The following is a 57671-nucleotide window of genomic DNA, read 5'->3' as shown; positions in this document are numbered from 1 at the left end:
CCGTGCACGCGTCCCATCGGATTGTGATGCTGCGGCCCACAATCGATGTCCACGATTGCCTGACCGGCATCCGGTGCCCCGTTCTCAATCTCGCTGGGGCGAACCTGAAATCCGACCAGTCGTGAAATGGGGGCTTCGGAAAAACGTTCGGACATGGGAAATCGCGGTGGCGTTTCAGTGCGTGGGAAGTTGCAAACCAGGTGGCTCAGTCGATCTTGGTCATTAGTACCACCAAGTCAACATGCCGATGGTCGTTACTGCCACAATCAGGCTGAGAGGAAACCCGAATTGAATGTAATCTCTCAGGCGATAACCACCGACGCCGTAGACCATTGTGTTGGTTTGGTAACCAAACGGCGTCAAGAAACTGGCCGAAGCCGCGATCATGACGGCGACCACCATCGGCATCGGATCCATTCCAACTTTCGTCGCGGCGGTCCACGCAATCGGCAGCATCAACATCGCCGCGGCGTTGTTCGTGATCAATTCGGTGCAGATCACCGTCGCAACATAAACCGCGATCAATGTCCCCAGAGGGTTTCCACCCGCGATGCTGAGCAGTCCATTGGCAATTTCACCCGCCGCGCCGCTCTGTTCCATCGCGCGTCCGATTCCAATCGCGGATCCGATCACGATCAACACCGACCAATCGATGCTGCGTCGTGCTTCCGATGTAGTGCAGCAACGTGTCATCACCATGGCAACCGTCGCGAACATGGCCGCACTGAGAATCGACAACCAATCAAATGCGGCAGCGGTCACCATGACCACCATGATCGCGATCGCCAGCGGAGCACGTTCGTGACGACGGACTTCGCCTCGTTCGACACTGCTGACCAGGTAGAAATCGCTTCCGCCACGCTGTTGGTGCATGAAAGACTTGGACGCCTCAAGCAGCAACACGTCGCCGGGTTCAATGCGAACGTCGCCCAGCTTTCCTTCCAACCGTCGACCACCACGAGCCACCGCGACAACAGCTGCGTTGAAGTTCGATCGAAACCGTCCTTCGCGAATGGTTTTGCCGATCAGACTGCACCGGGGACTGACGACGGCTTCCACCAGAGTTCGACGCCAAGCCGGAATTTGCAACTTACGAGCCTGATCGCCGGGAGTGATCAACCCTCGGATCTTCCGCAAATCCACCACGCTGTCGACATCACCCACCAGGATCAAAATGTCCTCGCCGAAGAGACGTTGATCCGGTTTGGCGGGCTCGATGCGTCCATCTGCTCGTTGGATTTCAGCAACATACAATCCTGGCAGAGCACGCAGGCCCGCTTCTTGCAACGTTCGACCGACCAGCGGCCCGGTCATCTCGACTTGCATTTCGACAGTGTATTTTTGTGGGTCATCTCCGACGCTGACAGCTTGTTTGCGTTCGGGGATCAACCACTTCGACGTCAGGATGATGTAGAGCAGTCCCAAAATGGTCGCGGGAAGTCCTGCGATGGCTGGTGTGAAAAAACTCAATTCAGCCAATTCCGTCGCTGCGCCGTTTGCACGCATCTCCGCGATGTACTGGTTGTATTCATCTCGAACCAACAGGTTGGTGCTGGTTCCCATCAGCGTGCACATCCCGCCAAGAATCGCGGCGTAGGAAAGCGGCAGCAACAGACGGCTGGGGCTGATCGACAATCGTTTCCCAAGGTCGCCCACCACGGGCAACATGGCCGCCACAACGGGCGTGTTGTTTAGAAAACCGCTGAAGGCCGCCACGGGCAGCAACATTCGAACCTGCGTGTCTCGCAAATTTTTGGCTTTGGACAACAACCATCCGGTGGCCAGCTCCGTGCCTCCGGTCAATTCCAATCCTGCCACGACGGCAAATAGCAACGCGATCGTGATCAAACCCTTGTTGCCGAACCCTGCCACCGCGTCGGTCGGATCAGGCAGCAACGTCGTGCCCGTGAGGTCTTGGGCCACGACCAAAATGGACAACGCCGTGACCGCCAGCAGATCAGTCGCAGCGACTCGGAACGCCAGCCCCAGCAACAATGCGATGGCGACGCCGATGGTCAGCCACATCGGCCAAATCGTTGGCCACACTAGGGGGTCAAACACGGATTGCATAAAACACGAAAGGACGCAAGCACTCGCCGACCGCGATGCTTTGAAGCAAAGAAGCTGAATTCAGCGAAACCGCCGAAACATTTGTCCCTTACAGTAATTCAAACCATGGATATCGTCGCCCCCGCGATGCCATTAGACTACGGGGCAAACGATTGAATTCTGGTCGCTCGCGACGGATTCAGTCGCCGGAGGACCATTTCGCGATTTTCGCGTCAAGGTCTCTGCGACCCTCTCGATTTCCCACCTTCCTCCCTCCGCTCTCCTCAATCGCCCAACATGCCCAACTCGACTGACGCGTCCGCTCCGCCCAATCGGCCGGGGTTGTCACGCGGTGCTATGATCATCGCTGGCTTGGTTCTCTTGTTACTGATTTTGCATCAAGACAATTGGTTGTGGCACAACGACACGTTGTTGTTTGGTTTCATGCCGATTGGTTTGGCCTGGCATGCGGGAATCTCGATTGCCGCCTCTTGCACCTGGTTCCTGGCGACCCGAATTGCATGGCCATTGGATGAGGAGGGCGAACAATGATGTATCTTGCAGTCCAACCCGGTGTGCCCCAGTTCGTCATCATCCTGATCTACCTGGGGCTGCTTCTTTGTCTCGGTCTGTTCAGCAGCCGACTGTTCAAAGGCACCAAAGAGGATTACCAAGTCGCCAGCCATTCGATTGGTCCGTTCCTGTTGCTGATGAGCATGTTTGGAACGACGATGACCGCGTTCGCATTGGTGGGCAGCAGCGGCGAAGCGTTCCGGGAAGGGATCGGCGTTTATGGAATGCTGGCCAGCAGTAGCGGCATCATTCACTCGTTGTGTTTCTTCTTGATTGGTGTGAAGGTTTGGCGATTTGCTCGTGCCCATAACTACACGACTCAGATCGAGTTCTTTCGTGACCGACTGAACAACAACTTTGTCGGTTGGCTGCTGTTTCCAATCTTGGTTGGAATGATCATCCCATATTTGTTGGTCGGCGTGATCAGTGCCGGAGCCGTCGTGCAAGCTTTGACGGCTGGCTTGGCACCTGACAGGTTCCCAGTGCCATTGGAAGGTGGTCCCGGTGGCATCGACCCGGCGGTTCACGGCGGCATCCCCGCTTGGTTGGGATCGTTGGTGATTTGCTCGGTCGTGTTGATCTATGTGTTCTTCGGCGGAATGCGAGGAACCACATGGGCGAACACGTTCCAAACGTTGGTCTTCATGGTTTTGGGTGTGGTGACATTCTTTGTCATCGCCGACAAGCTTGGTAAGCAAGACGGCTTCTTTGAAAATCTCAAGGTGCTTGGCGAATCCATTCCCGAGGAAGGCAAAACGCGGGTGGAGATGAGCAAGACCAAGTTCTTCACTTACCTGATGATTCCATTGTCAGTTGGAATGTTCCCACACCTCTTTCAACACTGGATGACGGCTAAGAAAGCCAGCACGTTCAAATTGTCTGTAGTTTGCCATCCACTGTTCATCATGATCGTCTGGGTACCCTGTGTCTTGGTCGGCGTTTGGGCGACGGGTGAGTTGATGCCCGGCAAGCCACCGTTGCCTCGACTTCCCGGCAGTGACGTGGTTGACGCAAATAAGGTGTTGCCTTTCCTGGTGAAAACGCAAACCGCGCCCATTCTGGGTGGCTTCCTCGCCGCCGGGATTCTGGCCGCGATCATGTCCAGCTTGGACAGTCAATTCCTTTGCATTGGAACGATGTTCAACAACGACGTGGTCAACCATACTTTTGGCGCAGACCGTTTCTCAGACCGCCAACAGGTTCTGTTCACGCGTTTGTTCATCGTTGGGATTGTGGCAATCACGTATTTGCTCAGTCTCGGAAACGTCCGCAGTGTTTTCGCACTCGGGGTGTGGTGCTTCAGCGGTTTCAGTTCGCTGTTCCCACTCGTCGTTGCCGCTTTGTATTGGCGAGGATTGACGGCATCGGGAGCCATCGCGGGAGTGCTCGCGGCAATCACGAGTTGGTCCTACCTGTTCTATCAAGGCACGCAGGCCTCCGAAGGATTGAGCAAGTACGTTCTGCGTTTGCCACTTGGCGGCGAGTCGTACGAGGTCATGCCTGTTGTCGCGATGGTGCTAAGCACCCTCGTTGCGACGGTGGTTGTTTCGCTGGTTACACCCAAACCGCCGCGGGAAACGTTGGCGAAGTTCTTCCCGGAAGCCTAACCGCATCCGAGCGACGGAATGTGTTCACAAAACGGACGCCTCCACCGGGCGTCCGTTTTTCATGCGCGATGCTCGGATGTTGTCAGGATCACTGATCGATTGACTGCATAGTCGAAACGAACGCGTGCGACGTTTGAGCACGGCCTTCTCATCTCAAAAAATTGAACTCCCGCAGAATCGGAACAACCGGTTCATCTGCTTGGCTTTTGCGAGAATGCTCGCACCGAAGACACGCTAACTTGCTCGTCACTGGAATGAGACGCAAGTTTGGGTTGATGCATCGGCGTGACTGCGCGCTGATTGAACCAGAAACCAAGTCAAAAAGCGTCTGTCATGCAATCGGCACAATCCAACCTCAGTGAACTCGGCAACGGTTCAGGACAACCGATGGTCAGCGACTCACAACGTTGGCAGCAGTTGGAAAACCAGCTCGATGGGATGCAGCGTCAGCTCGACCAACTGAAAGAAGGAGCTTCCGATCCCAATCAGCTCAACCTTGTCGTGTTCGAAGGCTACAAGGACCGGCTGATGGCAGCCTTCGTGATTGCGACCGGCGCCGCGGCGTGCGGAATGGACGTTCGAATGTTCTTCACGTTTTGGGCCACACCCGCTCTGCGGAAAGAGGGCATTCGTGAAAGCAATAAATCTCTGGTCGAGCGTGCGTTTGGATGGATGCTGCCTTCGTCTGCGAATAAGACAAAGCTCTCACAAATGGATTTTGGCGGGCTCGGGCGCGTCATGATGCAGCGCGAAATGAATCGCAAAAACGTTTGTGATCTGGAAGGGTTGATCGAAACGGCCGCGGAACTGGATGTGAACATTCAAGTATGCGAAATGTCGATGCAGTTGATGGGCATTCGCCGTTCGGAGCTGATTGACTATCCCAATTTGGACTATTGCGGGGTCGCAACGTTTGTTGGCCAAGCCGCTCACGCGAACACAACGATGTTCATCTAAGCAGTTTTCACCTGAATGATGTTTCACTAGAGAGCTGGCCATCAAACCATTCGTGATCGACCATCGCGGAAACACACCCGACCATGCCAAGCGAGCCGACCATCGCTGATGAAGTCAAAAACGCGGAGTGCGACCCGAACGCACTGCTTGCGATGGTCGATCGTATGCTCGCGGAAGTGCAAGACAACGCGAGCGGTGTGTCAACTGAATTAAGCGTTGGACAAACGGTTGACGCTGAACGGGACGTACTGGCTTCTTTGAGCGGCATGCGTCGCTTGCTTGCGGAACGTGAGGCAGAACTGCAACAGATGAAGTTGCATTCCGAATCGATGGCGGCAGCTCAAGCGGAAGCCATTGTGCACTCGGCTGAGATCATCGACGAGCTGGAACAAACCAAGCTCGATTTGTCCGAGGCTCGCTCCGCGGCGGAGCAAGCCGCCTACGACACTCGCCGGTTGGCGGAAACCATCTTTGAACGCACCAGCGATGCTGTGTTGGTGCTCGAAAACAAGAAGTGCTTGGCGTGCAACGACAACGCGGTTGATCTCTTAAAAGTCTCCCGCCACGATTTGCTTCAATCTCGAAAGCCATGGCTCACGCGGGCTCGATTCGAAGACGGAACGAACGCGATGCCAATGATCGATGTGTGCGTGGAAGACATCAGCCGATCGGGATGTCAGCAATTGGAGTGTCAGGTGACTCGTCATGACGAGTCGACCTTTTGGGCGGAGCTCGCGTTCAGTTCTTTCGAATCGTCTGTCGGCAACCAAGTCATCGTGATGGTTCGAGACGTTTCAGCTCGCAAACGCTTTGAAGCTGAGTTGCGACGACACCGTGACTTCTTGAATAACATTGTCGGTGCAGTACCGGATCAGCTCAGTGTTCGCGCGTCGGATCAACGAATCGTTGTCGCCAACGAAGCATTTTTGAACGCTCATGGGGTGACCGAAGAACAGGTGGTTGGAAAGCTGCCGCAACAAATCAATGTGCCAAGCCTGAGAGACTTCGACCCGCAAATCGACGCCTGCTTCCAGGGCGAGGTGCCCAAATCCACGTTCGTCGATTCTTGGACAGACGAAAAGGGGCAAAAGCGATTCAGTGCCAACCGATACTCCGCCTTCACGGAACAATTCAGCGAGGATCGGTTCGTCATCGCGACGTCGCGTGACATCACGGAAGACCGCGATCGGGAGCGACGGTTGCAACTGCTGGCGAGCGTCTTTGAGGAAGCAACCGAAGGTGTGGCGATTCTTGATTGTCGTGGCAAAGTGTTGGAAGCCAATCCAGCCTTCGCCGCGATGACGTCCATTGATGCGAACTCCAAGATTGCGGGCGAGCGATTCCTGGACCTGATCCGAAGTGAAACCGACGACATTGGCGTCTACCTCGCCGGGGCCTCCAAAGGCAAATCGTGGGCGGGCAAGATTTCGTTGGCCAACGAATCTGCGTTTTCTCCGAATAAACGTCGCTCGTTTTGGATTTCGCTCAGCCCTGGCGAAGATGCCTCGGAACGTCGGATCATCGCGCTTATCACGGACATCACGGAACTCGAAAACAGCCAAGAACAACTCCGGCACCGTGCGATGCACGACACGCTGACCGGTTGTCCGAACCGAGCGTTCTTTCGTGAAACGATTTCCAGCTTGGTCCATCAAGATCAATTCAGTCAATCGAGCTGCGTCGCATTCTCTGTCTGTTTTTTGGATCTGGATGACTTCAAATTCGTCAACGATTCGGTGGGTCACGCCGGTGGTGATGAGCTGCTGAAATCAGTCGCGATGCGGATCGCGGACGTCGTCGGACCCGACGCATTCGTGGGGCGGTTTGGTGGCGACGAATTTGCCATTCTCATGTCGGACGAGCACACCGATCTGGAAACGCAACAGAGATTGCTGGATGAGTTGCTGAAAGAATTTCGTCGCCCGTTTGAATTGAGCGACTTTGAAGCTCACGTCGGTTTGAGCATTGGTGTCACGCGGTATCCTCAAGACGCGACTCAGACAGACACCTTGATGGGCTACGCCGACATCGCGATGTATGCGGCGAAGCAAGCGGGAAAGAACGCGGTCGCGTATTTCGACCCGTCCATGCAGGAAGAAGTCGTCATGCGGAATCAGGTGCAGACACAATTGCGCACCGCAATTGATGTTGGCGACGTGGAGCTGCACTATCAACCGAAGGTCAACGCGACGAGTCGCCAGTTGGTGTCTTGCGAAGCCTTGGTGCGATGGCGAGATAGCGACGGCAAATTTGTTTCTCCCCAGACGTTCATTCCAATCGCCGAGAATTCCGGTCTGATCTGCGCGTTGGGGGAACACGTTTTCGAAGTGGCCGTCAAACAAGCACTTCGATGGAATGCGGAGGGATGTTTGGTACCCATCGCGGTCAACGTTTCGCCCATTCAACTTCGCAGCATCGATTTTGTCGAAACGCTGAAACGCCAACTCGACAAACACAACGCCAAGCCAGAATGGTTTGAGCTCGAGATCACCGAAAACGCGATCATGAGCAACGTTGACCATTCGTCGGCTGTCATCGACGAACTGGCCCGGATGGGATTCAGAATCGCGATCGACGATTTTGGGACCGGGCACTCGTCTCTTGGATATCTGAAATCCTTTCAGGTCCACACGTTGAAAATCGATCTCTCGTTTGTGCGAGACGTGATGGTCGATCGATTCTCAAGATCGATTGTGCGGTCAATCACCTCGCTCGGACACGGGCTGGGCCTGACCGTGGTCGCGGAAGGCGTCGAAACCGAGGAACAAGCGAACCATTTGCAGAACCTGCACTGTGATGAGCTGCAAGGTTACTTCTTTGGTCGACCGATGCCGGAAACGGAATTCAACCAGTGGCGAAAACAATCGCTCGCCCAACCCGTGACTCAGCACATCAATGCGGTCCGCTGTTTCGAATGGTGACGCGAAGGTGTCGCGAAAGAGGCTGTCGTTCGATCAACAAACGATCAGCGTGTTTGGCAATCCGCAGTGGTTCGCGAAACGCGCAAACCTTCTCCTGAAGACAATCTTCGACCGAGGCAGCAGTGCCTAGAAAGATATCGTTGTGCCGCCAATCGCGCGGTCAACGACCGTGGTGAAGCCACCGATCACGATTCCGGGCAATTTCTTCACGGGAGGCCCGCCGCCGGGAGGTCCGACGCTGCAGGTCGTGTGACAAACGGAGCAGAGGATGACTTCGCCACCGGCTTCGAGGTACTGATCGATCAATTCGGACAAGGGCGGAAACCCCTGCACGGCGATTCCCTGCGCGGTTCCCTGGTAACCCCAAACCGCTCCATCACTGGTGAGAAAAATCGTGGTGGGTTTGCCAAGCGACAAAGATGCCAACCCGCATGAAAATGCCATGGTGGCGTTTTTGCCGTTGTCTTCTTTGCCGCTGGTCAAAGTGACCACCACGCGTTCATTGACCGAGGGCGTATCGACGTCGGCAGTTGGAATCGCAGGAACCATGGAACGACCTCGCCTCAATGCCCTTCGGACAGCACGATTTCAACCACTTGCTCGGTTTCGTGCTGTTCAAAACGTTCGATTTCATGTCCGGTGCGACGTGCCCACGCTTCCACATCGGGACGAAAGGCCAAGTCCGTCGCGGTAACCACAATGTGATCTCCGGGATCGGCCTTTCGAGCGGCCTTGGTTAGTTCGACGATTGGCATGGGACAGTTCAGTCCCCGGCAGTTCAATTCATGAGTATTCATACTCGAAGAATAGGACCTGCCATCGTCCGAACAGATCAGAAGCACGCAACCTTCACTTTTGAAGCGCCGAATTCTTTCCGCACGTGTCGGTTTGTTCACACAGTCGGATTGCGACGATTCTGCAGGTCATTTCAGAAGTTGTTCCACCAACGGAACGATGTCGCCTGCATAGGTGAAGCCAGCCGTCTCGCCGACGTCTGCGAACTGCTTCACAAGCTTGCCTTTGGCGTCGAAAACCAAAACGGCTGGAATGGAACCGATCCCGATCGCTTCAAAGACTTCGTCGCTTGGTGTTTGAACGATGTAGTTCTCGAACTCAGCATGACTGCTTTGCAGAAAAGCTCGGACCTTGGGTTCGTAGGACTCAGGCGGACGCGTCTTTCGCCCATCGAAATCGACGTTCGCTCCGATGGCCACCACCTTGTCGCCCAATCGCTTCTGCAACGAAACCAAGTTGGGGAATTCCTTCAAACACGGGCCGCACGCCAACGACCAAACATCAACCACCGTGACTTTGCCAGTTGATTCCGCCGTCTTGCGAACTTCCTTCCACGTCGCGTAGTCGATGTTGGTCGTGTCCTCTTCCGCGTCGGCGGTGATCAACTGGGTCGCGGTATCATCCGCTGAGTCTGTACGGGAACTCAGGTCGTCAGGCAGGCTAAGACCACCCTCCGTGGGTGACGAACGCTTCTTCGGAGCGTCTGGCAAATCACCCTCAGGAAGCGAAAAACCACCCACGTCACGCTTGGGGGAAGTCGCTTGAGTGTCTGGTGTTTCACTCGTTTCGGGTGGCAGGGAATTGATCGTCTCCGATTCGGCTTGGCCCGCAGGGGAATCACTTGGCGTTTGTGTGCCGGGTTCGCTACCGGAGGAACCACAACCACCCAGCGTCAAAACGGCGGGCAACAAAAGAAGGCGACCAATTCGCGAAAACGAGATTCGATCCATCGTTGAGCTCGATAGGGAGGGAAGGAACACAAACCACAACTACGTTAACACAATGTCTGTTCGTTAGCACTCATCGCCAGTCCGCCATCATCTCCGTTTCATACCGTGGTGGGTCGGGGTAGCGTCGAGAGGGTTTTCGGGCCAATCGTGTTTGGGGTAACGGCGACGCAGTTCCTTGCGAATTTCTGTGTAGGTGTTCGCCCAGAAACTCGCCAAATCGTTGGTGATCTGCTGCGGACGTCCGTTTGGCCCCAGCAAGTGCAATTGCAGCGGTACGCGGCCTCCCAAAATTCGCGGCGTGTCGCGCCAGCCAAAGCAAAGCTGAATCTTGACCTCGATCCACGGTGGTTTTCCATCCTCATAGCGAATGGGCACGCGGCGTCCTCCCGGCAAAGCGATCTCTTCCGGTGCTTCGCGTTCGACAATCTGCCAAACGTCGTAGCCGACAAGCCCAAGAAAGTGATCAAACCAAGCGGCACGCTGGAGTTCGGCCAAGCTCGACTTACCGTGACAAAGTTGCCGCAAAAGTTCCTCGTGCATGGCATCGTCAAACGGAGCGACTTCGTCCATCACGCTCGCAACCAACCCCATTCGCTGCAGACGCTTCTCAAACTTTGCTCCGCCAATTGGTAGAAGTGAACGAGCGTTCTCAAACAGCAGTTGTTCCGTCGTTTCGTCGCCAGGCACCTTGCCCGGAGTCTCTTTCAAAACGAGATCACCATACAGCGTTTGATGACGACACCGGACCGACTGTTTTTGCGTGTCCCATGTTTGTTGATCACGCTCCGTGATTTGGTTCGAATCGAGCCAGTCTTCTTCGATCGGAATCGCGGATCGGACTTTGGATTCGACTCCACCGCCGTCGACGTCCCAGCACAACACCAGCGGTGATTGATTTGCTTCGCCTAAAACGGACTGAAGCCCAACGACGCCACGTCCGCCAACCATGCGGCCTCGGTCGGGGGTATCGGCGCGTCGCAACACGACTCGATCGGGATAAGCGGCCAGCAATGCCTTTGCGATAGCGATTTCCGACGGAGTTTCGGATGTGATGGGCAGTGACTCGTTAGCGTTTGACTGCGGCAGCGATCGTCCAATGGACTCGATGATTCGTTGGAACGATTTCAACGCAGAAACGGAGACGTTCCTTGGAATTGTCTTGTGCGTGATCGCATGAACCATTTCCGACAAGCTCATCGAAGCACACGACTCAAACGGGTGTCGCTCGCTCAGCAGAGCAGCCAACGCGGCAACGGTTTCGCGGGACATTGACTGTGACGCTTCGATTGCCATCCGAGCAATTCGCGGATGCAGCGGCATCTCCGCCATTTGCGCACCGGTTTGGGTCAGACGCCCACTGAAGTCCAACGCACCCAACATCTTGAGCAAGTCACCCGCGGAATCGGCGGCGTGCGGTGGAGGTTGCGTCAACCAGTGAATCGCCGACAGGTTCTTTTCACCATGGCTGGCCAGCATCAGCACCACCCCCGAGAGATCGGACCGGAGGATCTCGGGCACGTCGTATTCTTCTCTGGAACGTTGAGCAGCCATGCTCCAAATTCGATAGGCGTGGCCTTCGGATGTTCGTCCCGCACGACCGGACCTTTGATCGGCCGAAGCAATCGAAATCGCAGTCGTTTCAAGACGCGTCATCCCACGTCGTGAATCGAAACGTGGGACCTTGGCCAGTCCAGAATCCACCACGGCTGTCACACCGTCGACGGTGACCGATGTCTCCGCAATGTTGGTCGCGAGGATGAGCTTGCGATTCGCTGAGGTGCGAATGGCGGCGTCCTGTTCCTTCGGTGACAGCGAACCATGCAAGGAAACAATGTTAGGAATCTGCGTGGGCGTAGACGACTGAAAGGCTTGACTCGATTGCAATGCCCTCTGCACGCGGTGAATGTCGGCAACTCCGGGCAAGAACACGAGCACGTGACCATCGGTCGTCGACAGAGCATCGGAAATTGGTTCGATCAACCTCTGCTCAAGACGATCCTTGGGACGATCGTCACCATGATGAATGGTGACGGGGTAGGTGCGGCCTTCGCATTGCATCTCCAGCGCGTTCGCGGCATCGTCACGGTTCAGGTAGTCCGCAATCGGTGCGGTTTCCATCGTCGCGGACATCACGACCATCCGAAGGTCATCCCGCAGTTCGCTCCGCAAACGATGCGTCATCGCGATCGCAACGTCGAGTTCCAAGGTGCGTTCGTGAAATTCGTCCAAGACCACACAGGCGACTTGCTCCAGCAGCGGATCCGATTGCATCCGGCGAAGGAACATGCCAGTTGTCATCAAGACAATCTGCGTGCGTGCGGATTCGCGTCGGTCCAATCGCACGTGGTAGCCGACTGTTTCGCCGACGTTTTCCTCACGCGAATGAGCGATCCAGTTGGCAACCGATCGGGCAGCCAATCGACGTGGTTGGATGACCCAAATCTGTCCTGGAATCTGGCGTTCTTCGAGTGCGTCTAAAATTGCGATCGGCACTCGGGTTGTTTTCCCGGCACCCGGAGGCGCCTTCAACACCACTGCGTTTCCCGATCCGATCGCCTTCTTCAAGGAAGGGAGAATTTCATCGATCGGGAGTTGGGTCATGGAGTCGATTGCGAGAGGGTTCGATCAGCCAAATCGAGATAACATTCCCAATCATATTTGGCTAGATCATGTTTGCCTTCCCGTAGGTGATACTGCATCGGACCCGCGTTGATGACCCCTTGTTGTTTCAACATTTTCGCGGTCGAAACGGTATCGAATGCCTTCGCGTTCATGCCCAACACCCGGTAGGCAGGTGCCGCCAATTGCCACGACAGGAACTCACCTTTTGGGTCCGCCCACTCGTCTTGGGTTGCACTTCCAACGGCGATCGGACGCGGGGCTGCCAGCGCGATCAATTGGTGCTGATCAACGGGCATGGCCGATTCGTTTTCGTTGTATTGCGTGTATTGGTCGTTGAACCAGTGTGGGAAGGATCGATTGATTCGACCAACCGTTTCCCCGAACGCTCGACGACTGAGTGCCGCACCGCCGCACCCCGAATCATTGCTGATCACCATGGCGAATCGCGTGTCAGTCGCTCCTGCCCAAAGTGCGGTTTTTCCCAATCGTGAATGTCCCAAAACGCCAACACGTTTGGGATCGATGTTGAGTTCGCTGAGTTGTTCGATCGCGTCCAACACGCAAGACAGCCCATAGGACCAACCGGCAATGCTGCCGGGGCGTTTGTTGGCGGGCAGTTGTTGAATGAATGGACGCAACGTGCCGTGGATCCCGTTTTCGAACCCATCGTCATAGTCAGGATCGATATCGCCATAGTAGAGCGTCACGAGAGCGTAACCGCGTTGGGTAATCAGTTCGGACGGCCAACGACTGGACGCGACGCCTCGGCCGCCTTCGATTGCCCGATTGCCATCCGTGGACGAATTTCGACGATCACGGACCCAGCTTTCCGTGATCCGTGTTTGGGGATCGGAATCGATCGTGTGATTGCCCTGGAAGTTCAATCCGAGAATTGCCGGTGCGGGCTCGGTCGATTGCGGCACGTCCGCCAACACTTGCAAACGCAGTGGCTGGATGGATGTCTGTTCCCCGACGGTCGACTCCGCAATCGGATGAATGATCACATCGAATTCGAAACGAGTGACACCCGGTCGATAATCGTGGTCGGTTCTCACGACCTCAGCTTCCACCCGACGTTCGTCCGGGACAACTCCGAACACATGGTCTTCGAAGAGCGTCAGAATTTCTCGGCGGCGTTGCTGCCACTGCTGGGCGTTTTGAATCTTCGAACCATCACCGGACTCCAGCAAAGCGGGCAACTCGTAGGCTGGGATTTTCGACTCGTCGTAATTCGCAACGAATTTGAATGGTTCTTGTGAAACGGCAGAAGAAAGCAGCGTCGTGGCAGCAAAGAAGGCGAAGCTGATGGCGCGAAGTGGCATCGGTGAATCTCAAGTGGGGCGGAACGATTTCGGGAACGTCGAGGCGGCGTGCACTCTTTGGCGTCAATCCAACGAATAGATTTGCACGTCGTCGACCACGACATTGCGTTTGACCGCCAATCGCAACAATCGCTTGGTTGGGTGCGCGATGCCCTCGGACGCGAAGGAAGCGACTTCCTCGCCGTCGATGAAAACGGTGAGCGTGTCATCAATCACTTCGGCAGCGACGTGATACCACCGGTTCGTTTCCAGCTTGTTGGGGAAACGTTTGACTTTCGTTTTAAGTTTTTCCTGCAATTCCTTCGAGACCGTTCCGGCTTTTCGCAGCGTTCGCGTTTCAAGGTCCATGACCCCCGTTTTCAAATCCGCGATCTCAACGTTCTTGACACCGACATTGACGCGGAACAAATGGCCAGCCCAAACCTTTTTGTACTTCAGGTCGGCGAAGTTCAGACCGAGGACATCTTTGGGATCTTCCAATTTGAACTTCATCTCCACCCGACCATTTCGAAATTCCATCGGCTGGGTCACCGACACGCCATGGTCCGCGGTCTCGTGGATGAAAATTCGCATGGTGCCATCTTTCAGATCCACCTGTTTGTGTCGGTTGGCTCGTGAACGGCTGTTGGTGTTCCAGCCATTGCCGACTTCGTCCTTCAATTCTTGCGATTCGTTCCGTTCGAACTTGTCTTCAAAGATCAATTTGCCGGTCTTGGTTTCGGCGTTCACAGGGGACGAAATTCCAAGCAACAGAAAGCACAGTGTCCCGATGACTCGGACACGATTTCTAGCATCGGAACAGACGGCAAGGTTGGAGAACCGGGCGGGCATGGAAAATTCCAAGAGAGGTGGGATGTGGGGATGGGAAGCGAGTCTCGACCAAGCGGTCCAGCCATCGCCTCAGAGCGAAGTATAACCAAGATCAGTGCCGCTAATGCAGGTTCACGGGCGTTCGCTTTACCCTGGTGGCACAACGGTCGGCTAAGATACCGAACCGAATTGCGGACTGCTTTCAAAGACCTTTGCTCGCTCGGGTCCCCACGCCCCACGGCTTCGACAAAACTTCCCTGCCTTGTGTTTCCGCCAAATCTCCTCACCGAACCCACCCACCATGCGACATCCCCACCCAATTGTCATCGCACTGTTCGTCGCGACGAGCTTGGTCTTCTCGAGCGTCGGCACTGCACAGCCGCCCAACATTGTCTGGATCATTCCCGATGACATGTCGGCTCACTTCGGCTGTTACGGCGAAACGGCGATCGAAACGCCCAATGTGGACGCGTTGGCGGCGAGCGGAGTTCAGTTCAACAATGCCTATGTGACTGCGCCGGTCTGTTCAACCTGTCGCTCGGCTTTCATCACGGGGATGTATCAAACGTCCATTGGAGCTCACCACCATCGAAGCGGTCGCGGAACGGTCAAAATTGAACTGCCTGACGACGTCGCGATGGTTCCCAAACTGTTTCAAGATGCCGGCTACCACACCTCGATTTCGGGCTGGCCGATCAACGGAAAGCTTGGAAAGACGGACTACAACTTCGAGTGGGACAAGTCGATCTACGATTCCGCCGATTGGTCGGATCGAAAGCCTGGGCAGCCGTTTTTCGCGCAGATCCAAACTCAAGGTGGAAAGCTGCGAGGCAAGGATGCGAAGGGTTGGAACAATGTCGCCACGAAAGCACGCAAGCGTTTTGGCAGTGCAACCTCGATCGAATCGGTCACGCTCCCGCCGTACTATCCCAATCATCCGGACATCGTCCGTGACTGGGCAGCTTATCTGGATTCGGTGCGATTGACCGACGCGATGGTTGGCGAAGTCATCGCGAAACTGGAAGAACAAGGCGTTCGCGAAAACACGCTGGTGCTCTTCATGACGGATCATGGCATCAGCCACGGACGAGGCAAACAGTATCTCTATGACGAAGGCTTGCATGTGCCATTGATTCTGAGCGGCCCCGGAATCGAACCAGGGACCATTCGCGACGATTTGGTCGAGCACATTGACATCGCTGCGTTATCGCTCGCGGCGGCTGGTATTCCGATTCCGGAAACCATGCAGGCGAAGGACGTCCTTTCCGACGATTACCAGCCTCGCGAAGCGGCGTTCGCGGCGCGAGATCGTTGCGACGAAACCGTGGATCACATTCGGTCGGTGCGTACGCACCAATTCAAATACATTCGCAACTTTTTGCCCAACCGGCCCTACTTACAGCCTTGCGCGTACAAGGATGCGAAATCAATTCTGATCGCCCTTCGTCAATGGCACGACGAAGGCAAATTGGACGCGAATCAGGAGCTGATCTTTCGTCAGACGCGGCCCGCGGAGGAGCTCTTTGACCTGGAATCCGACCCGCACGAGTTGCAGAATCTGGCCAACGACCCGGCTCATGCGGCTGAGCTTCAATCGCTTCGCAACCGTTTGGACCATTGGATGGAAACGACTGGCGATCAAGGTCGACAGCCCGAGTCGGCCGAGCAGTTTGAAAGCGACATTGAGGTTTACCTGAATACTCTTCGCAAACGTGCGACACCGGAGCATCTGCAAACCGTTGAAAGCAACATCGAATTGATGAAGCGATGGGCTTCCGAAGGTAAGTGACGCTGGTCACTCAGCTTGTCTGATCTGGTGAACGGTGTTCTGGATAGAACCCCGAAACATCTCGCCGTGGAGGTCCTTCAGGCGATAAGAAATTTCCATGCACCAAGTGGGCTGGAGATCCGGCAGGTGCAACTCCAAAGTCAATCCGTCGTTTGATACCGAGGCAGTCTCAACCAACATGCTCTTCTCGTCATAACGGCGAGACCCATAATTCGCGGACCGTCGAAGCGCCCAGGTGTCGACAAGAAAGTTAGACGTGTCGCTCGCGAATTCTTTGTCGATGGGCTCTGTGAACTGAATGCGAACGCGATCGGAGAGGGCTTCGATCTTGGTTGGCAGGTGCTTGGGTTGATCGGTCGCTCGGACGCGATACAAACCACCGGTCGATTCGGTTTGGTCGCTTCCCCAGGCTTGCATCCCACACACGTAGAGGTGGCCGTCGCCGGGGCTAAACCGTCCACGCATCACACCGGTTTCGAACTGCGGGATCGGTAATTTGCAAATGCCGCCCTGCCAAGTTTCGCCGATCTGCTCGTGGGGAACCACAAAGATCTTGCCGTAGCCATAGGAAAGACTCAGCAGTGAATTGTTGAGGCTGCCCCACTTTTGACTGTCGACCCAAAGGAGTTCGGCGGGTGAACGATCCGTGGGTTTGTTTGGCCAGCACAGCGGTTGCTGCATTGCTTGGTCGCTGGTGTCGTCAGGTGCCCCGTAGGAATAGATGTTCCCATAAAAGCCGCCTTCCACGACGCGATTGATTCGGTTCATCGGCGTCCAGTGGCCTTCTTGGTCGGTCACGAAGAACGAACCATCCGGATTCAAGCAGACTCCGTTGGCGGCGCGAAATCCATTGGCAATGATTTGCGTTGTCTGACCATCGGCCGATACTTTCAACAACGTTCCATGGTGCGGGACCAAGGAATCGCGAGCGTGTCGAGCACTTTTGGCATAGTACAGATTGCCATCCTCGTCAGCCTGCAATCCCATCGCGAATTCGTGGAAGTGATCGGTGACTTGATGATCGTCGTTGAAACATTCGTAGAAGTCCGTCTCGCCATCGTCGTTCAGATCACGCAGGATGACAATTTGATCGCGGCAGGTGACATAGATTTCGCCGTCGACGACTTTGATCCCTAACGGATGAAACAGCCCGCTGGCAATGCGGCGCCACGACAGTTGTCCGGCATCATTCGCATGGCCGGTGATTTTCCAGACATCGCCATCTGCACAGCACACCACCATGCCCTCGTTGTTATCGAGAAAGTCCAAACCAGATAGACGAAGGCGACTGTTCCATGGGTTTTTGATCGGTCGCTGCAGTGTGTCGACATGGAAGGGGCCCCGCGAATGCGTGGCGTCCGTCGTGGTGCTGATCTTCTGTGTCCATTCGGCTTTGCCACCGTGAGTCAATGCATGCAGATCCTCCACTTCATATTCCGAGCCATCGGAGGTGCGATAAAGCAATGCCTCGACGGGCTCTGTTGCCAGACGAATTTCGATGCGAGACACCTGATCGCTCGGGAGGATTCGCGTGACACCGCCCGGCAGCTTCGGATCGTTCGACAAATCAATGTCATCGCCGAACATTCCGCACTTCGTGTTGTTGGGTTGGGTCCGCAACAGCAACTCGTGTGAACGAGGGCCGATGTTCAACACTCTTTGCCAAACGGTTGGGCCTTCGTCGGACCTGATGAGGCCGTGGGTTTCGAGAATCTCAGCTTCACCGATTTGGTAAGCGATGATCACGCGGTCAGCATGTTTGTAAATGCCTTTGTACTCAGCCCATTCCTTTGGCAAAGGTCCGTAGTGACGTCCGTCTTTGCCGACCAAACGCGAATCTTCGAACATTCCGGTCTGGGGGTTTGCCCAACCTGGTTCGGCGGGCGATTGAAAAACGAGGTCATCGACGGTGCGCGGCGTGATGGCATGGTGACCGTTGAACAGGATTCCTTCCCAATCGATGAAGCCTTCGCCAGACCATGCTGCTGCAACACGCATGGTGTCGTGATCGAAGATGATCCAATCAGAACCTTGCGAGATTCCGCCCGGGCCATCGTCCAACCGGACCGCGATTCCTTTGTAAGCGAAGTTTGTGTTGTCGGGCCACGTTTCCCGCGGGGCTCGTCCTTCGCGAGCGGCGGCCTGCAATTCTTCGCGAGGAATACGTCGACGCGGCTCCGTGTCGGGGCCGTTGATTTCGTAAGTGCTAATGAGAAACGGGCCGTAGTCCATCTCTCGCCAGGGTTCCGATCGTGTTGCACGTGCACCGCGCGATGTTCCGCGTGGTAGACCGGCAAGATACTCCGGAGTGATCTCGACGTAGGCGTCTGGGTTGTGTTCCTTCAGATAACTTTCGCGGATGAAGTGAATCACATCGTATTTTTGACGCGGCACCAGTTGATGCTGAGGCAACATCATGCGGTAACCATGCGTCAAGGTCCGGTACATTGAGAACGGATCGCTGCCCGAGTTGAATTGACCGCTGGCGAAACGCAATGCATTGGGAAGCGACCCCGCTTCGTCATGGTCGCCGTGACAATTCTGACAAACTTGTTGGTAGACCTTCGCACCACGATCGAACGCACGTGGGTCCCATTCGGTGATGAAGCCCGCGTGATCTAAATTGGATTCGTACTCAGGCAATGGAGGAACCGCGATTTCTGCTTCGCTGGGTTGCAGCCGTCGAAACGCGTCTTGCCCGCCGCGTCCAATTTCGACGACGTAACTGACCAGATCATAAAAGTCCGATGTTCTGGTCAGCCGGTTGGCAAGCTGCGCTGGCATGGTGGAGACCAAACGCTTGCGGCTGACGACTTCGTCGGGATCCACTGTCGTGGTGGCTGCGCCGCTCGACAATTGCACGGAGATCACGGTGTCAGTCTCGCTGAGGATTTTGCCCTGAATCACTTGTCCAGAATCCGTCAGCAACATCCAATTTTCAAACCCTTCGGCGATGATCTCGGAAGGATCGAGAATGGACTGGATGATGTGATCGTAGGTCGCACGCTCGCCAAGGGTCGTCAGGTCAGGTCCCAGACGTTCGCCTTGCGGGCTAGGCAGGTGGCATTGAACGCAACCCAGGCTCGGTTGATGAAACAGAACCGCTCCCCGCTCCGGATCACCCAAGACACTGGCTTCCGCGAGCAAACGGTTTGGAGCTTTGGAACGAAGCGTTGCCTCCATGTCGTCGGCCGCCATCGCCATTTGATACGTGAGGCATGAAAGCAACGTCAACGTAAGCGTGCGCAACCAAGGACCGTTGCTTCGTGGGTGAGACATGTCAATATTCATTGGCGGAAGGTGGTCGGTCGATCGAACAACATGCTATGGATGCAAATTGCTACGGATGCATGTCACTCGAGTGAGATTCATTGGGGCGGCCACGGCGGTCTTTTCGTGTCGTGGTTTCCCATTGATTGAAACGATCTCGAAGCTGCGTCGCGGTTTCACGATGTTGGTCCAGCAAGTTGTTCTCTTCCGAGAGGTCGCGAGCCAGGTCAAAAAGATACTCGGTTTCGCGGTCGCCGTTTTGGTGTGCGACATACTTCCAATTTGCGTTGCGAACACCCCGCCAGATTTGTTGGCCGCGTGGTTTCCGCCAGAATAGTGTGCGGGACGGTTCAGCCCCGTTCAAAACATCGAGGACGTTGACGCCCTCTAAAAAATGCGATTCCGGGAACGAGGCTCCAGCCGCCTCAGCAAACGTCTTGGTCCAATCAAAGGTCAGGGTGGGAGTATCGCAGATGGAACCTTTTTCGATTTGTTCCGGCCACCAAAGAATCGCGGGAACGCGGATGCCGCCTTCGAACGTGCCACCTTTGATGCCGCGAAGTGGTTCGTTGCGGGCGCTCTTGGTGCCGCCATTGTCGCTGGCGAACACGACCAACGTGTTGGGTGGAACCGCCTCCATCATTCGGCCAATGCAAGCGTCCATGCGCTCAATCATGGCCCGGTAGACGTCTGGCGGAGCGTTGCCTTGTTTCCGCCTTGGTGAATCCAGTGGCAACGGGTGCGGGCGTCTCTCGTCGGGGGCTTGGAACGGCGAATGCGGGCAGGTGAACGGGACATAGAGAAAGAAAGGTTGCTCGCGTTTGGTTTGCAGAAATTCGATCGAGTGCTCCGTGATCAAATCGGTGAAGTAGCCTTCGTCACGAATGGGTCGACCGTTGCGAAAAAGGTTGTAGCCAGCGACCAGGTCGATGTAATGGAAGTAGTCCATCTCACCGCCGATGCAGTAGTAGGTTTCGTCGAAGCCATGCAGGTGCGGAGCGAATTTGGGTTCGTAGCCCAGGTGCCACTTTCCAAAGATCGCGGTTTCGTAGCCGGCTTGCTTGAGAACGCGAGGCAGAGTTGGAATGTCCACCGGAAGTCCCAAGTCGTTCGAGGCACGCAGTCGAATCGCATCGTCGTAGCGTCCCTGGTTGCCGGTGCCGATGGCGCATTCCAAACCGCCCACCCATTGTTGATAGCGGCCCGTCAGGAAGGCGGCTCGCGTGGGAGAACATTCCGGTCCGTTGGCATAATGCGACGTGAATCGCACGCCTTGTTCAGCCATCGCGTCCAGGTTCGGTGTGCGAATGTCTTGGCGACCGTAGCAACCCAAGTCCCCATACCCCAGATCGTCAGCCAGCAAGAAAAGGATGTTCGGCCGCGATGGCGTGGTGGCGAACGAAGCCGACAAAGTGACCAGACAAACGATCGCGGCGACAAGAATTCGATTCATGGGGTGGGCTGGCCGAAGGTGGGAACAGGCGGGTGAGCGGTTGTTGCCGTGCGTCGCAGGCTGATGCCATGTGCCGCGATGGATCGACAGGGTGGTTCGTCGTTCTGGCCATGCGCGAGGCGATGACTGGCAGGCCAACCGTAGGCTGACCGAAGCGAAGCGGCGCTCCGGCAGTCGCCCATCCTAGCGGAATGGACGGGCGTCCTTTGGCTTCGTAAGCCGGTCTGCGGACCGACTCTCTCGTACCGGATTTCGCTCCAAAACGGTGTTTTGCCCAATCCGACCGATCATTGGATCTTCGGTGATCCGCAAACTTGTAAAAACAGTGAAAGTGCGGGGGCTGTACAGAACGCCATGCGCAAATTCTGTTAAAAATATCTTCGCATGGTAATTTTGCGCTGTTACGGTTACCAAACACCGCTAGCATGGGGGGCAATGGAGGAACACTATGAGTCAAACGATTAACACATCCGCAAAGTCTGCCGCTCGTGACACCATCGATAACTTGCCCGATGGCGCAAGTTGGGATGAGGTCTTGTATCGGCTTTACATCCGTCAGAAAATTGAATCAGGCCTGGCGGATGCTGAATCCTCTCGGCTGGTCTCCACCGATATGATTCGCGAACGATGGAAGCAGAATGCTGATGCAAGTTAGTTGGACAGAATGTGCGGCCGAGGACCTGATCGCGATCCGTGAATACATCGGACGCGATTCGATGCAATTCGCCGAGTTGATTTTCGATCGAATCATCGAACAAACCGAATTGCTGCTTCAGTACCCAGACGCCGGATCAATTGTGTCCGAGTTTGGACGGGAGGACGTTTCGGAAATTCAGGTCTACTCCTATCGCATCGTCCATCAAATCTTGCCTCACGAAGTTCGGGTGCTGACCGTCGCTCATTCGGCGGCTCCTTCAGGACCTTCCATTGCTGAAGGCGAAACGGTGGAAGCCTTTCGCAACGGCGTGGCCGTCTGATCGACGTCAAGGCTCTTTGGTTCACGCGGCTCTCTGTTTGGTTGTGAAGGCAAATGCCTTCGCCGCAGTGGCCGTGACCTGCTTCAACCTAGTCGGCGATAACGTCGCGAGAACACCAGCATGGTGACCATCCACCAACCGCCCAGGAATAACGGGGCCACGGTGGGGATCGCCACGCTGGCGAATGCCATTCCGATGAAGCCAAGTCCCAACAACGCGCTGCCGCCCCACATGTGACCGGCAACCGCGATGAATGCGAATCCGCTCATCACGCACGCCAGCACCATCACGGTGGGGTGATCCAGGTTGCCACTCATCCAAAGAAGATTGATGCTGGTCAGTGCCACCAGGTAGCCGAGCCAAACGGACCAAACCGGTCGTTCAGCAGAAATCTGTGGCATCCACAAACCGTCTCGTGCGTTGCCGATCACCCAAGCGATCCCGCCAAGCATACAGATTCGCGGGACAAAGTAGCCCCAGAATGCGGGCTTGCTCAGCGCCGCGATGTCGCTGGGCGAATCAACATAGATGTATTGCATGATGACGAACATCGCCACGTGGGCAGCCAACACCACGTACCCGATTCGGCGAAGTGCGCGCCCCCAATCTTTGAACGCATGCAAATGTTGGTCGCGAGACAATTCGCGAGACATCCGATGCACGATGCCATCGGGCGCCGCGATGGGGGACTCGCCCGCCAGGATCCGGCTGAGGTCATCCGCCATGTCATCCGCGGATCGATATCGTTCCGAAGCGTTCTTAGCCATCGCACGTTGAATCACGTGATCCAATTCAACGAGCTCAGGCAAACGCGGCATTCCGCCTGGCCAAATCAAACGCAGCGACGGCGGGTCGTCCGAAAGCACTTGCGACAGTACCTCCGCGGTCGAATTGCCAGCGTGAGGCGGCGTGCCGGTTAACAACGCAAACAGAATTCCACCCAACGCATACACATCCACGGCATCGGTCAAGTCACCGGACCCGCGTGCTTGCTCGGGGCTCATGAAGTGCGGTGTGCCCAGGACTTGTCCGTTCCTCGTCAACTCCGGTGCATCGCGGTGCAATTTTGCCAAACCGAAGTCCACGATTTTGGGAACTCCGTCATCCATCAACACATTCTCAGGTTTCAAATCCCGATGGATGATGCCTCGTGAGTGAGCGTAGGCGACTCCGCGTGCAAGATCGCGAACCAATTCGACCGTTTCCTGGACGCAAGTTTTTAGTTCCGACTTTGAAAGGCTGTTTTGCTGCAAGCAAGCGTGCCGTTGCTCGACCTGCGTCTGCAAGGACTCGCCATCGATCAATGGCATGACGAAGTAATCGATGCCCCGCCAACAACCGATGCTGTGGATCGGAACGATGTTGGTATGGGAAAGCGACGCAACGGCTTCGGCTTCCATGCGAAACCGCATCCGCAATTCTTCGTTGGCCAGGACTCCATCGCCGATCAGCTTGATTGCGACGGTTCGACGCAACGATTGTTGACGAGCCTCATAAACGACGCCCATGCCTCCACGAGCGATTTCGCGAACGAGCTCGAATTCATCGATCGTTTGACCGATCAGCGTGGTGTTTGGTGGCTCCTCTTGCCCCAGCCATTGATGATTGCGAAAGAAGTCTTTGAGTTCGTCCGCGTGCTCGGGATACCGTTCCAGAAACTCATGCGGAATTGGCGGTTCGCCCCGTTCTTCCAATGTCAGAATTTCCGCGAGAACGGAGTCTAGCGACGAACGATCCGGTTCACTCACGAGCCACTCCAAAGCGGTTCAAGGCGTCTGATGAAACGCCTGATTGTAACCACTTCGACAGTCTGGGCGGACCGGGGCGGCATCGGCTCGGCGATTCAAAGGGATTGCCGAGCTCACGTATGCCAGCACGCATCCATGACGTCAGGCAATCAGCTCTTGAATGACCTCGCCGCCAAATTGCGACAACTGTTTGTAGCGGCCGCCGTGGAAGTAAGTCAGCTTGTTATCGTCCAGACCAAGCAGGTGCAGCAGCGTGACGTGCACGTCGCGAATTGGGTGAACGCATTCCACCGCTTTGGCACCGATCTCGTCGGTCGCACCAACGATCGCTCCGCGTTTGGTTCCACCGCCCGCGAACCACATGGTCATCGCGTCGATGTTGTGGTCGCGTCCGAGTGCCGTGACGCCTCCGCGATAGTTGTTGTCAGGAGTCCGTCCGAATTCGCCGGTCCACACGACCAAGGTGTCGTCCAGCATCCCGCGTTGCTTCAAGTCTTTGATCAACGCCGCGATCGGTTTATCGACGCTCTTGATCCGGGCCGAGTGGCCGCGTTCGAGGTAGTCGTGACTGTCCCAACCACCCGAGAAGATCTGAACGAAACGAACGCCCTCTTCGACCATCCGGCGTGCCATCAAGCATTGCTTGCCAAACGCGGCGGTTTCCGGATCGTCGACGCCGTAGGAATCAAGAACGTGTTGCGGTTCGGTTTTCAAGTCAATCAGATTGGGAACCGAAGTCTGCATGCGGAACGCCAATTCGTAGCTCTCCATTCGAGCCGCCAATTCGCCGGCGTTTGGATGTTGGTCCAAACCGCTGGATCGCAGATGGTCTTGATTGAGCGACGCGATTTCATCGAGCATTCGCCGTTGATGCTGACGGGTGCGATACTCGCCGGGCTTCAAATCCAAAATGGGCGAACCCTGGGCCCGAAGCGTGGTGCCTTGGTAGTAAGCGGGCAAGAAACCGTTGGACCAGTTTGCACTGCCGGCTTGCGGCATCGCCAATTCCGTCATGACGACGAAACCGGGCAGGTTTTGATTTTCGCTGCCCAGTCCATAAGTCGCCCAAGCACCCACCGCGGGGTCACCGCCCAGGCGGCTGCCGGTGTTCATGTGCAGGAGCGCTTCGGGGTGGTTCAGCGATTCCGCTTGGCAACCACGGTAGACGCACAATTCGTCTGCGACTTCTGGATCGGCGAGGTGAGTGAATTGGTCACACATGTCCAATCCCGATTGCCCGACCTTGCGAGACTTGAACGGGCTGCCAACATAGAATCGTTTGCCGGTTGCCAAACCTTCTGTGCGTTTTGATTCGGTTACGTGCAAACGATCCAGTTCGGGCTTGGGATCGAACGTGTCCATTTGACCGGGCCCGCCCTCCATGAACAGCATGATGACCGCCTTGGCTTTGGGCGGATGCATCGCTGGTTTGGGCGCGAGCGGCGAAGCGGCTTTCGACTGGTTGGCGGCAACTGAATTGTCAGCCGCAAGCTGCGACGTCAGCGCAAGCGAACCAAGAGACGCACCGAGACCACAGAAAAAATTACGACGCTGCAGCGTCTGCCATGAAGATTGCATGGAAGCTCATTTCAATCGGGGGAGGCGGGGTTTCTGCGGGCGGGTCTGGTATTCTATCAGGTGCCCAGCTTAAGTCGAATCTATAGGGTGTTTTTGCGTCGCGTTTGGAGCAGATTCGCGACGAAACGATGGTCCGGATTCGCCGTCTCAGGGTTTGGCTTCGAAGGAGTGGTTGATCACTCGGTTGCCATCTTGCTCGATCGCTCGCAGCCACATTCGAGTGCCGAGCAACTTTTCTCCCGCGGGCCAGTCAATATTGCGTTCCACGGTGTCTCGTGGAGGCAATACCAAGACGCGTCGTTCGTATTGACGATCGCGTCCAGCGAACAACAGACAGTCAAAGTTTGTCAACCGATTGGTGTGATTGACCATCTCGATTTTCACCCGCAATCGTCCGCCTTGCCCGTCATCGATCAAACGCGTGGTCACGTGGATGTCAAATCCATCGGGGCCAATGCTGATCTCTCGGTAAACTCGGATGAGCGTTGGCGGAATGGTTTCAAAACGGAAGTCCAGTGGTAGTTGATACGTTCCGATCGTGGCGTTGTTCTCCAGCGTCACTCCAAAATCGACTTGGTTGGATTCTTTCGGAAGCAGACTCCAAGGTTTGGTGGGTTCATCCAGTCGCCACGAGTTCGGCTGGATGATCGCCATGTCGCCAGACAGTGACTGCGCGATCGGGTTTTGAAATTGAACGCCCAGCAATTGCTTCTGACCTAGCAACGAATCAATGCGTTTGCGATCCAGTCGCACGGACATCCGAAAATCAACGAGCGATTGGTCAATCCCAACCAGAAACTTGGGAACGCGATTGACTTCGACTCGATGAACGCGACGACCTTCGTGCTGGATTGTCTCCAGTGGACGGCGTCGTCCCCACACGTCCACCTCGTAGACATTCTCACCCAGGTACAAATGTTCGACCTTGGGTGAGTCCGACCAGATCAAAAGAACGGACTCATCGTCACCGCGGAAAATGATGTTTTCGCTGCCGTGCTGCAGTCGCAGCGATCCCGAGTTGTAGCGATGACCAAGAAGCAGGCTGGTGGTTCGAAATGGCAGCAGCAACTCGTCTGGACGACCGTCATCGGTCAGGATCGCAGATTCGTGTTTCATCGGATCGCTGATGAATGCCGCAGCGACCTTGTGACCTCGCGTCGCCGCCATGCGTAGAACCAAATCCGTGATCCGCGAATCCAGGTCGTACTTCTTTCGTGAAATGGGATCGATAGTCAGCCACGTTTCGGGAGCTCGTCCGGGCGCCACGGATCCTGCCAAGATTGCTTCCTCGCGTGCTTTCACTTCTCGGTCCAACATGGCATCCAACTCATTCGCCGTCAGCGACGAATCCGAATCGCGATGAAGACCTCGCCAGCTATCACCCGCCGACACCGGAGCAGTGTCGAACCACGACCAAGCGATCACGGTTTGGATGGGTTGGCCGAAACCTTGCAGCCCGCTGGAAATGGTTTCCAGCAAGTCCGGCAAGTTGGATTGCCCCATGAAGCTGTAATCTTTGTCCGATCCGAGTTGCCACAAACGGATTCGCATGGTCATGCGATTCATCAGAGGTTCCAACTCGGGTCCCCACGCCGTTTGGTCACGCAACAGATTGGCAACTCGCGTGTCGCGTTTGTCTCGCAATTGGTATTCCGGCAAACGTTCTTCGGGCGGCTGATCCAGCAAACCGATGGGTTGGATCCCGAGGTCACGCATTCGGAAAGCAAGCATTGCTGCCGCGTCGGCATGGTCGCTCTGATCCGGTGCGAACCAAACGGGAAGCTTCGCCCATCCAATGCCGATCAATTGCATCCACTTCGCGAGTTCTCGCTCATGCAGTTTGCGTTGTCGATGGCGGCTCATCAACGATTCCGGCAGCGTCCATCCAAACGGTGTCGGATCAATGACATCGGATTCGGATTGAAAGGTGGCCAGCGATGGCAAACCCATGATGGATTCGTTGGTTTGTTCCGGGGCGCCGAATTCGCTCAGGTCGTTGGTGATTTTCCCCAACACAACAAACGAAGTTTGGTTGGCCAACGAGGTGCCACGATCGTTTTCCATCGAAGCCGCAACGCGATAGAAGCCGGGACGGAGATCCGTGAGTTCCCAGCGATAACGCAACGAACTGGAATCGTCCAATCCGGCGATTCGCGATTCCATTGGCGTTTGTTCGATTGCGTCCGCGACCGGCGTTGCTTTTTCGGACGAATTGCTTTCATTCGAATTGGCTTTCTGAGCTTCCGCCCGCAGTCGCGCAGCCTCATCAGCCGGGTCAATTGCACGCGAAAAGGTGCCCAGCACTTTGCCCTGATGGTTGCTGAGCCTCAAAAGCAAACGTGTGTGCTCGTTGGACAGCCCCAACATTTCGCTGGTGATGACCACGGTGTCTGTGGGCAGGTACACACCCAACGTGCGGTCGGTCGCGACTTTCAGTTGTGGGAACTGACGGAACATCACGTTGTCGAACGAGATGGTGCCGTTGATGTCCTCCAGTCCGTCTTCGCTGCCGGAAACCATTAAACGCACATACATGCGGTCGGCGGTCTTGGGTGGCAGCAGATCGTCCAGCGTCAACGTCGTCCATTCTTGAGACTTGACGACGTGGTCCGTTTCTCGGATCCCCAGTTCGTTTCCTTCGGCGTCTTCGAAAACGATCTGCGCGTAGACATGGTCGTGGGTCAGCCCGGTTGTTCGCACGTCAACGCTGAACTGATATTGGAACGTTGGGTTGGCCGGGAGCGCTGGCGATTCGACTCGAGCCAAACCGCCATCCAAACGAATGGTGAGGCAGCGATCGACCAGGATGTCGGCCAGCGAGGGTGGCAGCGGCGACAGTTGTGGGTAGAAGCGTCGCAATTTTTGCCACGGTCCCAACGCGGCGGTGTCCAAAGGCTGAACGGCTTCGGCCAATTTCGGATCGCGGGCTTCGATTTGAATGCTGACGTAATTCGGATAGCCAGAACCGTCGTAGCGAATCCAGTTGTCGGGCCAACCGCCAAAGTCTTTGTCGGACTTTCGCGAAAAATCCCAACGGAATCGTCGCAGTCCAGCGGGGCCGCGTCGGGATTCAACGCTGCTGAATGGAATCAGTTGCTCACGCGGGATTCGATCGCGACGCAATCGCTCGTAACGACTGCTGCCTTGACCCCACGTGACCGCGGCTGCGTCGGCGATTAGCAGACAAGTGATGCAGGCGATGAATGCTCGGACCGCGAGTGAATTCCGTGCCGCCATACGAAACGATCTGCCCCCGCTCGAAGTTCGCGACCGGAAGGCGTATCGTGATGGGTCGAGTTGGATCAAACAGTCCAGCATGACCAGTTTGCCTGCATCGGAGAACGAAACGATTGGCTGAATTGAAACTTGCCGTCCGCATGGACGCGATCCCGGGAGCCGGTTCGTCGGCCACCGCACTTCGTAAAGCATTGACCATGGCAGCGGCGATGGGCGTGCGAAGTGTTGAATTATGCGGCCGAACCCATGTCCCCGTATCTGAATTGTCGGACACCGGGGTGCGGACCTTGCGGAAAATCCTGGATGATTTGAATTTGCGGCTTACATCGATTCGTTTCCAAACCCGAATGGGGTACGACGTCACGGAGAATCTGGACGAACGAGTCGATGCGACCAAAAAGGCTCTCAAGACGGCTTACCGTTTGGGCGCTCCGCTGATCATCAACCAGATTGGCACCGTTCCGCCAGCACCGAAATCCGATGCGAAGGACGATCGCTCGCGAGCGAGTTCGCTGTTGTTGGATCCGTCGGCCTCCGGATCGGGCAAATTCATGGAGGATATCCCAGCGGATTTGGCAGCCGAGTTGGCGGATTCGATCGCCAATTCGCGGATTGGCAAATCGATCGCGGGCGGATCCGCAAAGGGCAGCGACAACGCTCGTTGGCACACGCTAAAAGAAGTGATGGACGATCTCGGACGTTACGGGGCAAAGGTCGGTTGCTTTCTAGCCGCCGAAACGGGGACGGAGTCCGGGCAAGACTTGGCGGCGCTCTTGGATTCGTTGCCGGACACATTCGTCCCCGTGGCGCTGAATCCCGGTCAGCTAATCGTGAATCGATTTGATGTTCATGAGGCGATCGACGCACTGAATTCGCGAATTTCGATCGTGCACGCAGTCGATGGCGTGGTGGACTTGGCCGCCGGTCGTGGCGTCAATGTGCCATTGGGAGAAGGCACGGCAGATTTCCCATCGTTGTTGGGGCATCTGGAGGACATCCCTTTCCGCGGCCCAATCGTCGTCGGTCGAAATGACATGCGAGCGGATTCAGCAGTGCAGGAGCTGCGGCAGGGTTTGGAATATTTGCGAAATTTATGAGCGGTGGTGGAACGTTTTCTCGCGGGAGTGACGTTTTATTCAACGCAGAGTCGCGAAGACGCTGGGACGCGGAGTGGTGTTTGGGAAGTTTCTTCTTTCGAACTTCCGTACTGCCTCCCACCATCGTTCGACGCGACACGCCGATGGACTTCATAGCCGCAGAGCGTTAGCTCCGGTTGTTGGGTGTTAACCGCGGCTAACGCCGTTCGGCTGTTTGGGGCTGCGGAGCGTTGGGGGGGGTCGCGGGAGTGACGTTTTATTTAACGCAGAGTCGCGAAGACGCTGGGACGCGAAGCGGTGTTTGGGAAGTTTCTGATTTCGAACTTCCGTACTGCCTCCCACCATCGTTCGACGCGACACGCCAATGGACTTCACAGCCGCAGAGCGTTCGCTCCGGTTGTTGAGTGTTAACCGCGGCTAAGGCCGTTCGGCTGTTTGGGGCTGCGGAGCGTTGGATTTGTTTGCGGAGCGTTGGGTTGGTTGGCGAGATTTGGGGATGCATCCTGTTGAGGCTGCCTTTGTTGTCTGTCTGTTGATCAACGTTCGCCGATCGCATTGGCGTTCCTACAGGCCGAGTTGTTCGGACGCTTCTCGTTCGGATTCGGTGCGGTGATACATGGCGTGGATCAGATCCATGTCGCACTGGCGTTGTTCGACTTTGCGTCGTGCGAACATGCGGGCTTGCGTGTTGATCATCACATCGGGCGGGAGCAGCGACGTTTGCCCAAACAATCGTGCGTAGTTGACATAGCTGGGGACGTTGCTGGTCACAAAACCATACAGCATGCTGCATACGCCGATCACTTTGCCAGTGAAGATGCCGGTGTTGATCGCGGACTTCGAGTAGTCGCCCATGATGCATCCCAGGAACTGCATTCCCGTTGCCATCTTGCGATCGCCATACTCAATGTTGATCTTGCCGTAAGTGTTCTTGAGGTCGCTGTTGCAAGTTCCCGCACCCAGGTTGATCCAACTGCCGAGGTAACTGTGCCCCAAAAAACCGTGGTGTTGCTTGTTCGTGAAAGCCTCGATCACAGACGCCTCGACTTCACCACCGATTTTGACCGTATGGCCGAGCGACACGCCGTCTTTGATCGCTGAGTGTTCGATCACACGAGTCTTGCGGCCCGCGTGCAAGGGACCTTCCAAGAAACAGAACGGACCGACTTGAACGTCTTCTTCCAAAACGATGGCCCCACCGGATGTGCGGATGGAACCGTACTCGCCAATCGAGACTCCGTCGCGAACGAAAACGCCGTCTTCGCGTTGTTGGTAATTGCCGTGTTCAATGCGGTACTCGACCGAGTCGTTCATGGCCGTCATGTGTTCCGAGACGACTTCGTGCGGCCACTGGAACGCCGAGAGCGATTCATCCATCTTGACGGACTGCGACGCCAGTTCGAGTAGTTGTTCCAGAGCGGACGAGGATGTTTCGCCAGTTTGCGCATTGGCTTGGGTGGCGGCTTGGATGTCTTGCGCGGAAACTCGTGCAGCCAGGATCACCGATGCGCCGTCAGCGGACTTCGACTCGATGGTTACGGAACGATCGTTGTTGGCGAGCGATTTCAAAATTCGATAGGTCGCCACCGAGGGCACCAGTCGCGCGTTGATCAACAACACATCCCCGTCAGGCAGGCGATCGATCGGCGGTTGCAAACCATGGTCAGCGGATTGGATGGGCAAAAGGTAGTCACGAACGTGCCCATGGATCGAAGAGCCCTTCGATTCAAAATCGCTTCCCAACGTCCGAAGCCAATCGACCAATCGAAAACTAGCGCAGGTGATCGCGTAGGCCGGTCTTGCGTGAACGATGGGACAAAGCTGGTCGACCAGCGAGTCTTCGAAGCAAAGGATGTGCATAGCAAGAAAAGAGGAGGGCGAATCGGTTGGCGGCGGAACAGATGAGCCGGTTGCAACGGTCGTGCAGTTTAACGGGCTGAGTCAGATCGGTCGCGGGGACGTGCTGATGCGAAATCATTGGTCATGGGGAGCGGACAGACCTAAGATTTCGATGGCAGTTCGATGGAAAAAGACGAAGCGAATTGCTGGACGTGTTTGATCGCTGCAACCGGTTGTGGCAGCGACAGAATTGCGTTCATTAAGCGTCATGAATCGTTTCTGGACCAAGGCGGGCTCTCCAACAAACTCACGAGACTTGGTTTGCCTACTCGCCTGTCGTTTCAAACCACCGCACGCTCACGATGGAGTTCGCACCGGGGGGCACCTCTGCACCTCAAATGCTGCCTTGGGATGGGGATGGTCGTCGGCACTGCGTCGTCGGTAACCTCCGATGACAATTGGGTGATGGATTATGAAGCGAAAGTCACATGGGATTCGGATGACGTTCACCAAGCCATGTTCCAAAACGCGAACGAGCGTGTTCGTCGTTGGTGCGAGGAGATCGAATCAGAATCTTCCTTCTCGCGGCGTTCCGCGTCAGAAAATCTGGTTCAGTACGCGCTGTTGCCTCATGATGAAGTCAGCGTGAGTGAGTCACGCCGATTGGTGCTCGGGCATCTGCGTGGTTTGCGCACGTCGATGTCGCTCGAAACGCGAACGATGGCCGTTCGAGCAACCCAGCGCATTCTGATTGAAAGTCATCGGCAAGAGGTTGCCGCGTTTGAGCCCAGGGACGATCTGGCGAGGAACTGGCGCGAGCACGAACTGGTCGATCATTGGGATCGGTTCTCGAAACGAGCTGGAGAAGATCGAGAGGCGTTGGCGTGTTTTCGATCGTTGGCGATGTCGGCTGGCCCGGAGTGGAATTGGGCGCAAGTTCGTCATCGTCGCGGGACCGAAGAAGCTTGGTTGTGTCGATTGGGAATCGAAACATCGGATTGCGAGATCCGGCACAGCAAGTTGTCACAATCCATTCGCGGTGAACTGCGTCGTTCACCTGTTTCGATCGGCGATGGTTGCACCCCAATCGAGCGTTTGGTGGGCCGGGTGATTGACGCGACGTTGTTGCAAAACCCTTACGGCTGGTCCGTGGAAACTCGCTTGGAGATCGCTTTGATTCACGGGCGACGGTCCACCGTGCGTTCGTTGTGTGAATCGTCGTTGCGATTGGGACATGCGACGGCACGAGAAACATCGCTGTGTTTGCTGGCGATGGATCGAGTGAATGACCACGAACTGGATGTGCGGCTTGAACGATCCTTGGACGATCGGCGAGTGATCACGGTTCGGGCGGGTGAAGCGCACTTTGGTGTCCGCGACCGCCATTGGCCTCAGTCCATCGTCGTGCCTCGCGTGCAGAATGTGGCTCAGTATTTGATTTGGAAACGCGAAGGAATCGACGCTCGTAAGCACGGGATTACAGCGATTCAAGCGGATCCGGTTTGGGGAGCCAAAGTGGAATCCATCGGACGTTGCGACGTTGCAACGCGGTGAGCGTGAAGACAGAACGTGTTGCGATGCCGCGTGTCGTAGGCCGGACCGTAGCGATGCGGAGCTCCGGCATTCAAACTCATCGTTTGGGTTGATCGAGGGCCAGCAAAGCTCGGCGGCTGTCGCAATAGTCGAGGGCGATGACTCGCAGATCCGCGGGAAGTTTTCGAATCACCGGGTCAACGTATGGGTCCGCGGTCCCGGCGATCAAACGTTCTGCCCAATCGCCGTGGATGTCCACCGAGTCCACATCGATTTTGGCGGCAACGTGACGGATCAAAGTTGGCAAAGAACGAATCGAAGTGTCGGCCCGATGACCGGATGCGGCTTGTCGGAGTCGAACTTCTGCGGCGGCCAATTGACGGGCCAACTGCCAAGCCGCATCGTCACCGTTGCGATGCACAGCGACGGTGAAGTTGGCTTTGCCCAGCAGGGTTGAGTTCGAGCTGGTTTCCAACAACGGCATGTCCGACCAGACTCCCGTGATCGGATTGGACTTGGCTGGTTTGCCATACGCCATCACCACCACGTCCAACATGGCAGCGCGGAATCCCGGCGGCACGTCGAAAGACACTTGAAAGTTCTTTTCACCTTCCAGAACCTGTTGCGACGTCCAACGAAGTTTGTAGTACACGCCACGTCCGCGTTGGATTGTTCCTGCAGCCGACACTGCGTGCAAAGGAGCGTGCTTGTCAAACTGAATGGCTTCGGATTGTTTGCCGCCGTGATCCGCACCCAGGTGAGCGGATGCGAGGTGACCGTAGCCACCGTCGGCGGCCATCCCGAACGAAGAAGTCGTTTCGTCGGAACGTTTGACTTGGATGGGCGACGCGTAGTCGGAACCTGTTTCGGTGCGTGGTGAGTAATCCAAAACTCGCCACGACGCAGCTCGCGGAACGACTTGGACCATCCAGCGATCGATGGTTGGCACCTTGCTGCCGGAAACCATCGATGACAGACGAAGATTGACCTGGACCGATTCACCCGCCTGAGCCGTTGGTGTCATGCGATCAGACAGATCCACGGGAACCGCCACCGCGGTGGGCGGCAGATCAAATGAGAGAGCCGGAACGTGATCACCGGCCAGGACGTTGGTGGACATCCAAGCCAATGCAATTGTCAACGCGTAAGCCGTGACTCGGGGGTGCAAGTGGTTCATCCGTGTGTCTCCGCGACCGTAAGATTCATTGACGGGGCAGCCAGATCTTCTGACTCAATTCCGTTCCATCTTGGATGCGGGCTGACTCACGCCAGCGAAAACATTTTTTCGCTTTGCCCGCGGCGGACAACGGATGCAAACACGGTGCCGGAAACTCGACTCACGTGAGTCCGGGGACGACTCGCTGTCGTGAAACATGAGCCGCGGCTTGCACGCCTCAGTGACGACGGTCAACACAACGTGTGGGCCGCGTGAAACAATCGTGTCAGGAGTGCATGCGGGGCATGTCACTGCCCTCTGCGATGATCTCACTTTCCAACTTGGACAGTTCCGCGAGACGTTGTCGGACCGTTTCTCGATCGACGAAATGCTCGGCCAAGCGAACGTAAGTTGTGTGGTGTCGAGCCTCGCTTTCAAACAACCCTGCGTAGAACTCGGACAGTTCCGGTTCTCGATCTTTGACATGCTCGGCGAGCAATCGGAACCGTTCGCAACTGCGAGCCTCGATCAACGAAGCGACCAGCATCCGGTCAACGGCTCGATCGGGATGGTTTTGACGAATCAGTCCGGTCAAATTGCGACCGTAGGGGCCGGGAGCGATTCGACGAAACGGAATGCCTCGTTTCTTCAAGATCTCGACGACCATAAAAAAATGCTCGAGCTCCTCTTCGACGATCCGAGCCATCTCCTCGCAGATGTCGAGATTTTCGGTGTAGGCATTCATCAGGTTCATCGCGGTGGACGCGGCTTTGCGTTCGCAGTGCGCGTGATCCAAGAGCAACTCATCCAGATGGTTGTCGACTTGATGCAGCCAACGTTTGGTTGATTCAGAATGCAAATGCAGCATCGATCAAGCCTCCAACAACGCCGAGGCGAAGGTGTCGGGATCGAACGCTGTCATGTCTTCCATGCCTTCGCCCAAGCCCACGAATTTCACAGGCAGTTGGAATTGTTCGCGAATGGGCAGCACGACGCCGCCTTTGGCTGAACCGTCCAACTTCGAAAGGATGATGCCTGTGCAACCGGCGGCGCTGCTGAATCCTTTGGCTTGGCTAATCGCGTTTTGGCCGGCGGTGGCATCCAGCACCAGCAGGACTTCGTGGGGAGCACCCGGCAGTTTCTTGTCGATGACCCGACGGATCTTTTCCAACTCCTGCATCAACTTGCCTTGCGTTTGCAATCGCCCGGCGGTGTCGATGATGGCGTAGTCGGCTCCGATCTCAATCGCCTTTTCGGTCGTTTGATAGGCAACGCTTGCGGGATCGGCACCACTGGCTCCGGTCACAATTTCGCAACCGATTCGACCGGCCCAAATGGTCAACTGCTCCACCGCCGCCGCCCGGAATGTGTCACCGGCACCGAGAACCAGCTTGTGCCCTTGCGAGGCAAGGTGATGCGATAGTTTTCCAATCGATGTGGTCTTGCCGCTGCCGTTGACGCCGACGACCAAGATCACGGTCGGGGGCGAGTCGGCTTTGGCCAAATCGCCCTGGTCTTGTTTGAGCTGTTCGCGAATGTCTTCGGTGATGGTCTGCACGACCTCTTCCAACTGAACTACGCGACCACGATAGTCCTTGGCAACTCGATCACGAATTCGGCCAGCGGGGCCGGCGCCCATGTCGGTGCGGATCAAACGTGCGTACAGCTCGCCCAAAAATTCTTCGTCAACCAAACGCCCTTCGGCTTTGAACAAGTCACGAATGTCCGTGCCTAGTACACGTCGGGTCTTCTGCAGACCGCTTTTCATCTTTCCAAAGAGGCCACCGGCGGCTTGAGGGTCCGAATCCGAGGAGGCTTGGTCGGGGGCCGCTGCACCGGATGAGTCGGCCGGCGTCGAGGATGGTTCGTCAGAATCGTTCTTTTTGGAGCGCCAAAAAGCCATCTATACAGTCTTTCAATGCGAGGGGACGCGGGCTCTGGATGCGACGAAACACGGGCGTTCTTCGCGAGGTCTTCCGAGCGTTCGATGCAGGTTGGCCGGATGCGACGTGCGTTGCAAACGATTGGCGGCCGGCGATCGGCAGCCAAGAAGTTTGTGCAGTGAGCACGTTGGTGCAATCCAAATTGTGTCGCACGGCGAAAGAATCCACCACCCGGGGAAGTCCACAGAGTGATCGGGTGCAGCAGGGCTTCGGTTAAGATGTTGCGACGGCGATTCCGCCGGCTTCTTTTCGATCTGTTTGATAGGCGGTGCGTCCAGTGCGGACTCTTTTCTTGGCATGGCTGTGCGTGGTTAGTTTCATTCCCGTCGTCAAAGCTCAGCGCCCGGCGTGGACAGAGTCCCGATTGAAGGGAACTCCCGAAGCACCACTTCCGCTTCGATCCGTTCGATTGCATTCGGAGCTGACGCTGCGGTCGCCCATCACCGCAATGGATTTGCCCGGTACCAATCGTCGAATGGTGCTCCAGCAAAATGGACAAGTGCTGACGTTCCCCAATCAAGCCTCGGTGACTCAGGCCGATCTGGCTCTCGACATCAATGCCGTGAACCGATCAACGACGGACGAACAATTTGCCGCGGCGAGAGACATGACGCTGCACCCAAACTTTCTTGACAACGGGTATCTCTACGTCGTGTGGTCGATCCGCCCGCACGATGTCGAAGGCGGCACAAGAATTTCGCGTTTTCGAATGAGCGAAGCCTGGTTGAATCGCGAGCGGGCGGTCCATAACACGATCGTTCCGACGGTCGATCCAACGTCACGGTTGGACTTGATCACTTATCCATCCGGCGATCACATCGGAGCCTCATTGAACTTTGGTCCGGATGGGATGCTGTATATCACCACGGGTGATGGCTCGTTGCCCTATCCGCCAGACGTCAACAAAGCCGCTCAAGACATCAGCGATCTTCGCGGGAGTGTTCTGCGAATCGATGTCGATGCGACGACTCAGCTTTCGGATGGATCGACATTGCCGTATGCGATCCCAAAAGACAATCCGTTTGTCAATCAGGAGAACGCTCGCGGTGAGATCTACGCGTTTGGATTGCGGAACGGATTCCGAGCCGCATTTGATCCCGCGGATGACGCACTTTGGGTTGCTGATGTGGGTTGGGAGCGATGTGAGATGGTCCATCGGATCGTGCCAGGCGGAAATCATGGATGGAGTCTGTACGAAGGACCGTATCCGGTTGATCTGGAACAGCCATCCGGACCGGGTGAGGTCATCTCACCCGCGGTGGTCTTTCCGCGAAGTGAATCTCAGTCGATCACGGGTGGTGTGTTCGTTCCTCCGAACGCGTGGTCAGGTGCGTCAAAGACTGAGACGACCTTGGTCACATCGCAACATGCTCTGGATGCAGGGCGTTATCTCTGCGGTTGCTTCATGAACGGCAACGTTTGGTCGATCGATACGCAATCCAACACGGTCTCGAGGAAACCTCCGGTGCCCGAAAAGATCGCTCGCACAGGATTGAAGATCATCGACTTCTTCGTGAGTCGTATTCCGGGCGACGAAGATGCGGCAAACAGAGAGCAAGTCGCTCCGCAGATCATCTTGGTGGACTACAGCGGCGGCCTGTACCGTTTGGAGCCCAATCCAAACCAAGCGGAATCCGCCACGTTCCCGCAGAAACTGAGTGAAACCGGATTGTTCGCCGACACGGCGGAGTTGATTCCCAACGCTGGAGTCACGGAGTATGCACCGGCGGCAACCATGTATCGCGATGGCATCTTCACCGTGCGTCACATGGCGATTCCGGGGACGGATTCGATCCATCCGATGCGGAAAAAGTATGTCGAAGGAACCGTCTTCGCGAACACTCTGTTGCGGGAAGTGCTGGACGAGGCGGGGAAGCAAGTGATTGTGCGTTTGGAAACTCAGGTGCTTTTATTTGACGGGTTGAATTGGAACCCAACGACGTTCCGGTGGAATCAGCAGCAAACCGATGCGACTTTGGTGCCAGCAGTCGGCGCGACTGCGAATTATCGGGTGAGCGATCCGTTTTGGGGCGTTCGTGAATGGGAGCATCGCTATCACGCTCGCGATGTTTGCACCTCCTGTCACAACGTGGCCAATCCGGGGGCAGCTTCTTTGGTGCCAGAAAACCTTCGGGCGGATTCGGGGGCAGGGTCTTGGAAGGAATTCGCCGAAGCAGGCTGGGTGGTTGATGCCAAGGCAAAGGCGGGGCATGAGATGGTTGATCCCTATGACGAGGACCAACCGCTCGAACAACGCGCGCGTTCTTATCTGCACGCCAACTGTGCCCATTGCCATCGTCCGGCTGGTGGTGCCGCTTCACGCATGGATCTGCGACACATCCGACCGTTGGATCAAACGGAAACCGTCAACATCAACGCGGCGCAGGGTGATTTCGGCTTGGGAAAAGATGCGAAGGTGATCGATCCGGGGCGTCCCGAGAACTCCGTTCTCGTTTACCGTGCCGCGACATCTGGGCCCGGCAAGATGCCGCGATTGGGATGCACAACGGTGGACCTTCGAGGCGCGAGATTGTTGTGGGATTGGATCGAAGAAATGCCGCTCACTGATGCGACTTCGACCCATGGTGGGCCTTTGGGCAATGATGCGTCTTCGGGCAGCAAGGACTCAATGAGCGAAACCCTTCCGACGGTGGCGTCGATGAGGGTTTGGCGAAAACTCGTGGAGATGAACTCCGACGCTGCCATTTCCGAGGTGAAGGAACTCACGACCGATTCGCGTGTTGTGACTGACCCAATTGCGATGGGATTGTTCCAGGCTTGGATACCACCGGACCAGCGAACGATCACGGTGGGGGATGATCCCGACAAGGCCGCGTTGCTGGAATTGACGGGTGATCCCAAGCGAGGATTGCAGTGGTACTACGAGTCAGCAGTTTCGCAGTGTCGGCAGTGCCACCAAATTGGCGGAGTCGGTAAAGATGTCGGGCCTTCGCTCGCAGGGATTTCGAAGAAGAGAACGCGGGCGGAGGTTTTGCAATCGATCATCGATCCGAGCGAAACGATCGAGCCGGAATGGGCCAGCCACACGTTCTTGACCGTGGACGGTGAACTGGTGACTGGACGGATCAACCAGGAAACGGATGACGCGGTGGTCGTCCAGCAAGCCGATGGCTCGCTAGTCAAATTGAATTCGGAGGACATCGAGCTTCGAAAGCAGAATCCGCAATCGTTGATGCCGTCAGGATTGTTGTCGACGATGACGCCGCAAGAAGTGGCTGATCTGTTGGCGTTTCTCATGAGCACCGACGAGTCCGGCCAACTCCCGTAGCCCATGCGGCAAGCATGTCTGTCGCGTTGTCTGAATTGCCAGCCCGCTGTCCGTCGTCATGCGGGCTGCCAGTCTGCAACGAACATGGTTCGATGCAAGCTCGTGCCATCGCCAGTGCGTGGCAATCCCATTCGCATGAAGCCTAAAACATGCCACCCATTCCGCCTCCCATACCACCACCCATGCCTCCCATTCCGCCGCCCATACCACCTCCGAACATCTGAGACTGGCGTAATTGACGTTGCTTTTGCTCTTGGAGGAATTCGGCGTCGCTGAGTCGTGGGTCGTCGCCGGTGTGGGTTTCCCTCAAAACTCGCATCAGATCTTCAATCTCTTCGTGGACCTGATCCGTGGTGCTCACCAGGATGGCAGGGCGTCCATCTCGAGATTGGCTGACCGGGGTGATGGTGGAGGAGCCACCCAAAACGTCCCAGGTATCAGGTTGGATGGAGTTCGTGATCAACATGCTGGTTTCCGCCAGTCCACCGCGAGGTTGTCCGGTGCCTTCCAAGAAGTACAGACGTTGACGCAGCGATGACTCGGCTGCGTCCCGTGTGGTGATTTGCAGCACTTCGTCTTTGTAGTGATAGGTCAGGTCAAGCGGACGAAGCATCAGCCGCAACATGGATCGTAGCGACACGTCTTTCAGTGAAAGGTTGACGGGATTGTCAACGCTCAGCCCCATCTCTTCCAAAGCGACAGTATCGATCAAAATTGGTTGTTCGGTATCAGACGTGATCACCTGAATCGCATCTGCAAGCGGTGTGGTAATGAACTGATAGGTGACCTTTTGATCCAAAAACGCTTCTAGGTTGGCTTCTTCTTCTGGAGTCACATCCAACCAACGGTCCGTTGCAATGCCACGACGCGTCAGGGTGGTCATGTCAGCGGTGATCATCAAACCATCATTATCGACGATGGCTTTCAGTCCCGCGGGCTCCAGTGCTCTGCGAAGAGACGAGCGAATCGGTTGTTCGCCTTTGGAGGTGAATGAGACTTGGACCTTGGATGGTTCAATCTTGCCGATCGTCAACGCGTGTTCATCCATCAAGACAGGCACGGACAACTGGTCTTGCAGCGATTCTGCGAGTGAGTTGACGGTGGTATTCACTGAGAATGGCATCGATCGGTCGAGCGTTTCGGCAACCTGTTTCGCGACGGCCGAAGAAGGCTCATTCCGCTGCGTCGATAGGTTCTGGGCTAGGTCACTGAGTACGTTTTGCGCAATGTCCTCCGTTGGAACCTTTGCAATCGGCGGTTGCGGAGGAGTTGGTGGTTCCGGCGGTGCGGATACATCGGATGGTGGGGAAGGTCGTACGCTGCCAAACTGACTGAGACGGGCATCGGGTTGGATTTCCTCGTGATCAAACACCAACACGGACCTTTCCGATTTTGCGTTTCCCTCCCCCACCGGAAGTTGAAACGCGGCCAGTAGCATCACGCCGGCGACGGCGGAGGTTCCAAGGATGGTTAAGGTTGGCATCGAGAAGGCTCCTTGAGAGAGAAGAGATTCCAGGGCAGAGAAGTTGCACGCATCGGTTTGCTGGCCGGAGTCGGGATTCTTTTCAGATGGGCCCGATTCGACCGAGGGATTCGTTCCCTGAATGCTGGTATCGGAAAGCAGACGCTGCGTCGCCTCCATCGCACTCGCGTGATCCGCGGACCAGGCTTGGGCGGCGGCCCATGCGGCAACCGGAGCAACACCCCGCAATCGCAGTCGCTTGGCCAAACGCTGTTTGCCTCGCGCCAGCCAACCACGAACGGAACCCTCGGACGTGTTCAAACGCTTGGCGGTGTCGGCGATCGTGATTCCCTGCTGCAAATGCAAGACAATCGCGGATCGATACTTTGTCGGCAAATCGCTGAGTTCTTCGTCCAGCACAATCGATTGATGACGTAGAGTCAATCGTTCCAACGGGTCCGCCGGTTTGGCGGGGACGTCGTCCAGTTCATTGTGCGAACGTTCGTGTGACATCATGGTTGCGATGCAGGCTCGTTGAGCCACTCGGTGTAGCCATCCCGCCAAATGATTTGGGTTGCGAATCTTCTTCGCGGTTTGTGCCAGGTACAGAAACGTGGTTTGCATGGCGTCATCCGCATCGGCACGGTCATGGCAACGCCGAATACAAACGCTCAGTACCATGCCCGCATAACGCCGAATCAGCGTGTCCAAGGATTCAATGCATTGATCGGTGACCCATGCATCGAGCAAATCCGCATCGGTCGAATCAAGTTGATCCCATCGGTCCGCCGCGGACGTTGCCGATTCGATTGTCAACGATTGGGGCATCGACGATCTTGGTTCGCTGACTCGTTCGCTTTCGACGTCGTGATCCGATGAAAGTGTCTTCGTCGGAGGAAAACGCCGAACCGTAACTTCGGTGGTGGAATGGCCGTGCGGCATGACGGGAGACGTTCCTTTCCTGCGGATGAGCCGATTGCCAGACGTGAAAGAGCTTCGCGTCAAGCAGCGAACATCGGGGAGAGCGATCTTCGCCACCCCTGATCATTGCGTGTTCAGGAGGTAAGTGCGACGAAGACGCGAAACGGCGCGCTGATTTTCGAAAAAAATCAGGAAGTCGTCGATTTCGCCGCGCGTTTCAACTTGCGATCCAGCGTGCTGCGTTCGATCCCCAGCATCGTTGCGGCGCGGCTTTTGTTGCCGTCGGTGTGCTTGAGAACCCGTTGGATATGCCGCATTTCTAGCTCGGCCAGCGACAGTTCGACATCGTCCGTCGCCGATGCGGATGGCCCGTCGCTCGCTTTTTTGCTGGTCCCGGCCGACGCGGTGATCAGTAAATCGTCGGCATCGATCTCGACCCAATCGTCGTGTTGGTCCATCGGTGACATCACCACGGCTCGTTCAACTACATTTCGCAATTCGCGAACATTGCCGGGCCAGCGATGACGCAACAACTTCTTGTGGGCCAGCGGTGTGAAGCGAAGTTTTCCACGCGCCATGGACTCGGCGAACGTTTTCAGAAAGTGATCCGCCAGCAAGACCACATCGCGTCCGCGTTCACGCAGCGAAGGAACGACAATCTCGACGACGTTCAAACGGTAGAACAAATCCTCTCGGAATTGGTTCTGCTCGACCATCGCCTTCAAATCGCGATGCGTTGCGGCGACGACTCGCACGTCCGCACGGATGGGCTCATGACCGCCAACGCGTTCAAACGGGTGCCCTTCCAAGACGCGGAGCAGTTTGGCTTGCAGGTCCAAACTCATCTCACCGATCTCGTCCAGCATCAGCGTGCCACCGGATGCAGCTTCGAACTTGCCTCGCTTCTGCTGAGTGGCGCCGGTGAAGGCACCTTGTTCATGACCGAACAATTCAGATTCCAACAAGTCCTTCGAAAGCGCGGCGCAGTTCAAACAGATCAGTGGCCCGTCGCGACGAGCACTGGCGTGATGGATCGCCGACGCCACCAATTCCTTGCCAACACCGGATTCGCCTCGCACCAGAACCACCGCAGGTGTCGGAGCGACTTGTGCGATTTGACGCTGCACGGTTCGGATCGGCTCACTGTTGCCCAGGATCTGAATTCGCCCCGCGAGCTGGCGTCTCAGTCGTGACACGATCGCTTCTGATTGACGCAGTGACTGAGTCAACGTGGATCGCTGCACGATGGAACGGATTGCTTGACAGAAGATTTCGCTTGCGGCGACAACATGCCGAAGCTGCTCCGGTGCAAGAGATGGTTGACCCGATGGTGTGGTCACATGCAGCATGCCTGTCGGCAGATCGCCGGGCTGCAGGATGTTTTCAGGTTTGGAAGCCGTCGATGGTTTCGCGACCGATTCGTTGTTGCGAAGCGGAGCCAGTATGATCGACTCCACATCAATCTCGCCGGCGGTGTTTTCGGTCGCCAATCGTCGGTCGCCCAAAATGTTTCGCGCCAACACGGCGGAGGATCCCGGTCGCAGCATCGATTCCACCAAGGCGTGCGGCGGGCGGCGATACCGGGTTCCTTGCGGTTGCCGCACGAATCGAGGCGGTGCCAATCCAGATCCGCGAAGCAAAGAATCTTTTTGGCCCGCGTCGAAGAGGTACAACCCCAGCGTCGCATGGGGCAGTGCATCCTCCAGTGCTTGCATCAGTGTTTCGCCGCACTCGTCCACGGACTCGGCTCGTCCCATGGCAAACGCCAGCGACAACAGTGTGCTGGTGGATTCGCCCGTAGAGTCATCTTTGGTTTGGGAACGGCGGTCCATTCCGCTGGTGGTCAATCGCCCGACGATATCGATTTCGCTGTGGTCGGTCGTCTGCTGAGCGGAATTGGTGCGGCCTGGAAGTGACGATCCGGCGGAACCATCGTCCGGACCCGCAGATCCGTTTTGATCCACAGAGTCCCACCCCAAGTGGTCTTGGGTAAGGCCCTCATCCGATCCGGCAGCCAGACTGGAACGAGTTGCGTGAGCCGGCTGAGTCAGCGAGGCAGGATTCCGCGTGAAGGTCATCTCGAATCCGGCGATCCGAATTCGATCCATCTCACGCAGGATGGTTGGCGAACGAATCGCGTGGTCGTTCACTCGAACACCGTTGCGAGAATTCAGGTCCGCGATCGCCCAAACAGGGCCTTCCGGGGTTTCCGCTGGTCGAATCTCTGCATGTTGCCGACTGGCCAGCGAGGTCTGAAGCACGATGGGATTCGACGACGAACGGCCGATCGTCCACCGGGTCTCGCCCGCCAAACGAATCACATCTGTCCAGCGCACGCCGTGATGCACCACCAAATACGCGTCTTGGGGGGCTTTCGAGGCGGTGTTCGAGCGGTCGGATGTTGTAGATTTGCTTGTCACTGGAATGGCCTGCAACTATTCTAATCATAGACTGTGGCCGGGCCCCACCACGGCTCCGCTTTCTCACTCCCTTCTCTTTGCCACCCGGATACACGTTTCCATGCGTTCTTCTCTTCTTGGTCGTTCTGTCCAAAACGGACTTGGGCTTTGGATGCCCGCGTTGTTGTTGACAGCGATCTGCGTCGGTTCGATGGCCTCGTCGGTTCAGGCCGGGATTGGATTGGGCAACCAAAACGCCGTCGGTGGTGTGATGATTGCTCCGGACGGCAGCGTTCGAGCGGCGACGCCGGATGAACAGAAAGTCATGGCCCAAGTCGTACGCAACGCAATCGACGCACCCACCGGCGATTTGGCCAAAGCGACCGACTTCCGAGTCATCTCGCTGAAGAAATTGCAAGCGAAGTTGAAGGAAGCTGATCAAGCCGGAAAGCATCTCGATGCCGAGACCGCTTTCCTGGCCGGATTGCAACGCATCGAATACGTGATCGTCGACCAAGAGAACAACGATCTGTTGCTGGCCGGTCCCGCGGAACCGTGGATGGTTCGTGCCGATGGAAACGTGGTCGGAACAAAGAGTGGCGGCAGCGTGCTACGACTGGATGATTTGGTCACCGCATTCCGCAGTGTTGAGTCCGCTCGCAATGATGGCGGCATCCGATGCTCGATCGAACCCACCGCCGAAGGTCGCCTTCGATTGCAGAACTTTTTGAAGAACGTGACGCTGCGTCCGGGACAAAACCCCGCCTACCTGGAAGCCGGGATGCGTCAAGCGTTCGGGCCTCAACAGATCTTGCTTGCCGGCGTTCCCACCGACAGCCGTTTCGCTCGCACGCTGGTCGCAGCCGACTTTGAAATGAAACGTCTTGGCATGGGCCTGGCTGAATCGCCGGTTGCCGGTTTGCCGAGTTACTTGGAAATTGCGAAGAACCAAGTCCAATCGCGTAACAGCAGCCCACGTTGGTGGATGGCTTGTGACTACGAGCCAATCGCTCACGACGAAGCCGGCCGAGTTTGGAAGATCAGCGGTCAAGGCGTGAAGACCCTGACCGAAGAGGATTCGTTCAATCAAGACGGCACGGTTCGCGGCAACGGTCGCAAGAACGCGTTGGCGAGCAAGTGGGCCGATATGATGACCGCAAAGTACGAAGAGCTTTCGATCGAACGTCCGATCTTCCGCGACCTTCGCAACGTGATGGATATGTCCGTCGTGGCGACTTTGATCACGCAGCAACAATTGGATCTGAAATCGCAAATCGATCTCGGCGTTCTTCGCGGTTCAGAATCCAACGTTGAGCTGGCCAGCTATGAAATGCCAAAGTCACTGGAGCCACAATGCAGCTTCATCAAGGGACGTTCAGGTTGGACCGTGACCGCATCCGGCGGCGTCAATTTGAATGCCTTCGGTGTCTCGGATAATTTGGCAACCGACCAAACCCTCGGCAAAGTCGCCGTGGCGGAAACCGCCGCTGACCGCTGGTGGTGGGACGGAAAGTAGTCGCCGGTCGCAGCGAATTCTCTGGTCGGCGTTCAACGAGACGTAGGATGGGCACTCTTGCCCGTCCGCATTGCAAACGTCGGCCAAGGGTGCCAACCTACAGTCGAATCGATCGTTGATGATGGAAGCTCGACCGTGAGTGAGGTTCATCACAGCCGACTACGAAGCGACGAAAGATCGAACTCCAAAAGCCTGGCTCGCGTGAGAGTCAGGCTTCTTTTTTGGGTCGATCCAAACCGCGATAGAGGCGGGCGAAGCGTACCGGGTCGGAGATGTCTTGGCTCAGCAGAAACTCTTCCAGTGCAGACGGAGCAGACGGATTATCGAGCCAATTCAGTTCATCGCGAGCCGCCAAGCTGAACGGTTGAAGTTTCAAGTCATCGGCTGAGTACTCGGCGTTGGTCAGTTTTTGCTTCGCGATGTTCGCGTATTCTGCACCGGCAAATCGGGCAAGGTAGATGCCTTCGAAGAAGTCGGCTTTCATCTGTGAGAACGGTGTTTTCTCGCGTCGCAGTTGCTTGACATGCAGCAACAACGAGGCCTTTCCTTGCTTCGGATGAACCAACATCGATTGCAGCGACAGTCCGGCCAGCAATTCATGGAAGATCACTCGCACCATTTGAACACGACGGACACTGGATCGACGAAGTTGGCGGGGGAACCACTCGAGCTTCGCTTGGCTGCTGCCGACTTCGTTCAGATACAGATCCGACAATGCTTCTTTGATCGAATTGACAAAGACAAACGAGTCGGGGCCAATTTGTTTCAAACTGTCTTGGACTCGTTTGGACGCCGTTTCCAGTCGACGCAAATCATCATCGGCCAAGAACGCCAACGCCCCATAGCCAAGCGTCGCCATGATCAACAGGAACTGATCGTTAGTCGATCGACCTTCGACCTGAAGTTCGGTGACGGTTGCTTTGAGGTCATTGATGCGCCCGCATTGGAAGTAAGCTGCGAATTCCAGGTAGGACATGTGAGCGATTTCGAAGCTCTTCGAATGTTCGCTCTGTCCGTAGTACCGTTTGGCTTCCAAACAAGGTTCAAGCGAACTCGCATAACGTCCTGACATCGCTTCGTGCCACGCCATGCCACAGTGCACATCGCCGTGCCAGATCGGGTCATCGTTGGGCGTGAGCGAATCGTGCAAGCGTCGTAGCGACTCGCCGGCTGCGAGACGGTCCCGGCCGAGCGAGTACGATCGAAAAACGGCTTCGCCCACACCGAAATAGATGCGTTCACCTTTGGTTCCGTGCAGTCGGACTTGTCGAGCCGCATACAGCGACCATTCAACCGCGGTGTTGTTGTCAAGAATTGTCAATGGCCGAATCAATCGCATGCAGACTTCCACCTGACTCGACTGAATCATGCTTCGCGAAACTGGGTCCTTGGAGAGTGTTTGCGAGAGATCTTTCTCATGAGGCAGCAATCGCAGGACTTGCCAGGCCACCGAAAGGTGAAACTTCCAATTGGATTTTGGACTGGGAAGCTGCAGGCATTCGTTGAGCGGTTCCAGTAACTTTCGAACGCTGTTGAAATCGCCCGAACGCAGTAAACACTCCGTTCGGCGAAGTTGTTGCTCGACTGCCGACGGTCCCTCCAGCAATTCCGCGAGCGCCGCATGCGCGTTGGCGGCCTTGGTCAGTCGACCGCTTCGTTGCCACGCCAACGCCGATTCGCGAAGGAAGTCGATTTTGCGTTCCGGATCCGCGTGACGCGCCGCGATGTCGTACCAAGTCCCAACCTCACGATGTGCGTACATCTGCTGGGCTTGTTTGGCGGCCAATTCGGCCCAATGCGAAAGCTCGGTGAATCGTTCCGCTCGTTGAAAGTGGGAAGCGATCAAGTTGGCCGAATCGGGGCGAACCCGAACCAGTGCATCGCCCCAATCGGAATGCAATTGACGGATGTCTGCTTCGGAAAGTTCTTGCAGAATCTTTTCGCCCAAGCGGGAGTGCCACACCTGCACCGTTGGTTCTGTCGACTCCCCGAGGACGATCAATCGACGTCGTTGAAGCTCTTCCAAGACGGATTCCAAGACCGCGGATGATTCGTGCCAGGTTTGCAAATCGGTGATCGGCAACTGACGCCCCGCGGCGGCAATTCGCTGCAAGCACAGCATTGCTTCGGGAGACAGATCCTCGCAGCGACTCTGCCACATCGATTCCATCGACAGGACTTTCAGATCCGACGACGAAGGATCAGCCGTTTGAATCGCGTTGGACAACCAGCCGCCAGGACGCAGCTCTTCCAAACAAGCGTCCAATCGGTACGGCAATCCGTCGATCTGATCGGCCAGATTGGTCAATTGATCGTCGGTGATATCCAGTCCAAACGCTTCGGACTGTGTCGCCAACATTTCGATGGTCGTTTCTGTCGGAAGAGGACCCAGGTGCACCGTCGCGTCCGGCAAGGTGATCTGTTGATCGCCATCAGGACGCGAAACGGTGATGAATCCAAGGCCTTGCAACTCGGGAGCCTGTGGTCGGTTCATGCTGGCGGATTGCAAGTAATCCAGAACCGAAACCGTATCGCGGTCCGCCCATTGAACGTCGTCGATGACGAAGAATACCGGTCCATATTCGCGAAGACGTTCGCAAACTCGGAGGGCCGCTTCCAAGCCACCGGGACGCGTTGACGACGTTTGCAAACGTGGTTGCGACTGATCGACCTCCAGCACATCGCCGAGGCTGGGCAGAATGTCAGACAGCAGCGAGACGGTCACACTATCGACCAACAACCGTTCGCGGTCGTCGCGTCGGTAACGCATGTTGATCTCGTCCGCGATTTGACTGAATGCCTGCAGAGCGTTTTGGTCTCGCTGTTGACACCGAGCCACAAAAACCTGGGCCCAAGGTTGTGACCGCAGACTGGTCAGCGCCACGTCCAGTAGCGTTGATTTACCAATGCCTGAATCACCGCTGATGTGCAGTCGTTGAATTTGGCCACCGAGTACCAGGTGACTCCAACGGTGGATCTTCGCCAGTTCGTCGTGACGAATTTTTTGCGTGGCTTCTCGAAGTCGATCGGAATCAAAATCCGTCAGTTTGGTCTGCTGAGTCCGCTCCGGTGGAAGCCCCAAACGCGACAGTGCAATGGCCATCGGGCGATCGGCTTCGTTCGACGCCAGCATCTCATCCAGCTTGTCGACCAACTCTTCCGGAATTTCCGCGTGCAATCCTCGAAGTGCTTCGTGAATCAGCAGCCGGTCTTTCGCTTCGTCGGATTCGTGGCGAGGAATTCCACCGGACTCGTCGGTTCCGTCGGTCGGTCGACTCGGATTGTTCAACGCTCCTTCGCGGCGAAATTGCGCCGCGCTGAAAACCCGCAGGGCTTCCAGAATCACCATTCCCAGACTGAAAATGTCGCTGGAGGGAGTGTGACGCTGCCGTACCAAGACTTCCGGCGGCACGTACATCGGCGTCCAGATCAGATAGCCGCTCATGGACTCCGCGTCGAGATCCTGAAAGATCCCTGTCGAGTCATAGTCGACCACGACGAACCGCTTGAAGTCATCAGTGACCATGATGTTGCTGGGTTTCAAGTCGCGGTGCACCAATTGACGAGCGTGCATGCAACCAATCGCAGCCCCGACCTGCCGGATCATCTCCATCACGTGTTCGCAGGCTTCCGCTAGCGGCAAATCTCGCCAGCGCCGGATGGCCGCCGTCAGGTTCATGCCGCGAATGCGTTCCATGCTGAATGCGGTGGTTCCGTCGTACTCGTGGATGCCGTGCAACCGCATCAAATTGCTGTGGTGCAGCTTGGACATCCGTCGGAACCCGGTCTTGGCCAACGTTGCCTTCGGGTCGTCCTCCATCGCCAAGATTTTCAGCGCGACATGCTTGCCCGTCGATTGTTCCGTCGCGGCGAAGACCCAACCGTGGGTTCCCGAACCGATCCATTCCTCCAGGACAAAATCACCCCAGTGGTCGCCCGTTTTGTAAGGTGGATCTTGCAGTCGAGGCCGTGGTTTTATCCCTCGCGTTTCCCGATCCAGCGTGTGCCGGGTTTTGGTGTCCTTGCTTGCCAGAGGACGCATCCAATCATCGCCCGTATAGTCATCCCATTGCGACATCGGTTTCTTGGCCAGCTTTGAAGGAAGAGCTCTTTCGAAGTTCGACTTATGTTACCACTGCACGGCTCGCGCTTCAAAAAGAACTCCGTTCTCCTGAACGGGGGGATGGAGTCCTGTCCGCGGGAATCTCCTGAGTTTAGAAGGGAGCGGCTGGCTGCGAAGAGAGAAAATGCCTCGGTCATGCAGGTTTTGACGACAAACCCGCTCATTTCTATACGATCATTCAAAATCCAACGTGTTGCCGGCATTGACCACCTGAGGTCACGTCGATAAATTCCCTGCTCCCAACACGGTGGTTGTAGTTCAGTTGGTTAGAACGTCGGATTGTGATTCCGAAGGTCGAGGGTTCGAGTCCCTTCAGCCACCCTTCTTTGCCGTGTCGCACGGAAGCATCTCGGACCTGAGTGCAGGCGAAACGGATCTTTGCGTCGAGCGATTGCTATTCCGCGGAATTTGCTCGGTCGAACTGGGGTTCTGCTACCGTGACCACGATGGGCTCTTCAATTGTAGCTCCTCGACGTTGGAGCTTTTGGATCGTGTCGTGGGTGAGCGTGCGGCCGCGTGGGACGAGTAGCGATCCGTGTTGATCGGATAAATCGCTCTTGAGTTCCATCCCATCTCGCAATTCCCAGACGCCAAGCTCTTTGATTGTCTTGGTGCTGATTACGATGGTTGCCAGAGCTTCGACCATTCGGCCCTGAAATTGTTTCGGCGACCGTTGCATTTCTTCTATTGCATCTTCGGGCGAATCACCCGACATGACCTTTCGATCGTAGGCCAAGCAAGCCGACAAAATTGACGCTGCCGTCAGGTCCCTTTCGGATGTGGCTAGTAGACGTAGCTCGTCGAAGTGTTTTCGCTGCCAACTAACCAATCGGCGAATCGCTTCCATCCGAGGAATATTCTCGATCAAGGACTCTCCGAAAGTAACGTGTTGGTTGAACTGCATCTCTTTCGTCGCTCCGACGTTCTTTCCGGCGAAGATTGATTTTAAAAGATCTTCAGGCAATGAAAGACAGCCGATCTGCGACAGCATGGCGGCGGCCTGAAGGTCCCACCGGTCGGGAACACCGAGCTCTGCACACACAGCGGACACGAGTCGCTTGATTCTTCGTGAGCGATCAAACGCGAGCGGTCGCAGTTTCTTTAGCAGGTCAACGAGAAGTTGAATGCTGCCTTCAAGCGTTTCTTCCAAAACGTTTGTCTCGACATCCAAACTGCGATGATGTGCGAGTCCTGCGTGCATTACGGCTCGCAAGCCATCAATTGAAACGGGCTTCTGCAGGAAACGAAAGACTTCACCTTCGTTGACCGCATTGACCGCAGCGTCTTGATCGCCATCGGCTGTCATGATGATCCGCGTGATGGATGGATAGCGATTCTTCACAGTCGCTAGAAATTTCACACCGTCCACTAGCGGCATGTGAAGATCGGACACGATCACGGCGTAATCGGGATCTTCCGTCAAACAAGCCCAAGCTTTCGCGGGACCATCAACCAAATCGATCTCGAATTCACTCTGAAGGCTTTTTTGAATTAACTCGAATGATCTCGGTTGATCATCAACAACGAGGATCTTGCTACCTGTCATGTTGGCTCTCGACAATCCAAGGGGAACCTGAAAACGTCAAAGACGTCGCGTTACGGAGCTCCCGAGAGTACGCCGATCAATTATCGCTTGTATTGACTCGCTTACACCTACTCGTGTGCCCCACACGTGTGTCTGACCCGCAAGTCGGAGCAGCCGTTGTGCCAGTCGCTCCTTGATGCGTGTACTGATCATCCGCGGGTGGAATTTGATCAGCGATTAAGTCGGCGCGTATTAGTCGTAGCGATTATCAGGCAGGTTAAGGCCTCGAAATGGATGGGCAAACCACAGAAAGCGGATGCTTGACTTAGGCTTGGCGTTGTCGCTTTATAGCCTTTTGACCAAGTTGGTGTGATTTCGACCGGGCATGTGACGGAAGATTCGTCTCAGCAAATTCGTCTCGAATTGCAAGTTGAAGGTCATCGTTTTGGCTGACACGATCCGTCGTTCAGTCACCCCTTCAACGGATCTCCGCCACAGATTTCTCCCCAAAACGAAATCAGGATGTCTTTGGCCAAGGCTTCTCGTTCGGGGACCGTCAGTTCGCTATAGCGTCTCAAACGCGACTGGTAACGAGAGACCAACGGAATCAAATCCGCGGGCGTGTTTTCTGGTTGGAGCTGATCGAAGAGACGTTGGCATTGCCAAAGCCGGTCCACCAACGGTGCATCGCGACTGATTGCACAACAGCACTGGTAGGCGATTTTCCGCGGGTGTCGCATGGGATCGGGAGGCGATAGATGGAACTGGGCAACCATCAAGTCGTTGCCCTCGCGACTTGAAAAACACACTGCATGCTCGAAACGCCACAAGTTACGCTGATAATGTGCGTGTGTTCAAGTTGGTTGCGCATGAACGTATGGTCTTGGGGCAACAACCGACTTTTGGTTGGTTTCAAAGGCGCGTTCGAACGCTTTCCTGTGCTTGATAATTTGGCGAAGATCAATCGGGCACTGAGCCAGCGAAGACGGATGCATTGGCAACCCCGTTCATTCGGCTCATGATGAATGCGGCTCGGCGGCCGACCATTTGGCTCGCGCAGCGATTCCCGAACCCCTGCTGTTCGTCGCGTCAGGTGGTAGCGATCACGAAACGCGGGCGGCTCCGATGCCGACTACCGGGCTCGTGTTGATGCATTCCAACGTTTCGAGAGACCCAGCATGTGCAATCGTTTCAACTTGAAAACGGATTTGGCTCAGGTCGCCAAACAGCTTGATGCGACGATGCCGCGGCAATTAGAGTTGGCTGAGGACATTTTTCCAGGCAAACCGGCCGCTGCCGTGGCTATGAATCGTAATGGGCAGCGAGAAGTGTTGCCGATGGCGTTTGGTTTGGTGCCGTTTGGAAAGACTCCGCAATCGCAACGACGTCCGCTGACCAATGCGCGAGTCGAAAATCTATCGAAGTGGCCGTGGAAATCGGCAATCAAGTCCCATCGTTGCATCGTTCCCATGAACAGTTTTCGCGAACCATGCTATTGGGGCGAGACCGCGGGATCGGAAGTTGACTTTCATGCTCCGGCCAATTCGGTGATGTTGGCGGCGGCCATGTTCACTTGGTACGAGGAATCCAGTCCCGACGATCAGAACCAAGAAACGAATCCCGCCGTCTTCACGATGTCGCTGATCATGCGGCCGGCCCTGCCGACGGTGATGGAACACGGTCATCACCGGTCTCCGTTTTTTCTCTCGGAGGAAGGCGTGCAGGCATGGATTCAGCGCGAACCTCGTGAACTGGATGAGTCGTTGACGATTCTGAAGCATCACGCGACCGAACCGACTTTGTCGATGACGGTCGCTCGCGAGATGGCACCCGCATGGAAAAAACGTCAGTCGACAAACGTGGCCAAACGGGATGAACAGTTGGCCGCGATTTCAGTGAGCGGTCCGCTCGGGATTCCGGATTCGATCGGGTCGGGATCGAACGAAACGCCTTCGAACGAAACAAATGAGTCCGCATGATTCTTCACGTCGACATGGATGCGTTTTATGCCTCCATCGAACAGCGTGATCGACCGGAGTTGCGTGGAACGCCGGTGGTGGTGGGGGGGTCGGAAGGTCGAGGCGTCGTGACGGCCGCGTCCTACGAAGCTCGCGAATACGGAATTCATTCAGCGATGCCCGGCAGTCGCGCGGTCAAGCTTTGTCCTCATGCAACGTTTATTCGCGGACGCTTGGACTACTACGCGGCAGTCGGTCGCGCTGTCCGAGAGATCTTTCATCGCTTCACACCGGTCGTTCAACCACTGTCTCTCGATGAAGCCTTCTTGGATGTCTCGGGAACGATTCGGTTGCATGGATCCCCACGCGAAATTGGGATGTCGATCCGCGAAACGATTCGTCGTGAATTGAATTTACCCGCCAGCGTTGGGATTGCGCCGCTGAAGTTTGTTGCCAAGATCGCCAGTGACATTGGAAAGCCCAACGGCTTTGTCGAAGTCCCGGAGAACGGTGTGCGTGAGTTCCTGGATCCGTTACCGGTGGCGAGGTTGTGGGGAGTCGGCAAAGTTGGTCAGGCCAAACTGCAACGGATGGGATACCGAACCATCTCCGAACTGCGGGTCGCGGATCGAGACCGTTTGGAGTCTCAGTTGGGACGATGGGGACTGCATCTTTGGAACTTGGCCAACGGAATCGATGCTCGTCGCGTTGTGGTCGACCGGCAAGCGAAAGGCATTGGGCACGAGCGAACTTTTTCAGAAGACCTCTCGGACATGGAATCGCTGAACTCCGTGGTCAGCTATCTGTGTGAACAGACTTGCCGGCGTCTGCGGAGGGCTCGTCGGCTGACGTCCACGGTGACTTTGAAATACCGACGCGAAGATTTTCAAACCTTCAGTCGTGCTCGCAAGTTATCGGATCCGACCGACAGCACGCTGGAAATCCTGAAGGTCGCTGAGACGTTGCTTGCGGAGATGCGTCAGCGGCAACCCCGAAGCGTGAGGTTGCTGGGAGTGTCACTAGGCGGATTGAGTGAGGCGGACGCGCCGAAGCAGATGAATTTGTTTGCGGAGGAATCCGGAGACGAAGCATCCAGCAAAGTCGATTCACTCAGCGACGAAATCGCGAGCAAGTTGGGCAAGCACAGCGTTTACCGAGCCTCGAGCCACCAATGGGTCGACCGCAAGAACCAGCCTCGAACATAAAACATCCGTAGGTCAGGCCCCGCCTGACGCCACAATCAACCATCGAGCCCCTGACCTGCCCCGCCCTTACATGACAATCGCCGAATCACAACTCGCCGAGTCAGCCAGGCAACGCACAAAACCATTTCATCCAAACCAACGGGTGACCGGATCCGCTAAAGATCCTTCGCCAAACGAATTCCGCTGAATTGCCAGCGGGTTTCAGGCGGGAAAAAATTTCGATACGTCAATCGAGCGTGCCAATCCGGTGTGGCGATGGAACTGCCACGCAGCACCTTTTGGCCGCACATGAACTTGCCGTTGTATTCACCAATGGCACCTTCCGGCGGGTTGTATTTCGGGTAGGCAGCGTAGTCCGACGACGTCCATTGCCAACGGGAGCCAAACGCATCGTGTAGCTGGCTGCCCGAATCACGCACCGCCACTTCCCACTCGAATTCGGTTGGCAAACGTCCGCCTGCCCAGCGAGCGTACGCATCCGCCTCGAAATAGCTGATATGACAAACGGGGGCGTCGACATCGACCGGGATCAAACCTGCCAAAGTGAACTGGTACCAGCCTTCGTCTCGCTTCTGCCAGTAGAGAGGCGCGTTCCAGCCTTCGGCTTGAACCGTTGCCCATCCGGCCGAGAGCCAATGTTTGGGATTGCGGTACCCACCGTCCTCGATGAATTCCAAATATGCACCATTGGTGACCAGTCGATCGGCGATGGCGTGAGTCGGCAGCAGGACTCGATGCTGTGGCAGCTCATTGTCGAAACAAAACGGACCGTGCAAATTGGGATCGTATCCGATCGTTTGAATTTGCTCCTTGGTCGCCTCCACCCACTGCAATGCATCGGCCGCCGAGCTCTGCGGCAAAGCGTCCTGGCGGTAAACGGGATGCAACGGGTTGCAAGAGAACAAGTGCAACAGATCCGTCAGCATCAATTCCTGGTGCTGTTGTTCGTGATTCAGTCCCGTCCGCAACACGTCATCCGAAACAATCGTTTCGCGGTCCGGTCGAGCCAACAAACGCAGCATGGCTTGATCAACCTGCTCGCGGTAATCCCAAACTTCTCGAACGGTCGGTCGGGTCAACAATCCGCGGCGATGGCGTGGGAACTGTTCGCCGACGGTGTTGTAGTAAGAGTTGAACAGCACCTCGAACGCGGGATGCACCGGTTCGTAGTCAGGCAACTGCTTCAGACAAAACGTTTCAAAGAACCAGGTCGTGTGTGCCAGGTGCCAGCGTATTGGCGAGGCATCGGGCATCGACTGAACGACGTAGTCTTCCGTCTGCAGTGACTCACAGATTGTCTGTGAGTGCTGCCGAACGCGTTTGTAAAGATCCAACATGGAATTCGCGTTCATGATCGAAACATCGCGACCGCGAAATACTCATTCGGATCCGTCCAGACACTTTCTCGACGCCAACCGCTGTCCGCTGCCATTCGTGTGAAGCCATCCACCGAGTACTTATGCGAATACTCGGTCAGGATGCGTTCTCCCTTCCGAATTGTACGCGAACAACCAGCGAGTTGGACTCGTTGCTCTCGCGTGCTTTCCAAATGCATTTCAATTCGATGATCGATGTCATTGTAAAACGCGACGTGTCGATACTGTTCCATCTGGAAGTTGGCACCTGCAACACGATTCAAGTGGCGCAGCAAATTAAGATTGAACAGGGCGGTGACTCCTCGGCGGTCATCGTAGGCCGCTTCCAATACCGCCGGTGCCTTTTGCTGGTCAAACCCAATCAGCAAACCGCCTCCGCGACCCACTTGGTTTCGCATTTGTGACAGCAGACTGGATGCCGCGGCGGGGCGAAAGTTGCCAATCGTGGATCCGGGAAAATAAACCACGTCTCGCGATTGGGCGTGCTGTTGCTTTGGAAGTTGAAAGGGACGCGTGAAATCGGCCGTGATGGGGTCAATTCGTCGATCGGGAAATTCGTCTCGCAGTTGATCCGCGACTTGTTGAAGATAGTCGCCGGAGATATCCACCGGAACGTAGGCGACCTCTGGGTGCATGTTGTCGAGCAGCAACCGCGTCTTCAAGCTGCTTCCGCTGCCGTACTCGATCAGACGGCCCGCCGTGCCAATCGCATCGACCATTTCGTCGATGTTGTCCTGCATGATCGAGGCTTCCGTGCGAGTCGGGTAGTACTCGTCCAATTCGCAAATCGCGTCAAACAGTTCGGAACCGGTTTGATCGTAAAAATATTTGGATGGCAGCGAGGGTTGAGGCTGAAGGAATTCTCGGCGGAGCTCTTCCGCCTCGTTGGCGTCAATCAATAGATTGCGTGAAGCCGAATCAGCCGGTGGGAAAGGCGAAGTCGCTGGAGAATCAATTCCGAGAGTTGATGACACGCTGCAAATCCATCAGGAGGAGTCCGTTGCTAACCGCACGCTCGGCCGGCTTTCTGTTTCTCAAAGATTAGGAGGGAGTCCAGTGCTTTGAGCGTAAGATGGCCGGGTATGAAGACTCATCCGCCACCGAACAGCGAGGTGCAACGGTAGCACACCGCGTTCCAATTCAACCGCAAATTCGGGAGCGAGTTGGTTGTTGGAAGTTCTGGGACGAAATTGATCCCTCCCGAGACGGCGGCATGTCAGGTTGGTGGATCGCGGTCACTCGCGAGGTCGAGACGTCGTTTTTACGTTGGGCAAATCGTCTGGTGCGCGGTTGTCAGGTGGGACCTGACCTACGGGAGGATTATGTTGGGCGCGAGGCCGCCGGTGTCGCCATTGGGTGTTTGGCACCGACTCGTGTAGGCCGAATGAAGGAGGCTTTGCGACGCACATCCGGCATCGCGTCGCTCGCTTGAGACAGGCTGATTCGGCGGAACCGCTGAAACGGTTTGTTCCCGACCAGGATGGGAGTGGGAAGGTGGGGCAACATCGCAGTGGTAGTGAGGAGAGGTGCGCGGTTGTCAGGTGAGACCTGACCTACTAGTTGCTCTATCTCTAATTGTCATGCTTTTGTATGCTCTCGGCATCTCGTACAGGAGGATCAGAGATGCCAGGTACATCAAGGAAGTATGTCGTAGAATTGTCCGACCAGGAA

Annotated in this window: 37 protein-coding genes and 1 tRNA gene (1 of these 38 cut by a window edge); 14 read left to right on the top strand and 24 right to left on the bottom strand. The window is 56.1% G+C overall.

The window, feature by feature from the left end; all coding sequences use genetic code 11:
* Together LOC70_RS24110 and LOC70_RS24105 are read right to left on the bottom strand one after the other, a co-directional pair.
* Positions 1-155, bottom strand: the 5' end (the start) of a protein-coding gene (locus LOC70_RS24110) for a PaaI family thioesterase (RefSeq protein ID WP_230256621.1). 256 nt of this gene lie to the left of the window's left edge; only the first 155 of its 411 coding nucleotides appear in the window; it begins with the start codon at positions 153-155; the stop codon falls past the left edge of the window.
* 67 nt (positions 156-222) lie between these two features.
* A complete protein-coding gene (locus tag LOC70_RS24105) occupies positions 223-2070 on the bottom strand; it encodes an SLC13 family permease (protein WP_230256620.1) in 1848 nt (615 codons plus the stop codon).
* A gap of 276 nt (positions 2071-2346) precedes the next feature.
* Here LOC70_RS24105 and LOC70_RS24100 point away from each other — a divergent pair, with 276 nt between their 5' ends.
* The 4 genes from LOC70_RS24100 (at position 2347) to LOC70_RS24085 (ending at position 8107) form a co-directional block, all read left to right on the top strand.
* The gene (locus LOC70_RS24100) at positions 2347-2601 is read left to right on the top strand and encodes a DUF3311 domain-containing protein (protein ID WP_230256619.1); all 255 of its coding nucleotides are present in this window, start codon (positions 2347-2349) and stop codon (positions 2599-2601) included.
* Positions 2598-4229 (top strand): sodium:solute symporter family protein, encoded by a 1632-nt coding sequence (locus tag LOC70_RS24095; protein WP_230256618.1) that lies wholly within the window; start codon positions 2598-2600, stop codon positions 4227-4229. The genes LOC70_RS24100 and LOC70_RS24095 overlap by 4 nt, the downstream gene beginning before the upstream one ends.
* Positions 4230-4562: 333 nt before the next feature.
* Positions 4563-5186 (top strand): DsrE/DsrF/DrsH-like family protein, encoded by a 624-nt coding sequence (locus tag LOC70_RS24090; RefSeq protein WP_230256617.1) that lies wholly within the window; start codon positions 4563-4565, stop codon positions 5184-5186.
* A gap of 83 nt (positions 5187-5269) precedes the next feature.
* Positions 5270-8107, top strand: coding sequence for an EAL domain-containing protein (locus LOC70_RS24085; RefSeq protein WP_230256616.1), 2838 nt, complete (start codon positions 5270-5272; stop codon positions 8105-8107).
* Positions 8108-8233: 126 nt separating this feature from the next.
* Here the strand turns inward: LOC70_RS24085 and LOC70_RS24080 are convergent, their stop codons facing one another.
* The 6 genes from LOC70_RS24080 to LOC70_RS24055 form a co-directional block, all read right to left on the bottom strand.
* Positions 8234-8656, bottom strand: a complete 423-nt coding sequence (locus LOC70_RS24080; RefSeq protein WP_230256615.1) for a DsrE family protein — start codon at positions 8654-8656, stop codon at positions 8234-8236.
* A gap of 14 nt (positions 8657-8670) precedes the next feature.
* A complete protein-coding gene (locus tag LOC70_RS24075) occupies positions 8671-8904 on the bottom strand; it encodes a sulfurtransferase TusA family protein (protein WP_255713033.1) in 234 nt (77 codons plus the stop codon).
* A 126-nt stretch (positions 8905-9030) separates the two neighbouring features.
* Positions 9031-9852, bottom strand: coding sequence for a TlpA family protein disulfide reductase (locus LOC70_RS24070; RefSeq protein WP_230256613.1), 822 nt, complete (start codon positions 9850-9852; stop codon positions 9031-9033).
* Positions 9853-9939: 87 nt separating this feature from the next.
* Positions 9940-12453, bottom strand: coding sequence for an ATP-dependent helicase HrpB (hrpB, locus tag LOC70_RS24065; protein WP_230256612.1), 2514 nt, complete (start codon positions 12451-12453; stop codon positions 9940-9942).
* Positions 12450-13796: an alpha/beta hydrolase family protein gene (locus LOC70_RS24060; RefSeq protein WP_230256611.1), complete on the bottom strand. Its 1347-nt coding sequence runs from the start codon at positions 13794-13796 to the stop codon at positions 12450-12452. The genes hrpB and LOC70_RS24060 overlap by 4 nt, the downstream gene beginning before the upstream one ends.
* A 63-nt stretch (positions 13797-13859) precedes the next feature.
* Complete coding sequence (locus LOC70_RS24055; RefSeq protein ID WP_230256610.1) at positions 13860-14525, bottom strand: family 16 glycoside hydrolase; 666 nt, start codon at positions 14523-14525, stop codon at positions 13860-13862.
* Positions 14526-14907: 382 nt separating this feature from the next.
* Here LOC70_RS24055 and LOC70_RS24050 point away from each other — a divergent pair, with 382 nt between their 5' ends.
* A complete protein-coding gene (locus LOC70_RS24050; RefSeq protein WP_230256609.1) occupies positions 14908-16395 on the top strand; it encodes a sulfatase family protein in 1488 nt (495 codons plus the stop codon).
* A gap of 6 nt (positions 16396-16401) precedes the next feature.
* Here LOC70_RS24050 and LOC70_RS24045 read toward each other — a convergent pair whose 3' ends face one another.
* Positions 16402-19674 carry a DUF6797 domain-containing protein gene (locus tag LOC70_RS24045; RefSeq protein ID WP_230256608.1) on the bottom strand — a complete coding sequence of 1091 codons (3273 nt, stop codon included), beginning with the start codon at positions 19672-19674 and terminating at the stop codon, positions 16402-16404.
* A gap of 61 nt (positions 19675-19735) precedes the next feature.
* Positions 19736-21118, bottom strand: coding sequence for a sulfatase family protein (locus LOC70_RS24040; protein ID WP_230256607.1), 1383 nt, complete (start codon positions 21116-21118; stop codon positions 19736-19738).
* A gap of 448 nt (positions 21119-21566) precedes the next feature.
* On the opposite strand from LOC70_RS24040, the gene LOC70_RS24035 reads away from it, so the two are divergent.
* Together LOC70_RS24035 and LOC70_RS24030 are read left to right on the top strand one after the other, a co-directional pair.
* Entirely contained in the window at positions 21567-21773 is a 207-nt protein-coding gene (locus tag LOC70_RS24035; protein ID WP_230256606.1) for a hypothetical protein, read from the top strand.
* Positions 21763-22095 (top strand): type II toxin-antitoxin system RelE/ParE family toxin, encoded by a 333-nt coding sequence (locus LOC70_RS24030; protein WP_230256605.1) that lies wholly within the window; start codon positions 21763-21765, stop codon positions 22093-22095. Before LOC70_RS24035 ends, LOC70_RS24030 begins: the two co-directional genes overlap by 11 nt.
* Positions 22096-22178: 83 nt before the next feature.
* On the opposite strand, the gene LOC70_RS24025 is transcribed toward LOC70_RS24030, so the two are convergent.
* The 3 genes from LOC70_RS24025 to LOC70_RS24015 all read right to left on the bottom strand — a co-directional run bounded on the left by LOC70_RS24025 (position 22179) and on the right by LOC70_RS24015 (position 28658).
* Positions 22179-23843 (bottom strand): serine/threonine-protein kinase, encoded by a 1665-nt coding sequence (locus LOC70_RS24025; protein WP_230256604.1) that lies wholly within the window; start codon positions 23841-23843, stop codon positions 22179-22181.
* A gap of 141 nt (positions 23844-23984) precedes the next feature.
* Positions 23985-25421: a DUF1501 domain-containing protein gene (locus LOC70_RS24020; RefSeq protein ID WP_230256603.1), complete on the bottom strand. Its 1437-nt coding sequence runs from the start codon at positions 25419-25421 to the stop codon at positions 23985-23987.
* A gap of 147 nt (positions 25422-25568) precedes the next feature.
* On the bottom strand, positions 25569-28658 hold the full coding sequence (locus LOC70_RS24015; RefSeq protein WP_230256602.1) for a hypothetical protein: 3090 nt from the start codon (positions 28656-28658) through the stop codon (positions 25569-25571).
* Positions 28659-28771: 113 nt separating this feature from the next.
* Between LOC70_RS24015 and LOC70_RS24010 the strand changes: the two genes are divergently transcribed.
* Complete coding sequence (locus tag LOC70_RS24010) at positions 28772-29755, top strand: sugar phosphate isomerase/epimerase family protein (protein ID WP_230256601.1); 984 nt, start codon at positions 28772-28774, stop codon at positions 29753-29755.
* 564 nt (positions 29756-30319) lie between these two features.
* Here the strand turns inward: LOC70_RS24010 and LOC70_RS24005 are convergent.
* The gene (locus LOC70_RS24005) at positions 30320-31615 is read right to left on the bottom strand and encodes a putative sugar nucleotidyl transferase (RefSeq protein ID WP_230256600.1); all 1296 of its coding nucleotides are present in this window, start codon (positions 31613-31615) and stop codon (positions 30320-30322) included.
* Between the two features lie 444 nt (positions 31616-32059).
* On the opposite strand from LOC70_RS24005, the gene LOC70_RS24000 reads away from it, so the two are divergent.
* Positions 32060-33148 (top strand): hypothetical protein, encoded by a 1089-nt coding sequence (locus LOC70_RS24000; protein WP_230256599.1) that lies wholly within the window; start codon positions 32060-32062, stop codon positions 33146-33148.
* 76 nt (positions 33149-33224) lie between these two features.
* Here LOC70_RS24000 and LOC70_RS23995 read toward each other — a convergent pair whose 3' ends face one another.
* From LOC70_RS23995 to ftsY, 3 genes are all read right to left on the bottom strand, one after another.
* Positions 33225-34304 carry a hypothetical protein gene (locus tag LOC70_RS23995; RefSeq protein ID WP_230256598.1) on the bottom strand — a complete coding sequence of 360 codons (1080 nt, stop codon included), beginning with the start codon at positions 34302-34304 and terminating at the stop codon, positions 33225-33227.
* A gap of 265 nt (positions 34305-34569) precedes the next feature.
* Positions 34570-35151: a tRNA-(ms[2]io[6]A)-hydroxylase gene (gene miaE, locus LOC70_RS23990; protein ID WP_230256597.1), complete on the bottom strand. Its 582-nt coding sequence runs from the start codon at positions 35149-35151 to the stop codon at positions 34570-34572.
* Positions 35152-35154: 3 nt separating this feature from the next.
* The gene (ftsY, locus tag LOC70_RS23985) at positions 35155-36186 is read right to left on the bottom strand and encodes a signal recognition particle-docking protein FtsY (protein ID WP_230256596.1); all 1032 of its coding nucleotides are present in this window, start codon (positions 36184-36186) and stop codon (positions 35155-35157) included.
* A 347-nt stretch (positions 36187-36533) separates the two neighbouring features.
* Between ftsY and LOC70_RS23980 the strand changes: the two genes are divergently transcribed.
* Positions 36534-39515, top strand: a complete 2982-nt coding sequence (locus LOC70_RS23980) for a PQQ-dependent sugar dehydrogenase (RefSeq protein WP_230256595.1) — start codon at positions 36534-36536, stop codon at positions 39513-39515.
* Positions 39516-39657: 142 nt separating this feature from the next.
* On the opposite strand, the gene LOC70_RS23975 is transcribed toward LOC70_RS23980, so the two are convergent.
* Both LOC70_RS23975 and LOC70_RS23970 read right to left on the bottom strand, forming a co-directional pair.
* Positions 39658-41805, bottom strand: a complete 2148-nt coding sequence (locus LOC70_RS23975) for an RNA polymerase sigma factor (RefSeq protein WP_230256594.1) — start codon at positions 41803-41805, stop codon at positions 39658-39660.
* A 281-nt stretch (positions 41806-42086) separates the two neighbouring features.
* On the bottom strand, positions 42087-44318 hold the full coding sequence (locus tag LOC70_RS23970) for a sigma 54-interacting transcriptional regulator (RefSeq protein WP_230256593.1): 2232 nt from the start codon (positions 44316-44318) through the stop codon (positions 42087-42089).
* 151 nt (positions 44319-44469) lie between these two features.
* Here LOC70_RS23970 and LOC70_RS23965 point away from each other — a divergent pair, with 151 nt between their 5' ends.
* Positions 44470-45813 (top strand): DUF1598 domain-containing protein, encoded by a 1344-nt coding sequence (locus LOC70_RS23965; protein WP_390889113.1) that lies wholly within the window; start codon positions 44470-44472, stop codon positions 45811-45813.
* A 208-nt stretch (positions 45814-46021) separates the two neighbouring features.
* Here the strand turns inward: LOC70_RS23965 and LOC70_RS23960 are convergent, their stop codons facing one another.
* Positions 46022-49891 (bottom strand): serine/threonine protein kinase, encoded by a 3870-nt coding sequence (locus tag LOC70_RS23960; RefSeq protein ID WP_230256591.1) that lies wholly within the window; start codon positions 49889-49891, stop codon positions 46022-46024.
* 292 nt (positions 49892-50183) lie between these two features.
* On the opposite strand from LOC70_RS23960, the gene LOC70_RS23955 reads away from it, so the two are divergent.
* Positions 50184-50257: transfer RNA gene (locus LOC70_RS23955), tRNA-His, on the top strand.
* Between the two features lie 73 nt (positions 50258-50330).
* Here LOC70_RS23955 and LOC70_RS23950 read toward each other — a convergent pair.
* Together LOC70_RS23950 and LOC70_RS23945 are read right to left on the bottom strand one after the other, a co-directional pair.
* A complete protein-coding gene (locus tag LOC70_RS23950; protein ID WP_230256590.1) occupies positions 50331-51482 on the bottom strand; it encodes a response regulator in 1152 nt (383 codons plus the stop codon).
* Between the two features lie 449 nt (positions 51483-51931).
* Positions 51932-52237 (bottom strand): hypothetical protein, encoded by a 306-nt coding sequence (locus LOC70_RS23945; RefSeq protein WP_230256589.1) that lies wholly within the window; start codon positions 52235-52237, stop codon positions 51932-51934.
* 402 nt (positions 52238-52639) lie between these two features.
* On the opposite strand from LOC70_RS23945, the gene LOC70_RS23940 reads away from it, so the two are divergent.
* Both LOC70_RS23940 and dinB read left to right on the top strand, forming a co-directional pair.
* Positions 52640-53440, top strand: coding sequence for an SOS response-associated peptidase (locus tag LOC70_RS23940; RefSeq protein WP_230256588.1), 801 nt, complete (start codon positions 52640-52642; stop codon positions 53438-53440).
* Entirely contained in the window at positions 53437-54624 is a 1188-nt protein-coding gene (gene dinB / locus LOC70_RS23935) for a DNA polymerase IV (protein WP_230256587.1), read from the top strand. The genes LOC70_RS23940 and dinB overlap by 4 nt, the downstream gene beginning before the upstream one ends.
* 155 nt (positions 54625-54779) lie before the next feature.
* Here dinB and egtB read toward each other — a convergent pair whose 3' ends face one another.
* Together egtB and egtD are read right to left on the bottom strand one after the other, a co-directional pair.
* The gene (gene egtB, locus LOC70_RS23930) at positions 54780-55976 is read right to left on the bottom strand and encodes an ergothioneine biosynthesis protein EgtB (protein WP_230256586.1); all 1197 of its coding nucleotides are present in this window, start codon (positions 55974-55976) and stop codon (positions 54780-54782) included.
* Positions 55973-56974 (bottom strand): L-histidine N(alpha)-methyltransferase, encoded by a 1002-nt coding sequence (gene egtD, locus LOC70_RS23925; protein ID WP_230256585.1) that lies wholly within the window; start codon positions 56972-56974, stop codon positions 55973-55975. Before egtD ends, egtB begins: the two co-directional genes overlap by 4 nt.
* Positions 56975-57671 lie beyond the last annotated feature (697 nt).

The organism is Rhodopirellula halodulae (assembly GCF_020966775.1).
In the GTDB taxonomy this organism is placed as follows: Bacteria; Planctomycetota; Planctomycetia; order Pirellulales; family Pirellulaceae; genus Rhodopirellula; species Rhodopirellula halodulae.
This window is presented reverse-complemented; position numbering and strand designations above follow the sequence as displayed.

Bases quoted from the DNA above. Each gene is read 5' to 3' on its own strand.
- egtB (WP_230256586.1), bottom strand. From the start codon at position 55,976: ATGAACGCGAATTCCATGTTGGATCTTTACAAACGCGTTCGGCAGCAC.
- LOC70_RS24060 (WP_230256611.1), bottom strand. From the start codon at position 13,796: ATGCCACTTCGCGCCATCAGCTTCGCCTTCTTTGCTGCCACGACGCTG.
- LOC70_RS23945 (WP_230256589.1), bottom strand. From the start codon at position 52,237: ATGGTTGCCCAGTTCCATCTATCGCCTCCCGATCCCATGCGACACCCG.
- LOC70_RS23975 (WP_230256594.1), bottom strand. From the start codon at position 41,805: ATGCCCCAATCGTTGACAATCGAATCGGCAACGTCCGCGGCGGACCGA.
- LOC70_RS24070 (WP_230256613.1), bottom strand. From the start codon at position 9,852: ATGGATCGAATCTCGTTTTCGCGAATTGGTCGCCTTCTTTTGTTGCCC.
- LOC70_RS23965 (WP_390889113.1), top strand. From the start codon at position 44,470: ATGCCCGCGTTGTTGTTGACAGCGATCTGCGTCGGTTCGATGGCCTCG.
- LOC70_RS24030 (WP_230256605.1), top strand. From the start codon at position 21,763: ATGCAAGTTAGTTGGACAGAATGTGCGGCCGAGGACCTGATCGCGATC.
- LOC70_RS24075 (WP_255713033.1), bottom strand. From the start codon at position 8,904: ATGAATACTCATGAATTGAACTGCCGGGGACTGAACTGTCCCATGCCA.
- LOC70_RS24015 (WP_230256602.1), bottom strand. From the start codon at position 28,658: ATGGCGGCACGGAATTCACTCGCGGTCCGAGCATTCATCGCCTGCATC.
- dinB (WP_230256587.1), top strand. From the start codon at position 53,437: ATGATTCTTCACGTCGACATGGATGCGTTTTATGCCTCCATCGAACAG.
- LOC70_RS24005 (WP_230256600.1), bottom strand. From the start codon at position 31,615: ATGCACATCCTTTGCTTCGAAGACTCGCTGGTCGACCAGCTTTGTCCC.
- LOC70_RS24100 (WP_230256619.1), top strand. From the start codon at position 2,347: ATGCCCAACTCGACTGACGCGTCCGCTCCGCCCAATCGGCCGGGGTTG.
- LOC70_RS24040 (WP_230256607.1), bottom strand. From the start codon at position 21,118: ATGAATCGAATTCTTGTCGCCGCGATCGTTTGTCTGGTCACTTTGTCG.
- hrpB (WP_230256612.1), bottom strand. From the start codon at position 12,453: ATGACCCAACTCCCGATCGATGAAATTCTCCCTTCCTTGAAGAAGGCG.
- LOC70_RS24045 (WP_230256608.1), bottom strand. From the start codon at position 19,674: ATGTCTCACCCACGAAGCAACGGTCCTTGGTTGCGCACGCTTACGTTG.
- LOC70_RS23960 (WP_230256591.1), bottom strand. From the start codon at position 49,891: ATGTCGCAATGGGATGACTATACGGGCGATGATTGGATGCGTCCTCTG.
- LOC70_RS23950 (WP_230256590.1), bottom strand. From the start codon at position 51,482: ATGACAGGTAGCAAGATCCTCGTTGTTGATGATCAACCGAGATCATTC.
- LOC70_RS23940 (WP_230256588.1), top strand. From the start codon at position 52,640: ATGTGCAATCGTTTCAACTTGAAAACGGATTTGGCTCAGGTCGCCAAA.
- LOC70_RS24090 (WP_230256617.1), top strand. From the start codon at position 4,563: ATGCAATCGGCACAATCCAACCTCAGTGAACTCGGCAACGGTTCAGGA.
- LOC70_RS24000 (WP_230256599.1), top strand. From the start codon at position 32,060: ATGGATTATGAAGCGAAAGTCACATGGGATTCGGATGACGTTCACCAA.
- miaE (WP_230256597.1), bottom strand. From the start codon at position 35,151: ATGCTGCATTTGCATTCTGAATCAACCAAACGTTGGCTGCATCAAGTC.
- ftsY (WP_230256596.1), bottom strand. From the start codon at position 36,186: ATGGCTTTTTGGCGCTCCAAAAAGAACGATTCTGACGAACCATCCTCG.
- LOC70_RS23995 (WP_230256598.1), bottom strand. From the start codon at position 34,304: ATGAACCACTTGCACCCCCGAGTCACGGCTTACGCGTTGACAATTGCA.
- LOC70_RS24105 (WP_230256620.1), bottom strand. From the start codon at position 2,070: ATGCAATCCGTGTTTGACCCCCTAGTGTGGCCAACGATTTGGCCGATG.
- LOC70_RS24035 (WP_230256606.1), top strand. From the start codon at position 21,567: ATGAGTCAAACGATTAACACATCCGCAAAGTCTGCCGCTCGTGACACC.
- LOC70_RS24080 (WP_230256615.1), bottom strand. From the start codon at position 8,656: ATGGTTCCTGCGATTCCAACTGCCGACGTCGATACGCCCTCGGTCAAT.
- LOC70_RS24050 (WP_230256609.1), top strand. From the start codon at position 14,908: ATGCGACATCCCCACCCAATTGTCATCGCACTGTTCGTCGCGACGAGC.
- LOC70_RS24085 (WP_230256616.1), top strand. From the start codon at position 5,270: ATGCCAAGCGAGCCGACCATCGCTGATGAAGTCAAAAACGCGGAGTGC.
- LOC70_RS24020 (WP_230256603.1), bottom strand. From the start codon at position 25,421: ATGCAATCTTCATGGCAGACGCTGCAGCGTCGTAATTTTTTCTGTGGT.
- LOC70_RS24095 (WP_230256618.1), top strand. From the start codon at position 2,598: ATGATGTATCTTGCAGTCCAACCCGGTGTGCCCCAGTTCGTCATCATC.